This is a genomic window from Sulfuriferula sp. (assembly GCF_054605375.1).
This window is the reverse complement of record NZ_JBTSEG010000001.1, coordinates 160,622-218,292: the sequence shown is the minus strand read 5'-3', so window position 1 is coordinate 218,292 and position 57,671 is coordinate 160,622. Positions and strand designations below refer to the sequence as shown.

At 54.7% G+C, this 57,671-nt stretch carries 55 protein-coding genes (2 of these 55 running past the window's edge); 36 read left to right on the top strand and 19 right to left on the bottom strand.

From position 1 onward, the window contains the following. The 5 genes from ACYCZJ_RS01125 to ACYCZJ_RS01105 all read right to left on the bottom strand — a co-directional run. Positions 1-218: the beginning of a GspE/PulE family protein gene (locus tag ACYCZJ_RS01125; protein ID WP_461552379.1), read on the bottom strand. Its footprint begins 1,498 nt before the window's first position; 218 of the gene's 1,716 nt are visible here — the first part of the coding sequence; the start codon lies at positions 216-218; the stop codon falls past the left edge of the window. Between the two features lie 2 nt (positions 219-220). Then, on the bottom strand, positions 221-1,372 hold the full coding sequence (locus ACYCZJ_RS01120; RefSeq protein WP_461552378.1) for a tetratricopeptide repeat protein: 1,152 nt from the start codon (positions 1,370-1,372) through the stop codon (positions 221-223). Beyond that, positions 1,369-3,159: a secretin N-terminal domain-containing protein gene (locus ACYCZJ_RS01115; RefSeq protein ID WP_461552377.1), complete on the bottom strand. Its 1,791-nt coding sequence runs from the start codon at positions 3,157-3,159 to the stop codon at positions 1,369-1,371. The genes ACYCZJ_RS01120 and ACYCZJ_RS01115 overlap by 4 nt, the downstream gene beginning before the upstream one ends. Before the next feature lie 67 nt (positions 3,160-3,226). Then, positions 3,227-4,573 (bottom strand): AAA family ATPase, encoded by a 1,347-nt coding sequence (locus ACYCZJ_RS01110; RefSeq protein WP_461552376.1) that lies wholly within the window; start codon positions 4,571-4,573, stop codon positions 3,227-3,229. 125 nt (positions 4,574-4,698) lie between these two features. Beyond that, the gene (locus tag ACYCZJ_RS01105; RefSeq protein ID WP_461552375.1) at positions 4,699-6,138 is read right to left on the bottom strand and encodes a sigma-54-dependent transcriptional regulator; all 1,440 of its coding nucleotides are present in this window, start codon (positions 6,136-6,138) and stop codon (positions 4,699-4,701) included. Between the two features lie 160 nt (positions 6,139-6,298). On the opposite strand from ACYCZJ_RS01105, the gene ACYCZJ_RS01100 reads away from it, so the two are divergent. Genes ACYCZJ_RS01100 through ACYCZJ_RS01090 form a run of 3 tightly spaced genes read left to right on the top strand, consistent with a single transcriptional unit; the run spans position 6,299 to position 8,926 of the window. Continuing rightward, positions 6,299-6,727: a hypothetical protein gene (locus tag ACYCZJ_RS01100; protein ID WP_461552374.1), complete on the top strand. Its 429-nt coding sequence runs from the start codon at positions 6,299-6,301 to the stop codon at positions 6,725-6,727. A gap of 13 nt (positions 6,728-6,740) precedes the next feature. Then, positions 6,741-8,243: a hypothetical protein gene (locus ACYCZJ_RS01095; RefSeq protein ID WP_461552373.1), complete on the top strand. Its 1,503-nt coding sequence runs from the start codon at positions 6,741-6,743 to the stop codon at positions 8,241-8,243. Then, a complete protein-coding gene (locus ACYCZJ_RS01090; protein ID WP_461552372.1) occupies positions 8,240-8,926 on the top strand; it encodes an alpha/beta hydrolase in 687 nt (228 codons plus the stop codon). Before ACYCZJ_RS01095 ends, ACYCZJ_RS01090 begins: the two co-directional genes overlap by 4 nt. On the opposite strand, the gene ACYCZJ_RS01085 is transcribed toward ACYCZJ_RS01090, so the two are convergent. The 8 genes from ACYCZJ_RS01085 to ACYCZJ_RS01050 all read right to left on the bottom strand — a co-directional run bounded on the left by ACYCZJ_RS01085 (position 8,910) and on the right by ACYCZJ_RS01050 (position 19,258). Next, a complete protein-coding gene (locus ACYCZJ_RS01085; protein ID WP_461552371.1) occupies positions 8,910-10,601 on the bottom strand; it encodes a hypothetical protein in 1,692 nt (563 codons plus the stop codon). The two genes, ACYCZJ_RS01090 and ACYCZJ_RS01085, sit on opposite strands and share 17 nt — an antisense overlap. Before the next feature lie 190 nt (positions 10,602-10,791). Continuing rightward, complete coding sequence (gene alaS / locus ACYCZJ_RS01080) at positions 10,792-13,401, bottom strand: alanine--tRNA ligase (RefSeq protein ID WP_461552370.1); 2,610 nt, start codon at positions 13,399-13,401, stop codon at positions 10,792-10,794. A 133-nt stretch (positions 13,402-13,534) separates the two neighbouring features. After that, on the bottom strand, positions 13,535-15,259 hold the full coding sequence (soxB, locus tag ACYCZJ_RS01075; RefSeq protein WP_461552369.1) for a thiosulfohydrolase SoxB: 1,725 nt from the start codon (positions 15,257-15,259) through the stop codon (positions 13,535-13,537). A gap of 176 nt (positions 15,260-15,435) precedes the next feature. Beyond that, a complete protein-coding gene (gene soxA, locus ACYCZJ_RS01070; RefSeq protein ID WP_461552368.1) occupies positions 15,436-16,317 on the bottom strand; it encodes a sulfur oxidation c-type cytochrome SoxA in 882 nt (293 codons plus the stop codon). A gap of 75 nt (positions 16,318-16,392) precedes the next feature. Continuing rightward, complete coding sequence (gene soxZ, locus ACYCZJ_RS01065) at positions 16,393-16,707, bottom strand: thiosulfate oxidation carrier complex protein SoxZ (RefSeq protein WP_461552367.1); 315 nt, start codon at positions 16,705-16,707, stop codon at positions 16,393-16,395. A 59-nt stretch (positions 16,708-16,766) separates the two neighbouring features. Then, positions 16,767-17,234 carry a thiosulfate oxidation carrier protein SoxY gene (gene soxY, locus ACYCZJ_RS01060; protein WP_461552366.1) on the bottom strand — a complete coding sequence of 156 codons (468 nt, stop codon included), beginning with the start codon at positions 17,232-17,234 and terminating at the stop codon, positions 16,767-16,769. A 29-nt stretch (positions 17,235-17,263) separates the two neighbouring features. Next, positions 17,264-17,593 carry a sulfur oxidation c-type cytochrome SoxX gene (gene soxX, locus ACYCZJ_RS01055; protein WP_461552470.1) on the bottom strand — a complete coding sequence of 110 codons (330 nt, stop codon included), beginning with the start codon at positions 17,591-17,593 and terminating at the stop codon, positions 17,264-17,266. A gap of 234 nt (positions 17,594-17,827) precedes the next feature. After that, positions 17,828-19,258 (bottom strand): M48 family metalloprotease, encoded by a 1,431-nt coding sequence (locus tag ACYCZJ_RS01050; protein WP_461552365.1) that lies wholly within the window; start codon positions 19,256-19,258, stop codon positions 17,828-17,830. Positions 19,259-19,298: 40 nt separating this feature from the next. Here ACYCZJ_RS01050 and moaC point away from each other — a divergent pair, with 40 nt between their 5' ends. Further along, positions 19,299-19,775: a cyclic pyranopterin monophosphate synthase MoaC gene (gene moaC, locus ACYCZJ_RS01045; RefSeq protein ID WP_461552469.1), complete on the top strand. Its 477-nt coding sequence runs from the start codon at positions 19,299-19,301 to the stop codon at positions 19,773-19,775. On the opposite strand, the gene ACYCZJ_RS01040 is transcribed toward moaC, so the two are convergent. Next, positions 19,772-22,027: an EAL domain-containing protein gene (locus ACYCZJ_RS01040; protein WP_461552364.1), complete on the bottom strand. Its 2,256-nt coding sequence runs from the start codon at positions 22,025-22,027 to the stop codon at positions 19,772-19,774. The two genes, moaC and ACYCZJ_RS01040, sit on opposite strands and share 4 nt — an antisense overlap. Positions 22,028-22,039: 12 nt before the next feature. Then, positions 22,040-22,876 (bottom strand): substrate-binding domain-containing protein, encoded by an 837-nt coding sequence (locus ACYCZJ_RS01035; RefSeq protein WP_461552363.1) that lies wholly within the window; start codon positions 22,874-22,876, stop codon positions 22,040-22,042. A gap of 297 nt (positions 22,877-23,173) precedes the next feature. Here ACYCZJ_RS01035 and ACYCZJ_RS01030 point away from each other — a divergent pair, with 297 nt between their 5' ends. From ACYCZJ_RS01030 to ACYCZJ_RS01010, 5 genes are all read left to right on the top strand, one after another. After that, entirely contained in the window at positions 23,174-23,839 is a 666-nt protein-coding gene (locus ACYCZJ_RS01030) for an ArsR/SmtB family transcription factor (RefSeq protein WP_461552362.1), read from the top strand. Between the two features lie 122 nt (positions 23,840-23,961). Further along, complete coding sequence (locus ACYCZJ_RS01025; RefSeq protein WP_461552361.1) at positions 23,962-24,696, top strand: MBL fold metallo-hydrolase; 735 nt, start codon at positions 23,962-23,964, stop codon at positions 24,694-24,696. A gap of 13 nt (positions 24,697-24,709) precedes the next feature. Next, on the top strand, positions 24,710-26,026 hold the full coding sequence (locus ACYCZJ_RS01020) for an MFS transporter (protein WP_461552360.1): 1,317 nt from the start codon (positions 24,710-24,712) through the stop codon (positions 26,024-26,026). Between the two features lie 103 nt (positions 26,027-26,129). Continuing rightward, entirely contained in the window at positions 26,130-26,939 is an 810-nt protein-coding gene (locus ACYCZJ_RS01015) for a hypothetical protein (protein WP_461552359.1), read from the top strand. 11 nt (positions 26,940-26,950) lie between these two features. After that, the gene (locus ACYCZJ_RS01010; protein WP_461552358.1) at positions 26,951-27,454 is read left to right on the top strand and encodes a TlpA disulfide reductase family protein; all 504 of its coding nucleotides are present in this window, start codon (positions 26,951-26,953) and stop codon (positions 27,452-27,454) included. 2 nt (positions 27,455-27,456) lie between these two features. On the opposite strand, the gene ACYCZJ_RS01005 is transcribed toward ACYCZJ_RS01010, so the two are convergent. From ACYCZJ_RS01005 to ACYCZJ_RS00995, 3 genes are read right to left on the bottom strand one after another with little or no spacing between them, the layout of a single operon-like run. Beyond that, entirely contained in the window at positions 27,457-27,906 is a 450-nt protein-coding gene (locus ACYCZJ_RS01005; protein ID WP_461552357.1) for a chromate resistance protein ChrB domain-containing protein, read from the bottom strand. Positions 27,907-27,941: 35 nt separating this feature from the next. Then, entirely contained in the window at positions 27,942-29,291 is a 1,350-nt protein-coding gene (gene chrA / locus ACYCZJ_RS01000; RefSeq protein WP_461552356.1) for a chromate efflux transporter, read from the bottom strand. A gap of 11 nt (positions 29,292-29,302) precedes the next feature. Then, positions 29,303-30,253 carry a chromate resistance protein ChrB domain-containing protein gene (locus tag ACYCZJ_RS00995; RefSeq protein ID WP_461552355.1) on the bottom strand — a complete coding sequence of 317 codons (951 nt, stop codon included), beginning with the start codon at positions 30,251-30,253 and terminating at the stop codon, positions 29,303-29,305. An 84-nt stretch (positions 30,254-30,337) separates the two neighbouring features. Here ACYCZJ_RS00995 and ACYCZJ_RS00990 point away from each other — a divergent pair, with 84 nt between their 5' ends. The 6 genes from ACYCZJ_RS00990 to ACYCZJ_RS00965 are packed head-to-tail and all read left to right on the top strand — an operon-like array spanning position 30,338 to position 37,008. Beyond that, complete coding sequence (locus ACYCZJ_RS00990) at positions 30,338-31,297, top strand: AAA family ATPase (RefSeq protein ID WP_461552354.1); 960 nt, start codon at positions 30,338-30,340, stop codon at positions 31,295-31,297. Positions 31,298-31,315: 18 nt separating this feature from the next. Beyond that, positions 31,316-32,293 (top strand): DUF58 domain-containing protein, encoded by a 978-nt coding sequence (locus tag ACYCZJ_RS00985; RefSeq protein WP_461552353.1) that lies wholly within the window; start codon positions 31,316-31,318, stop codon positions 32,291-32,293. After that, on the top strand, positions 32,290-32,736 hold the full coding sequence (locus tag ACYCZJ_RS00980; RefSeq protein WP_461552352.1) for a hypothetical protein: 447 nt from the start codon (positions 32,290-32,292) through the stop codon (positions 32,734-32,736). The genes ACYCZJ_RS00985 and ACYCZJ_RS00980 overlap by 4 nt, the downstream gene beginning before the upstream one ends. Beyond that, a complete protein-coding gene (locus ACYCZJ_RS00975; protein WP_461552351.1) occupies positions 32,691-33,707 on the top strand; it encodes a VWA domain-containing protein in 1,017 nt (338 codons plus the stop codon). The genes ACYCZJ_RS00980 and ACYCZJ_RS00975 overlap by 46 nt, the downstream gene beginning before the upstream one ends. Continuing rightward, positions 33,626-35,509 (top strand): vWA domain-containing protein, encoded by a 1,884-nt coding sequence (locus ACYCZJ_RS00970; RefSeq protein ID WP_461552350.1) that lies wholly within the window; start codon positions 33,626-33,628, stop codon positions 35,507-35,509. Before ACYCZJ_RS00975 ends, ACYCZJ_RS00970 begins: the two co-directional genes overlap by 82 nt. Further along, entirely contained in the window at positions 35,506-37,008 is a 1,503-nt protein-coding gene (locus ACYCZJ_RS00965) for a BatD family protein (RefSeq protein ID WP_461552349.1), read from the top strand. Before ACYCZJ_RS00970 ends, ACYCZJ_RS00965 begins: the two co-directional genes overlap by 4 nt. Before the next feature lie 5 nt (positions 37,009-37,013). On the opposite strand, the gene ACYCZJ_RS00960 is transcribed toward ACYCZJ_RS00965, so the two are convergent. Further along, complete coding sequence (locus ACYCZJ_RS00960; RefSeq protein WP_461552348.1) at positions 37,014-37,319, bottom strand: hypothetical protein; 306 nt, start codon at positions 37,317-37,319, stop codon at positions 37,014-37,016. Between the two features lie 283 nt (positions 37,320-37,602). Here ACYCZJ_RS00960 and ACYCZJ_RS00955 point away from each other — a divergent pair, with 283 nt between their 5' ends. The 21 genes from ACYCZJ_RS00955 to ACYCZJ_RS00855 form a co-directional block, all read left to right on the top strand. Beyond that, entirely contained in the window at positions 37,603-40,482 is a 2,880-nt protein-coding gene (locus tag ACYCZJ_RS00955) for a molybdopterin oxidoreductase family protein (RefSeq protein WP_461552347.1), read from the top strand. 70 nt (positions 40,483-40,552) lie between these two features. After that, positions 40,553-41,248 (top strand): 4Fe-4S dicluster domain-containing protein, encoded by a 696-nt coding sequence (locus ACYCZJ_RS00950; RefSeq protein WP_461552346.1) that lies wholly within the window; start codon positions 40,553-40,555, stop codon positions 41,246-41,248. A 30-nt stretch (positions 41,249-41,278) separates the two neighbouring features. Beyond that, positions 41,279-42,214, top strand: a complete 936-nt coding sequence (locus ACYCZJ_RS00945; RefSeq protein ID WP_461552345.1) for a dimethyl sulfoxide reductase anchor subunit family protein — start codon at positions 41,279-41,281, stop codon at positions 42,212-42,214. 85 nt (positions 42,215-42,299) lie between these two features. Continuing rightward, positions 42,300-42,623, top strand: coding sequence for a rhodanese-like domain-containing protein (locus ACYCZJ_RS00940; protein ID WP_461552344.1), 324 nt, complete (start codon positions 42,300-42,302; stop codon positions 42,621-42,623). A gap of 90 nt (positions 42,624-42,713) precedes the next feature. Continuing rightward, complete coding sequence (locus ACYCZJ_RS00935; protein ID WP_461552343.1) at positions 42,714-42,941, top strand: sulfurtransferase TusA family protein; 228 nt, start codon at positions 42,714-42,716, stop codon at positions 42,939-42,941. 89 nt (positions 42,942-43,030) lie between these two features. Beyond that, on the top strand, positions 43,031-43,540 hold the full coding sequence (dsrE2, locus tag ACYCZJ_RS00930) for a sulfur carrier protein DsrE2 (protein WP_461552342.1): 510 nt from the start codon (positions 43,031-43,033) through the stop codon (positions 43,538-43,540). A 262-nt stretch (positions 43,541-43,802) separates the two neighbouring features. Continuing rightward, positions 43,803-44,486, top strand: coding sequence for a 4Fe-4S dicluster domain-containing protein (locus tag ACYCZJ_RS00925; protein ID WP_461552341.1), 684 nt, complete (start codon positions 43,803-43,805; stop codon positions 44,484-44,486). Positions 44,487-44,538: 52 nt separating this feature from the next. Next, positions 44,539-45,882, top strand: a complete 1,344-nt coding sequence (locus ACYCZJ_RS00920; protein ID WP_461552340.1) for a heterodisulfide reductase-related iron-sulfur binding cluster — start codon at positions 44,539-44,541, stop codon at positions 45,880-45,882. Next, positions 45,883-46,932 carry a CoB--CoM heterodisulfide reductase iron-sulfur subunit A family protein gene (locus tag ACYCZJ_RS00915; RefSeq protein ID WP_461552339.1) on the top strand — a complete coding sequence of 350 codons (1,050 nt, stop codon included), beginning with the start codon at positions 45,883-45,885 and terminating at the stop codon, positions 46,930-46,932. Next, entirely contained in the window at positions 46,907-47,782 is an 876-nt protein-coding gene (locus tag ACYCZJ_RS00910) for a hypothetical protein (RefSeq protein WP_461552338.1), read from the top strand. The genes ACYCZJ_RS00915 and ACYCZJ_RS00910 overlap by 26 nt, the downstream gene beginning before the upstream one ends. A gap of 68 nt (positions 47,783-47,850) precedes the next feature. Further along, positions 47,851-48,621, top strand: a complete 771-nt coding sequence (locus ACYCZJ_RS00905; protein WP_461552337.1) for a 4Fe-4S dicluster domain-containing protein — start codon at positions 47,851-47,853, stop codon at positions 48,619-48,621. After that, complete coding sequence (locus tag ACYCZJ_RS00900) at positions 48,614-49,525, top strand: CoB--CoM heterodisulfide reductase iron-sulfur subunit B family protein (RefSeq protein WP_461552336.1); 912 nt, start codon at positions 48,614-48,616, stop codon at positions 49,523-49,525. Before ACYCZJ_RS00905 ends, ACYCZJ_RS00900 begins: the two co-directional genes overlap by 8 nt. Positions 49,526-49,648: 123 nt before the next feature. Continuing rightward, complete coding sequence (locus ACYCZJ_RS00895; RefSeq protein WP_461552335.1) at positions 49,649-50,095, top strand: biotin/lipoyl attachment domain-containing protein; 447 nt, start codon at positions 49,649-49,651, stop codon at positions 50,093-50,095. Beyond that, entirely contained in the window at positions 50,095-50,490 is a 396-nt protein-coding gene (locus ACYCZJ_RS00890) for a DsrE family protein (protein ID WP_461552334.1), read from the top strand. The genes ACYCZJ_RS00895 and ACYCZJ_RS00890 overlap by 1 nt, the downstream gene beginning before the upstream one ends. Positions 50,491-50,601: 111 nt before the next feature. Beyond that, positions 50,602-51,039 (top strand): glycine cleavage system protein H, encoded by a 438-nt coding sequence (locus ACYCZJ_RS00885; protein WP_461552333.1) that lies wholly within the window; start codon positions 50,602-50,604, stop codon positions 51,037-51,039. Positions 51,040-51,139: 100 nt separating this feature from the next. Then, the gene (locus tag ACYCZJ_RS00880) at positions 51,140-52,318 is read left to right on the top strand and encodes a radical SAM protein (RefSeq protein WP_461552332.1); all 1,179 of its coding nucleotides are present in this window, start codon (positions 51,140-51,142) and stop codon (positions 52,316-52,318) included. A gap of 13 nt (positions 52,319-52,331) precedes the next feature. Continuing rightward, positions 52,332-53,405, top strand: coding sequence for a lipoate--protein ligase family protein (locus ACYCZJ_RS00875; RefSeq protein WP_461552331.1), 1,074 nt, complete (start codon positions 52,332-52,334; stop codon positions 53,403-53,405). Then, positions 53,402-54,469 carry a geranylgeranyl reductase family protein gene (locus ACYCZJ_RS00870; protein WP_461552330.1) on the top strand — a complete coding sequence of 356 codons (1,068 nt, stop codon included), beginning with the start codon at positions 53,402-53,404 and terminating at the stop codon, positions 54,467-54,469. The genes ACYCZJ_RS00875 and ACYCZJ_RS00870 overlap by 4 nt, the downstream gene beginning before the upstream one ends. A gap of 33 nt (positions 54,470-54,502) precedes the next feature. After that, entirely contained in the window at positions 54,503-55,639 is a 1,137-nt protein-coding gene (locus tag ACYCZJ_RS00865; protein WP_461552329.1) for a radical SAM protein, read from the top strand. A gap of 191 nt (positions 55,640-55,830) precedes the next feature. Further along, positions 55,831-57,096: an OmpP1/FadL family transporter gene (locus ACYCZJ_RS00860; protein WP_461552328.1), complete on the top strand. Its 1,266-nt coding sequence runs from the start codon at positions 55,831-55,833 to the stop codon at positions 57,094-57,096. A 109-nt stretch (positions 57,097-57,205) separates the two neighbouring features. After that, on the top strand, positions 57,206-57,671 hold the 5' portion of the coding sequence (locus ACYCZJ_RS00855; protein ID WP_461552327.1) for a hypothetical protein. Its footprint extends 413 nt past the window's final position; only the first 466 of its 879 coding nucleotides appear in the window; the start codon lies at positions 57,206-57,208; the stop codon falls past the right edge of the window.

Below are 57,671 nucleotides of genomic sequence, written 5' to 3'. Positions count from 1 at the left end.
ACCACATTGGCGAGGTCGAGGCTGGTCTGGCCGATGGTGTGGGCGAGCTGATCCCGTATCACTGCCTCGGTGATAAAGCCAAGCTTGACCAATAGGCGTCCGAGCGGGAGATTGGTGTGTTGCTGTTCCTTGAGTGCGATACGCAGCTGATCCAGGGTGATCAGCCCTTGCTGCACCAGCATTTCACCCAGACGCAGAGTTTTGCGAGCTTCCGCCAAACTTATTCCTGCCGCACTTTGAGTTGGTTGATGCGCGCATCAAGGCGCGCAGGGTCGAATTGGACATTGCCAGGCTGCATCAGGTTACGCGCCTTTTGATAATAATTGAGCGCGGGTTTGCTCTGATTGATGTGTTCCAGACTCACTGCCAGGTTGTAGGCGTAATCGGCATTGGCAGGGTTCTTTTGATAGGCGTCGAAATAGGCTTGCTCGGCTTCGGGCCAGCGCGTCTGTCCGGCATAAAGATTACCCAGCGAAAAATACAATTGCGCAGAGGGCTGGGCGGCAAGCAGGGATTGCAGACGTTGCTCCGCAGCAGTCGGATCGGCATCGCCCATCATGTTGATCAAGGCGCTGTTTGCCGTCACATTGCGCGGGTCAAGCTCCAGTACGCGCTGATAATGGTGGGCTGCCGCAGGGGTATTGTTGTTGCGCAAGGCAATGGCGGCCAGACCGAGTTGCACATCCACATTACGCGCGCCGTCAGGTATCTGCTGATACAGGCTGAGTGCTTCGCGCGTGTTACCGGCCTGATATGCCTGATAGGCGGCTTGCAGTTGAGGGTTGATGTGTGTGGTCTGGGCTACCAACGGCTGCATCTTATACGGAGTTCGGGTTGGGGGAGTGGAGGTTTTATTTTCTGCGGGTACGGTGTCGCGTATTACCTCGCCGCTTCCCCATCTGGGTATCAGCTTGGCTTTGCCGGTCTGGGGCGGCACTGCTACGGGTGCCGCCGGTAGGCCGGGTTTGATTTCAGGCATGGCAGGACTGGGTGCCTGACCCGGTGCTGGCGCGATAGCCGGTGGCATGGCAATAGATGCCGCAGGGTGTATCACCGGCATTACTGGCTGGGGAGGTGTACGGATTTGCCAATAGACGAATGCCCCGTAAATCAGCATGAACAAGGCCGCCATCACGGCCAGGACCGGCACGATGGAGCGCTGACCCGACAGCCAGGGTGTGTACCAGCTCGCTCGTGCTGCCCTGATATGGGCGGGTGCGGCCCCGTCTCTATTGGAATAGGGGGTACCGTCTGATGCGGGACCCATGATGGGTTCGAGCGACAGTGAATCAGCCAGGGTGGCGGATGGATTGCGTCCCCCGCCAGCCGATTTGTCGCCAGCTTGTTTCAAGGCTTTGAGCAGCAGGCTCACCGGGGATCTCCAGCGGCGTCGATACCGTTATGCCATTGTTCAGGAATGGAATTGGCCGTAGGCAGGTAGCGTTTATAGAATTTGAGTTCGTCGCTATCCAGCGAAGGATTGGTAATGACCGTGGGGCGCAGAAAAATCACCAGTTCGGTTTGCCGGACATTGCGTTCCTGCTGGCCGAACAAGGCGCCGATGCCTTCCGGACGCGACAATACCGGAATGCCGTCGCGGGCGCGATCGCTGTCATCCTGCATCAGACCGCCGAGGATCACGGTCTGGCCGCTGCCGACCTGCAACACCGATTCCATTTCGCGCACCTGGATCACCGGAATTTTGTTTGGTATGGCAGCAGGCAAACCGGGATTGGGATCGCTCACATCGCCGATTTTACGCGAGATGGTAGGCCGCACATCCAGCGTGACCATGCCGTTCTCCGAAATCTGCGGGGTCAGGCTCATCACCAATCCCACCGGTACGGTTTTGGCGGTGGTGGTGAAAGTGGTGGGCTGCAGCGGTGTGCCGGTTGAAGACAAGGTGCCTTGCTGGGCCTGTACGCTGAAATAGACCAGGTTATCCACCACTTTAAGTAGCGCAGTCTGATTGTTCAGCGCCATCAGTTTGGGGCTGGATAGTACCCGCACATTGCCGAAAGATTCCAGCAGGTTGATGGCACCGGTTATGTTTGGGCCTTTATAACCAATATTGATGAATGGCTGGAGCGTGCCGGCCAGATTGTTGGCACTGGCCGGGGTTGTTACAAAAAGCCCGTTGCCGGCATTGGCTATTTGAGACCAGTCGATTCCCGCATGATACTGATCATTGAGATTGACCTCGACAATGGTGGCTTCAATCAATACCTGGCGCTGCGCAGACTGGCTTACCCTATCGAGATATTGCCTGACTGCCTGCTGCTGGCGCTCGTTGCCCAGGATACTGACCGTACCGGCGACCGGGTTGACGATCACATCGTTTTTGCTGTCCTGCAGCAGCGCTGAAGGATTGTTGTGAAATACTTCCTTGTAAAGCGTGGGGGCTGCTGCCCCGGCCCGCGCTACGGCCTGGGCTTGTTCCAGCCGGTCAGCGCGGGCATTGCGTTCGGCATCGAGGTAAGCGGCTTTGTCTTCAGCGCGCTGGGTGGAGGCGCGGGTGGACGTCAGAATGGCTCGCAAATTTTCCGTCAGCACATCCCAAAAATTGTTATTCGATTTGCTGTCTACCGTCGTGGATGAACTGTTGCCGTTCTGACTATTACCGCTCGTGTCCGATCCGACTGCACCGCCCCCGGTGCTGGCAATCTGTGCCGCCACGCCGATGCTGGAGGTGGTGTTGCGCGACAGATTGACGTAATTGACCTTGTAGGTTTTCAGATACGGCGTATCCGGCATGATGGACAGGGTGTTGCCTTCCATCCGGTAGCGGATGTTGGTCTGCCGGGCAATGCGTTCGAGGATGGCGGGCAACGGTTCGTTCACGGCGTTCAGCGTGACGTTGCCGGTGATGCCGGTGCCGATATCGATATTCTTTTTGGTATCGCGCGCCAGTGAAAACAGCAGGTCTTTGACCGGCACGTTGTCTACCACGATCGTGTAGGTTGGTTCGTGTATCTCGGCCTTGGGTGATGGCAGGTAGGGAACAGTCTTGACCAGCGGCGGGATGTCGGCTTGCTTGATCGCAGGTTGCGCTGATCGCTGGATATGCCCTTGTGAAGGCTGAATCACGGCCTGAGGCACACAACCGGCCAGCATGGGAGCGACCAAGATGGGTAACCACTTCCATACTGCAATACTCATTATCTTTACTGAACCTTCCTGCACTGTGATCCCTCTCATCCGGTTCTTTTCAGAAATGGTATCACGACTATTTGCCAACTTGTTGAATTTGCCGGGTTTCATTGCGTATTCCGCCAACCGTTCTAAGGTAGGGTTGACGCCTGCGTACCGCTTCCGGCAGCTTGGCCAGGGCTTGGTTGGCAGCCTGCCGAGAAGGATAGTTGCCATAAATAACGGTCCAACTGGGGTGGCCTTGAGCCTGGCTGCGGAAAATTCTCAGTTGATCCGGTGCCAATCCGGATCCTTCGCCGCTAAGATAGGCCGGAAATTCATTCGGATTGCGCAGCAAGGAAAGCTGCAGGGTATAGGCCTCTGCCGGTTGCTGCATGAGCCAGTCGCGGGTGGTGGTGAGGCGCTGTTCGAAAGTGCCGGCGGGAATGTGTGACGTGTTGGCCGCCACCTTGGGTGAGTTGGCAACGGCAGGCGCGGTTTGAGCAGCCATGGTGTGAGTTGGCTGTGCTGGTATGGCAGCCGGTTTCGACAACCGGTAAAAACCAGCCAGAACGGCAAGCATCACCACTACGGCGATACTGGACAATAGCCAGCGCGGTGATGAATGCATGCCATCGTTAAAGGCGCTGTCACGCAAGGCGACACGAATGTGGCGAGGCAAAACGCGATGCGTATTGTCAGTGTAGGCGGCAAGCAGGCTTTTGTCGGCCAGAATATTGACGCGCCGGGTCAGCCCTTGCGATGCCTGCGCAATTATTCGTACGACACGCCGGTCAAATAAATCCGGGCCGCGATATCCCGCCGTGGTAAGGCGAAAGGCCAGATAAGCGCGTATATCATCGGCAGTAAACGGTGCCAGTGTAATCGCCGTGGTAATACGCTCGCGCAATTGGCGGATGCGCGGATCGGCGAGTTTGATATCGAGTTCCGGCTGCCCGAACATGACGATCTGCAGCAGTTTTTCGCGTTCGGTTTCCAGGTTGGACAGCAGGCGAATCTCTTCCAGGGTATCCAGCGTCATGCCCTGCGCTTCTTCGACAAACATGACGACCTGTCTATTTGCATCGTGTCGCGCCAGCAGGTAATCGTTCAGGGTACGCAGGTGTTCGGCACGGCTGGCATCGGCCGGATGTGCCAGTTCCAGTTCAGCCAGGATGGACGGCAGCACGTCCTCCGGTTTGACATTGGGGTTGGCCAGGTAAACGGTTTCAATGTCATCGGGTAAATGCTGTTCCAGCATCCAGCACAACATGGTCTTTCCGCTACCCACCTCGCCGGTGACCTTGATGATGCCTTCGCCCTGACGAATGGCGTATACCAGACCCTGGAGAATCGCGCCGCGTTCTCCACCGGAAAAGAAAAACCCCGTGTCCGGCGTAATGCGGAACGGGGCTTCTTTCAGGCCGAAAAATTCGTGGTACATGAAGAGGCGTTATCCTTGAACAGTTTTAGCCTGGCGTGCAAGGCGCCGGAACAGGTTTTCATTTCCATTGCCGCCTATGCCTTGATCGCCTGCGACGGCAGGAAACGCCGGTTTTAATACATTCCTCATACTTCGTTGGTATATGTTTGCATCCTGCTATACAAGGTGGTGCGATTGATGCCAAGGATTTTTGCCGCTTGCGAGAGATTGCCGTGAGTGAGATTGAGTGCGGCTTCGACATAGCTCTTTTCCCACTGTTTCATGGTCTGGTCGAGGCTGAAGTTGGCCAGGGTCTGCAGATGTTTGCGCGCGGTATCGTAGAGCGCCTTGCCGTCGTTCGGCAACGGAATTTCGGATGGAAAGGCGGTATCGGTATCCAGCTCGGTTTCCAGTTGCTCCGCGGTTACATTTTGTCCGGCACACTTGGTGGTGAGACGAATGACGATGTTGCGCAGTTCGCGTACGTTGCCGGGGAAATGGTACTCCTCCCACATCTGGCGGGCGTGACTATCCAGCAGGAATGGTTTGACGCGCGCTTCACCTGCGTAAAATTCACGAAAGTGTTCGAGCAGGCGTACTTTGTCCTCGCCCAACTCACGTAATGGTGGCACGGCAATGCCGAATACAGACAGGCGGTGATACAGGTCGGCACGGAAGCGCCCTGCCTTGATTTCCTGGCGCAGGTCGCGGTTGGTGGCCGTGACGACACGCGCATTGGAAAAACGCGACTGGGTTTCACCAACGCGCTGGAATTCGCCATTTTCAAGTACGCGTAGCAGCTTGGCCTGGAGTTCCAGCGGCAGCTCGCCAATTTCGTCCAGGAATAGCGTGCCGTCGCTGGCATCCTCGAAATAACCGGCACGGTTGCTGGTGGCGCCCGTGAAGGCGCCCTTGCAGTAACCGAACAGGGTGGGTTCAACCAGGGTCGGTGAAATGGCAGCGCAATTGAGCGCCAGATAAGGTTTTCCGGCGCGACTGGAAAGCTTGTGCAGACTGGCCGCCACCAATTCCTTGCCGCTGCCGGATTCGCCTTCAATCAACACCGGAAATGGCGCGTTGGCGTATTGGGTGATCTGCTGACGCAGACGGTCGAGATTGAAACTGGTACCGACGATCAGATTTTCTGCGGCTGGTGCTGCGGTTTCCGCAGTGCGCTCTACATCCTGGATCAGCAGGGCATTGAACAGTAACGACTTGATCTGTTCCGGTTCGCAAGGCTTGCCGACAAAATCGATTGCGCCCAGGGCGCGTGCATGACGCGCATTGGTTTCGTCGTTTTGTCCGGACAGTACCAGGATTTTGATGCCGGGCGAGTACCCAAGCAGGTCACTGATCAGCTGGAAGCCCTCGTCCGGCTTGTGCGGCAAGGGTGGCAGACCGAGATCAACCAGCGCGAGTTGCGGCGGTGCATCGAGTTGGGTCAACAGACTTTTGACCTGTTGGCGCGAATCCGCCACGAATACCTCGAAATCCTTGGACAATACAAAATTGAGCGTATCGGTGATGAGCGGGTCGTCATCCACGATCAACAGTGTGGGTTTGGCACCCTTGTTTTGTATGCTCACGGCGTTCCTCTTTGCATTATTGGCGTTCTGTGTCGATTGTGCCAGATTGCAGACCGTGCGGGTAGCGCCGCGTTCATGAATTACCCGGCGATGTGATAGTATTTGCAGCAGTTTGCGCGTAATTTCGCGCGCATGGCCCCATAAATTTTGGCAAAGTGTTATGAAAGATTTTATCGCATTACTGGTGGAACAAAGCCGACAGCAACACATTGTAATTAACCCGGCGCTGGATGACGCGCTCACCCATCTCGACCATGCTCTGGAAGGTCTGTGTGCGGCGGTGCAGGTGGAATACCATGGCCCTTATGTCGGTGTGGAAACGCCGTTGGCACATCAAATGGTGGTGCGAGAGCATGAATGGAAGATTCATCAACCTGCCTGGAGTATGAAAATATGCGTGGCGGCACCGGAAGCCAATTGCCGGGCCGAATGGCCGATTCAGGGCGTGGGCCGGTTGCGCAAGGCGCTGGTGGTGAAAGCCCTGCCGGCTTTTTTTGCCGGCTTTGCCGAAGCCGTCAAGCTGGCGGGTAAAGAGAACTCCAGCGCAGGCATGCGCGTTGTGGGGCTGGCGCAGCGCTTTAACAGTTAATCTGGCCGTGGATATGCGCCGCATCCCGTTTCTTGGCAGTCTACTTCCCGCAGCGGGAGCAGGGCGCACACTGGCCAAGGCGGACCCGGAAAATTATACTGTGCATGAAGTCTGTGCATCGATCGAGAAACTGATCGAGACGATGGTATACGCGCGCAAAAAACATGTGGGATGGCAACGTCAGAACATTCTGAGCTTGCACCATCAGGATGATTTCTCGGCACCGCTCATCAACCGTTTGACCCAACACTATCTGGCACTACCTCCCTATGCTTCCAGTGTGAGTAGCAGCTTGCTTGCGACCATACATGGTTACTGGGAGGAGATGAGTGAAATCCATCTGCAATGCGTTTCCTACCTGCTTGGTCATCCCGAATCCAGATTGAATGCGCTGCTGCCATTGCTCACCCAGCGAGCCTTATATCATCATGCCATGCAGATGAAATGGTTGTGGTTACGTTATCAGGTTATCCCGCCCTATTTCTGGGCACGTTTACACAGGCTGTATGCAGTCGCCGAAAAATACGAGTTTGCTCGCGTGCCTATGCCATTGCCTGGTATGCACCGTGCAACTACCAGCTGTGAAACTTTGTATCTGCGCCCGCAAATGTTGCATAGTTTGCGTCCCGATACGCTGCAGCCGCGCGAAATCGAGCAGGTGGACGAATGGATAGCCCGCTGGAGCAAAAGCGTATTGCTGGAACGTACGCTGATATCCGAAAAACACCGTTACGGGGTCAATCTGAAAACCGGCAATCCACCCCGGCCACTGGCCATGTTGAACGAACCGGGCAGCCATCGTTATTGGGGTACCGGACTCATGCTGGCTGCCATGCATGCCGAGCATGAGTCAATGGGCCAGGATGAGCAGGATGACTGGCGTCAGGTATTGTGGCGCAAAGTGGTGAATGACTGGTCAGGTATTCCGCCCATGCGTCAGCATCCGCGCCAGACCATCGGGAAGCAGAGCGAGCTGTTTCTCGGGTTCGGCGAGATACATGGCCGGATCGATCGCAAGATGTCGCGGCGGCCGCATGATTTGCCACACCTACAGCGTTGCCGGGTACGCGACGAGGGGGTTGAGGGTGTGGGCATTGCCCTGAATACCTCGGATGGTGTCGCAGTAGCAATCAATAGCTTGATCGGGATTGATTTTGATCAGCATTTTCTGGTGGGGGTAGTGTGCCGCATCCGGCGGCATGAATCCGGCTGGACCGAAATCGGTATTCGTCGGCTGGCGGGAAACGCAACGCCAGTCAAACTGGAGAGTGTCAGTGGCGATCTTCTGTCCGGAGCGCAGACGGTTAACGCGCTGTATTTATCCATGACCGGCCCTTTCGGGCGTCGTCGTTGCGTATTGGTGCCCGCCAGTTTCTGCCGCTCTGGCGGACAGTGGCGGCTGCTGAGCCGGGGCCGGCGTCATCTGATCCGCCTGCGCGCACCGCTCAAGGGTAATCAGGACTATGCGCTGGCGGATTTTGATGGAGTGGTGGAACCGGAGACCTTATCCAAATGACCTTGTCAGCCCCACTGGAATTCATTGCAGGTCGACAGCCTGTGCAGGCCAGCGTGATTTGGCTGCATGGGCTGGGTGCGGACGGGCACGATTTTTTGCCGGTGGTACAGATGCTGGATCTTCCAGGCGTGCGTTTTATCCTGCCGCATGCTCCGCAGCGGCCGGTTAGCGTGAACGGCGGCTATGTGATGCCGGCCTGGTATGACATTCGCGGCAGTGGCCTGAATGCAGACGAAGATGCGTCGGGTCTGGATCAATCAGGCCGGATAGTTGATGCCCTGATTGCGCAGGAGGCGTCGCGCGGAATTGCGTTGTCAAAGATAATCGTCGCCGGGTTTTCACAGGGCGGGGCACTGGCGTTGCATACTGGTTTGGTGCGGGATCAGGCATTGGGCGGGGTCATGGTGTTGTCAGCGTATCTCCCGCTCATGGCTGAGTTTAAGGAGCGATGTGCAACAGGTATTCACGCGATTCCTGTATTCATGGCACATGGCATGCAGGATAAGGTAGTGCCGTTACGGCTTGCGGAACGTAGCCGGGATGAGCTGGATGCCTGTGGTTTCGACGTGGAATGGCAGGTATATCCAATGGCGCACAGTGTATGCGACGATGAAATCAAGGCTATTCACGCGTGGTTGACGCGGGTGCTGAAATTGCATGCCTGGTTTACGTTTCATCCGTAGCAATAACGACTGCCACGCGCATCCATCCATCGCCATTCTCGATCACATCCTGCAGACGGATTGTTTTTTTCTGTGCACCGGCATTTAACTCGAAGCTGCGTCCTGATGCGTATTGTGCTGCTTCCAGCAGCAATTCACCCTGGCTGTTGCCGGATTGCGAGATAAAAATGATCGGCACTGGCAGCGTCGTATCCGTGGTCTCCACGCCATCTACCGTATAACCTGGTAAAGTGCTGGATGACAGGGGGCGCAGCAACATCATTTGCGGTTTGAGACTCAGCACTTCGATACCAATCTGCAGCAAACCGTCGTCGGTGTGCAATAAACGGCGCATCACACCGATTTTCCATCCGTTATCGCGTTCGACCTTGAGCGCCACCATGCTGCCGAGCCGTCCCCAATCGTTGGACTTTGCGGGAACGCTTGCTCCCAGGCTTTGTTCGCTCATGTTCTCCATCACCCAGCGTTCATGTGGCGGCGTTTTTTCAGTTGATGCGGGTGTGGCGTGACGATTGCGTGTGCGAGTGGATTCGGTCACGAAGCCATATAGTTTCATGTCGATCATCTCGTCATACTTGAGCCCGGCATCCATCTCATGGAGCACATCCGCCCCGTTGTGCCCCTGCTTCACTACGGCGCAGATTTCATTGAAACCGTGCACGACGTCGATAATTTTCTTGGCCGTGGTGCGCTGACTTTTTCGCTGCTCCCGATTTTCCAGAGGCCCCCATTGGCGTTCGGCGTAATCGAGTATTTCAAAGCAATCCGGCAGCCGGCAATCCTCACCCAATCCCAATAGCGCGGGGGAGTTTCCCTCCTGCAGTGCGGTGCGGCTCTGCTGAATTTGCTCATGCAGTCTGCTAATCCCAATGAAACGACAGGATTCCGTAAATTCAGTGTTGCGTATGCGGCGTGCACCTACGTCATCGGACAGCGCCACATATAGTGTATGGGTATCGGGATTGAATTTCGATTCCTGCTCGATCAGGTGCGACCATTCGCTGAGCCATCGATCTGCCATTTCGATCTGTTTCGGATACAGCACACTGGTATCCAGCTGACCCAACAGCAGGATGCGGTGATATTGATCTGCGCAGCATGCGGATTTATCGCTGGATGCATAGGGGGTAAGCTCGGATTTACTGAAACCCTCAAATTCGGCTACACGATACAGGTTGTGTAATCGCAACCAGAGTTTGTCCGCAGGTTTCTCGTAACGCAAGTAATGCCATTTGAAGACACCCCCCAAATTACACAGGGTGCGAGAAGTGAGTTGCGGGATGGATTCACGCAAATGACTGGCTGCCGGGTTCGCAACATAACTCATTATGAAGCTGTGATAGGCACGCGCAACTTCCCAATAAAATTTGTAAACGGCATTCCAAAGGCGACTTTCCATGATGCGTGACATACGCGGATTGCGTAAATATTGCTGGCTCAACGCAGCCTGCAATGCGCGAGCGTATTCATCCAGCAGCATGACTACAGCTAAACGTTCCTTGTTATATTGAGCTCCCTGGGCATTGAATTCGGCCAGCTTGTACAATACTTGTTCGTGCGCATTCAGGACATTTCCCGCCGGCAAGTCATTGATCCAGCGCGTGATCGTCTTCTCGTTGTCTAACGGATCGGATTCGGCGCTGTTTTTACGCAGCATGGACAGAATATTGAACATGAGTATGTGACTCCAGCTAAGGTCCTGCAAAGATTCTATTGGCTATTCATGCAAAATATGTGCCATTTAGTCGTGTCGTGCCAGAAGTGGTGCCAGCTAACAGACGCCCTGTGAATCTGGACATGGGCCAGTCCGGCGATTGACCAATATGTCGAAAATTTAACTGGTATGCCTGGAAGTGCGCACTCATTTAGCACAAGCGTTGTGCCACCCAACCGGCAACAGACTGTAAGGCCGCGGGTAATTGTGCCGGTTCAGTGCCGCCGGCCTGGGCCATATCGGGGCGCCCGCCGCCTTTGCCACCGACCTGGCCGGCCACATAGTTGGCCAGCTCCCCTGCTTTTACTTTGCTGGTCAGGTCGGTGGTGACGCCGGCAATCAGCGTCACGCGGCCGTCCGAGCAGCTACCCAGCACGATTGCGCAGGACTTGAGTTTATCCTTGAGTTTGTCTACCGTTTCGCGCAATGTTTTGACATCTGCACCATCCAGTATTGCAGCCAGTATTTTTGCCTCACCTACCGTGGTGACCTGACTGATGAGTTCGTCACTCTGTACGGTAGCCAGTCTGGATTTGAGTCGCTCCAGTTCCTTTTCCATGTGTTTGACATTATCGACAATCTGCGCAATTTTCTGCTGCAACTCTTGCGGTGGTGCCTTGAGTAAAGCGGCCGCCTCCAGAATCTGTTGATGCTGCGCCTGTGTCATGGCCAATGCGGCGGGCCCGGTGACCGCTTCGATGCGACGGATACCGGCGGCCACGCCGGATTCGGATACGATCTTGAACAAGCCGATATCGCCGCTGCGGCTCACGTGCGTGCCGCCACACAGTTCGGTTGAAAACGCTCCCATGCCGATGACCCGCACCTGATCGCCGTATTTTTCGCCGAATAACGCCATGGCACCGTGAGCGATGGCTGCATCATAGTTCATCAATTGCGTTTCAACGACGAGATTGCGGCGGATTTCTCGGTTCACCAGGTCCTCGATTTGCGACAGCTGAGCGGGATTGAGGGCCTCACTGTGGGCGAAGTCAAAACGTGTCCGGGCTGCGTCCACGAGCGAGCCCTTTTGCGTGACATGATCGCCCAGAGCTATGCGCAATGCAGCGTGCAGGAGGTGGGTGGCAGAGTGATTACAGGCAGCGCGGTTGCGGGTTTCGGCATCCACTTGTGCAGTGACGATATCGCCGGGTTTGAGACTGCCGGACTGGAGCAAGCCGGTGTGTCCGAATACATCGGGCTGGATTTTTTGGGTATCATCGACCATGAATGCGCTGGAACCACTGCGCAGCTCGCCGGTGTCACCTACCTGGCCGCCGGATTCTGCATAGAACGGCGTGCGGTCGAGCACGATGACCGCCGTTTCGCCGGCATTGATACACTCCACCGGACTCCCCTCCCGATATAAGGCGAGAATGCGGCTCTCCAGATTCAGGGTGTCATAGCCATGGAATTCTGTTGTTTGGCCGTCGAAGTGCATGCCGGTTTGCATGGAGAATTTGCTGGCCGCCCGCGCACGCTTGCGTTGAGCCTCCATGGCGGCATCAAACCCGTCCGTGTCGACGGTAAAACCGCGTTCACGCCCCAAATCGGCGGTCAAATCCAGAGGGAAACCGTAGGTATCGTAGAGTTTGAACGCGGTGGTACCGTCGAGTATCTTGCTGCCCGATTGCAATGCCTGTTCCAGAATGCCCATGCCGTGTTCCAGGGTTTCTGCAAAGCGATCTTCTTCCTGTTTGAGCACCGCAGTCACCCCGGTCTGTGCGGCGGCCAGTTCCGGATAGGCTGCGCCCATCGCTGCCGCCAGATCAGCGACCAGCAAGTGAAAGAAGGCTTGTTTCTGTCCCAGGCGGTAGCCGTGGCGAATGGCGCGGCGGATGATGCGGCGCAGCACATAGCCGCGTCCCTCGTTGCCGGGGATGATGCCGTCGGTGATCAGGAAAGCGCAGGCGCGAATGTGATCGGCAATCACTTTGAGTGAATTGTCGGCTAAATCCGTGCTGCCGGTAACGCGTGCCGCCGCGTGAATCAAAGCCTGGAACAAGTCGATTTCATAGTTGCTGTGGACGTGTTGCATGACTGCCGAGATGCGTTCCAGCCCCATCCCGGTATCCACAGAGGGTTTGGGCAGGGAATGCAGCGTACCTGCATCGTCGCGGTTGAACTGCATGAATACCAGGTTCCAGATTTCGATATAACGATCACCGTCTTCTTCCGCGGAACCCGGCGGACCGCCAGCGACTTCAGGGCCGTGGTCGTAAAAAATCTCCGTGCAGGGACCGCATGGGCCAGTGTCGCCCATCTGCCAGAAGTTGTCCGAGCCGCCAGCGGGCTTGTCGCCAATGCGAATGACGCGCTCATCCGGCACGCCGATTTCAGTTGTCCAGATGGTGTGTGCTTCGTCGTCGGTATGGTAGACCGTCACCCATAATTTGTCCTTGGCGATACCCAGTTCCTGGGTAAGAAATTCCCAGGCGAACTGGATGGCATTGCGCTTGAAATAATCCCCAAAGCTGAAGTTTCCCAGCATTTCGAAGAAGGTATGATGGCGTGCGGTGTAGCCGACGTTATCCAGATCATTGTGTTTGCCACCCGCACGTACGCAGCGTTGCGAGCTGGCGGCACGTACATAGGGCCGGGTTTCGCGTCCAAGGAATACGTCCTTGAATTGCACCATGCCCGCGTTGGTAAATAGCAGAGTGGGGTCGTTGCCCGGCACCAGAGGACTGGAAGCGACGGGCGTGTGTCCGTGACGGGCAAAAAAATCGAGGAAGCGTTGACGGATTTCGCTACTTTTCATGGGTGGTTTTTCGTGGAGATACACAGGTTCAATTGAATCGGCACATTTTAGCCCGGATACAGCATAAATTCACGTGTAACCGGTTGAAAACAAAAAAGGCCGCATATGGCGGCCTTTTTTGGGTCAGGAAAACTCAGATCAGGTCAGGAGCGATGCCCGGATTTTTGCCGATCCCGACAATTTTCGGCTCGTTCAGCTTGCGTGGCTTGACCACCTTGATGTCACGCAGGTATTCAGCCACCACATCCCAGATCGGCGTGCCGGATACGCCTTCCCCAACCGGCGCCCAGCCTGCCACCTTATATTTTTTGTTGGCCATGACAGGTTTGCCTTTCAGCGTCATATCACTAATGCGATTGCCGATTTTGTTATTGGGTGCCACCGTATACTGGATACCGCCTACACGAACCATGTCGCCGCCTTGCTGATAGTAGGGGTCAGTATTGAACAAGTTGTCGCACACGTCTTCCATAATGCTCTTGATGGTTGCACCGGTCATTTCGTTGAGTGTGGTAGACGGGTAGGTGATGGCGGTCTGGTCCATCAGGTGATCCATGGTGATGATATCGCCGGACAGCAATGTCGTACCCCAGCGGAAGCCGGGCGAAAATGCGGCATCCGAGCCCTTGACAGTCATCAAAGCATCGAGAATAAGCTGGTCAAAGGTGCCGTTGAAGTTGCCGCGGCGATAGAGAAGCTCCTCAGTGACGGCAAGCTTCTCATTGAGCTTGGATGCATAAGGTGCACGTACGGCCTCAATGTGTTTGGACATCTTCGCATCAGGCTCAAGCAGGTTCGAAAATACGGGCAACAAGCGGTATTTCCATGCGGCGATTTTGCCGTTCTTCACATCAAAGTCCATGACACCAAGGAATTTTCCGTTGGAGCCTGCGTTGGTAACCAGCGTGGTGCCCTTGGCATTTTTAACCTGAGATGGGTAGGGAATGCCATCATGGGTATGGCCGCCGAAAATCGCATCTATGCCGGTTACGCGCGCTGCCATTTTCAGGTCAACGTCCATGCCGTTGTGGGATAATACAACGACCACCTGGGCGCCCTTGGCACGGGTTTCATTGACGACTTTCTGCATGTTTTCTTCGTTGATGCCAAAGGTCCAATCCGACACCATATAACGCGGGTTGGCGATCGGCGTGTAGGGGAAAGCCTGGCCGATGATCGCTACCTGTACACCGTTCATGGTTTTGATTACATAAGGTTTGAACACCGGATCGCCAAAGTCGTTGGTTTTGATATTCTGCGCGACGAAATCAATGTGGCCTTTGAAGTCATTGTCCACCACATGCTTGACGCGATCGGCGCCATAGGTGAATTCCCAGTGTCCGGTCATTACGTTGACACCAAGCAGCTTGGCCGCATCCACCATGTCCTGACCCTTGGTCCACAGTGAGGTAGCGGAACCTTGCCAGGTATCACCGCCATCCAGCAGTAATGAGCCGGGACGTGAAGCGCGAACTTTATCCACCAGGGTTTTCAGGTGAGCATATCCGCCTACCTTGCCGTAAGTACGGGCGGCAGCGGCGAAATCGAGATAAGTGAAGGCATAAGCTTCACGCGTGCCAGGTCTGATACCGTAATGCTTGAGAAAAGATTCACCCACCAGATGTGGTGGCTGACCGACTGCACCGCCAACCCCGATGTTGACATCCGGTTCACGAAAATAAATCGGCAGTAATTGCGCATGGCTATCGGTCATGTGCATCAGCGATACGTTACCGAATTTGGGCAGATCGTAAAAGCCCGGAGGCGCAGTTCCGGCTAGCGCCTGTTTATTGTCAATCGCCATGCCGGACGCGGCGGCGACGGCAAGTATCTGTAAAAATTCACGGCGATTCATCATCTCGTAAGCTCCTCAATGCGGGGTTGTAGTTAGTTTATGAATGCGCCTATTTTAGAGTGCTGGCAGGTGAAGTAAATGGTAATAATCATCCAAACGGGCACTGATAAGTGTGTTTACATAAAAAAAGCGAAGCAGGCGTTACCCTGGCTTCGCTTGATCAGAGGCGTGTAACTCTGTTATTTGCGGAATACCGAAGCTTCCAGCGGTAAACCATTACTGACATAGGAATGGAAGTACTCCAGATCATTGTATTCCACGCTACCCGGTGCAAATGGAACGCTACGGATCATTTTGTTGCAACCCACATAACGCTCCTGCAGCGTAAACAGTTTCTCGCCTCCGCGGAACACTGGCCAATGGGTAGCTTGACCTACGACAGGAGAAAGCACTTCTGAGCGCAGGTGGTTGCCGGCATTGGCTACATGGCAAGAAGCACAGGAAAAATTAAGCTGGCCGCGGCGTTTGAAGAACATATCCTTGCCGACATTGTATGCAGCAGTAGCGGCAGCGTCCTGCACTTTGATGTTCATCAGCATCCCGTCCGACAGTGTGCGGGCATAGGCAGTCAATACACCCATTGTTTTCTTGTCGTTATACTTAAACGCTTCTTCCCCATTGGCTGTACGGCAGGCATTGATAGCCATCTCGAAGGTGACGACCCGATTGGTCTTGTCATCGAAATACGGGTAGTTTCCGGCTACGTCTTTTCCTCCATTCGGAAAGCAACTCGCATAAGTTTTGCCGTTTTTAAATGGTGTTTCCCACATTTTCTTGCCGTGATCAACCACAGAGCTGAAAGGTGGGAAATCCATGATGCTTTTGTATTGGGCCATGGCGTCCGGGTCGAATGCCAGTGCGCCATAAACATAGTTTTCGTGTTTGATGTCCGGGTATTTGGTGCCGAAATAGTGAAGCAGGTGCTGTCTATCCTGCTCTGGCGAGGCGCTTGCATTGAGCGCGCCGAGCAGTAGTCCTGCCCCGGCCAGCGCTAACAGAATTATTTTGCCGCGCGCCTTCGGCGGCTTCGCTTGTGATTCGCGAAACGTTGTCGTTTTCATGTCGTCCTCCGTTTGATATTTGTCGGGTGAGACGCCAGGGTATTTGCCATGGCGCCTGGTTCAGACTGACGTTACTTAGGAAACCACACCATCAATCTTGTTGGATTCACCCTTGTTATCTTTCCAGCTGATTTCCACCTTGTCGCCAGCTTTTGCGCCTTTGACCTTGAACCCCAGATACGGGTTCTTTGACACGCCGCCGCCCCACTGGGCGTCCAGCACAGGCTTGCCATTTAGCGTGGCATGCACTTCATCAATGAAGTGTGCAGGGATAAGCTGGCCGGTTTTTGCATCTTTGCGTTGCCCGGACTCCATCGGGTGGTTCATCAGTACTTTAATATCCGCTACATCGCCACTGACGGTTGCGCGCATTTTCATTGGTTCTGCCATTTTGAATTCCTTTAAGCTAAGTTATTGAGACACAGATGCGTGAACAGGACATGCGTCAGTTAACCGCCACAGCCGCCGATAGTTACTTTCACTTCCTTGGCGGCGGTATAGTTTTTACCACCCGCAGTCACGACAGCGCGAATCATGGAGGTTTTCGCCATCTTGATGCGGGTAGAGACAAAACCTTCAGCGCCGTTGGAAAGCTTGAAATCAGTAATCAGAACGGTAGGGTTTTTCTCGGACAGAATGACAATGTTGGTTGTGCCGGGAAGGCTGCTGGTCACTTCAACGGGAACCACAGCACCGTTTTCAGCGATATCCGGGGCCTTGATGGTGATCGCTTTGCTGTCTGCAGGAGTGGACAAACCCAGATCCTTGATGGCTTCCGGAATGGTCTTTGCAGCAAACGCGTTGCTGTTCCAGGCGGCCAGCGCATTACCTGACTTGAGCAAACCTGCGGTAACCGCCAGGGCAACGACACCAGTTGCACCAGCGCTTTTCAGGATGTTCCTACGCAATTCATTCATTCATTTCTCCTTGGGGATTTTGGGCCTGGCTACAGGCCGTATACGAAATCGGTAACTTTATCAATTTCCTGCTCGGTCAATACTTTGTGTTTGCCGAACGGAATCATGATGGTTTGTGGGTTGGCAACCGTGGCGTCCCATATCTGGGCGCGCAACTTGGCTTTATCCGGAAAGCGTGCGCTCATGGCGATCAGCGGCGGTCCGATAGTGCCGGCTGAAAGTGCATCAGGCACTGTGGGCATGGCGTGACATGCCAGGCAATTGCCTTTGCTTTTGTCAAAGGCAATCGACTTGCCGGTTTCTTCATGGGGCGCGTCCGCCGCCACAGCATAGTTGGCCATGGCGAACATGCCGACCATGCTTGCGGTCAAAATTAGTGATGCTCCTGCACGCATGTCATCCTCCTAATCTAATTGTGGGTGCAACTGAATGATTTTCAGGTCCGCCAGAAGGCATTCCATTCTTTTCTATCCAAACTAAGGATGCGCCAAGCATAGTGCAAAATATTTTGCTTGTCCAAGCCCTGAACTAGGTTTTTGGGTAAAAACAGGGCATTCGGTATATTTATACCAAAATAAAGTCCGATGAATGTTTCAAGGTTTTTGGGATTCGTCCGGCTTGTTGAGCGTGATGAGTTCCTTCAGCCGGGCTTCAGCAATGGACATTTGATAAAAATCCCCATCTTTGCTTTTTAATGCCAATTTCAATTGTTCGATAGCCGCATCGAGATTGCCTTGTCGTACATTGGCCTCGGCTTGAGCATGATGCCGCAAAAAATTCTTTCCCTGCATGGCGTAGGCACGGGATTGCAGCTCGTACAGGCGGTAATCGTCCGGATACAGGGTGAGATGGCTGGTAACCAGTGCCAGGGTCGCATCGGTTTTGCCCGCCTGCAGCAAGGCATTGGCATCGGCATACAAGAGAGGCCGGTAACCAGGAAAGCGTGCGCGCCCGGCCTGGTAGCGGGCGAGGGCGGCATTGATGTCTCCAGCTTCCAGCTTGAGCTGCGCGCCCAGCATGGCAATAAGCGGGCTGTTGACGCCCGATTGGTTGAGTTTGTTCAGTTCCTGTTCAGCACGATCAAACTGGCGTGTGCGCAATAATGCTACGGCAAGCCCGAAGCGTTCAGCAGCAAGGCTGCTGTAACGGGTATCGCGGATGGCTTCGGAAAAGCGCCTGACGGCTGCTTCCGGGTGACCTTCGCCAGCCAGCAGCCGGGCACGTATGAGCTGAAATTCCAGGCTGTCTGCAACCTGTTTGATGGGCATATTGGCTGCGCGATTTTGCATATCGGCAATGCGTTCCGAGGTCAGCGGGTGGGTCAGCAGATAAGCTGGGGCGTTATTTTCGTATAAACGGCTGTTTTTTTGCAGATGTTCGAAAAAAGTGGCCATGGCGCGCGGGTCGAAACCTGCGTTGCGCATGATTTGCATGCCGATACGGTCAGCTTCGCGCTCATTATCGCGGGAAAAATTGAGCTGTTTCTGGATGGTGGTAGCCTGCACCGTGGCAATCGCAGCAGTAGCCACCTGCGGGTTGGAACGTGCAGCGAGTATCGCCACAGCCAATGCGGCAAGCGACGGGATGATGCCCTGGTTCTGATTTTCAATCATGCGTGCCAGATGGTGCTGGGTGACGTGGGCAATTTCATGACCGAGCACGCCCGCCAGTTCGGACTCGTTTTGCGCGGCTTCGATCAAGCCGGTATGCACGCCGATAAATCCACCGGGAAGTGCGAACGCGTTCAGCGTGCGGTCGCGTAGTACGAAAAATTGAAATGGAATGCGATTTCCGGGACTGGCGGCGACTAAACGATAGCCCAGATTGTTGAGGTAATCGGTCAGTTCCGGATCGTCGTAATAGGATGGTTCAGCGCGGATGTCGCGCATGATTTCACTCCCTACCCGGGCTTCATCATGCGGAGAAAATGCGCCTTGTGAAACATCGCTGAGATCCGGCAGTTCGCTTGCCATCAACAGTTGGCTGGACAAGCATAAGATCAGGAATAGGAAGGCTGATTTCATGAATGCTATGATAACTGCTTCTGTTTTCCAGTTCCTGATTATGAATCAATTTACCCATTTCGATGATAGCGGTCATGCTCACATGGTCGATGTGGCCGGGAAATCCGACACCCGGCGTATTGCAGTGGCGGCCGGTCGCATCGTGATGCAACCGGCCACGCTGAAAATGATCCTCGACGGCAACGCCAAGAAAGGCGATGTACTGGGGGTTGCGCGCATCGCCGCCATCACCGCATCCAAACGTACTGCAGACTTGATCCCGTTGTGCCATCCACTGGCGCTAACGCGGGTTGCGGTAGAATTTCTGGCAGAAGAGGCGGGCTCGGCAATTGAATGTCGCGTTACTGCTGAAACTGTCGGCAAAACCGGTGTGGAGATGGAGGCGCTGACAGCGCTTAGCGTCGGGTTGCTGACAATTTATGACATGTGCAAGGCGGTGGACCGGGGTATGCGGATGGAGAATATTCGCTTGCTGGAAAAGCAGGGCGGGAAATCCGGCCACTGGCGTGCCGACTAATGTGACGCTACGGTAATGGGGGTGAATTCCTGCGAATGTATATCCGCAGGCGCTGTGATAATAATATCGTCCAGTGGCCTGGGTTTGGCAATGGCGTAACCTTGTGCATTGTCCACACCCATCATGGTGAGTCTTTCCAGTATGGTTTCGCTTTCCACAAATTCGGCAATTGTTTTGATACCCATGATGTGGCCGATGTTATTGATTGTCTCAACCATGGCATGATCGATCTTGTCGTCGATCATGTTTCTGACAAAACCGCCGTCAATTTTCAGGTAATCCACGGGTAGCTGTTTGAGATAGCCAAATGAACTGACGCCACTGCCGAAATCATCCAGCGAAAATCTGAAGCCTACGCTCTTGAGCTCGCGGATGAACGCTATGGCTTTGTTGAGATGGGTGATCGCAGCTGTTTCGGTGATCTCGAAACAAATCAGCCGTGCAGGTACCCGGTAGCGGCCCGCCATTTCACAGATGAAACCGACCAGGTCTTCATTCGCCCAGGAAGTGCCGGAAAGATTGATGGAACAGGTATGGAGCAACTGTTTCGTTTCACCGCGATAGAGCTTGCCGAGTTTGATAAACGTATTTTCGATGACCCAGCGGTCGATGGCGGGCATCAGGCCGTAACGTTCCGCGGCAGGAATAAATGCAGCGGGCGACACGATATTGCCGTCTTCATCCAGCATGCGCAGCAGGATTTCATAATGAGCGCCCTGTGTACCCGGGATGATCGGCTGGATGGTCTGGTAATAAAGGCGCAGGCGGTTTTCATCAATGGCTTTGGTGATGCGCGATACCCATTGCATTTCTCCGCGCCGCAACGCCACTTCATGGTCATTGGGCTGGTAAACATAAATGCGGTTGCGGCCCCGGTCTTTGGCGGCATAACAGGCGGAATCCGCTGCGCGCATGATTTCCACCAGGCCGCCACACTCGGCGTGCACGCTGACCACGCCAATACTGACGCCTACAGAGAAGCTTTGCTCCTGCCAACGGAAGCGAAAATCCCGGACTGTCTGCAGCAGTTTGCCGACGATAAGTTCGGACATGTCTTTGCCGCATCCTTCCAGGAGCAGCCCGAACTCATCTCCGCCAAGACGTGCAAGAATGTCCGAACCGCGTACCTGGGCGCGCAGTTCGATCGCTAGCTGTCGCAATAATTCATCGCCAGCAGAGTGGCCACAAGTATCGTTGACGATCTTGAACTGGTCCAGATCCATGTAGCACAAGGTGTGATAGCTATTTTCCTGTTTGATATTGTCAAGTACCTGCTGCAGGCGGGTCTCGAATGCATGGCGGTTCAAAAGTCCGGTCAAGGCATCATGGCTGGCCTGATGGCTGAGCTTGATCGCCATGGCACGCGCATGGCTGACATCGTGAAACACCAGCACTGCGCCGATGATTTTTCCATGTCTATCACTGATGGGTGCGGCGCTATCTTCGATCGGGATGATTTTCCCGTTGCGATTGATTAAGCCCGCATGACCGGTGGCCGAGACAACGCGATTTTCCTTGATGGCAATTTCGGCCGGGTTGTCCAGCAGTGCGCCGGTGTGTTCGTTAATGATATTGAATATCTCGGCGGAGGGTCGGCCGTGCGCAGTCGCGTTGGTCCAGCCGGTAAGCCGCTCCGCGACAGGATTGAGGTATTCGATATGTCCATGGGCATTGGTGGTAATGACCGCATCGCCGATGCTGAAGAGTGTGACTTCTGCGCGTTCCTTTTCGTTGGCCAGCGTATCGATCGTCCGCTTCAAGGCACGCAGAGGATAGGTGCGAAAAATCATGAAGGCCACCGCTCCAAGTAACAAGCCCAGCAACCCGGCAATGGTAGTTTTGAACAGCAATGGGGATAAGGGCCGGATGATTTCAATATGTCCGACCATGGTTCCGGAATCCAGCAGGCTGGCAGTGCGTGTCACATACGGAGTATCGAATTGGTGCGAACTTTGTGCAATGAGCACCCCCTTGTTATTGATAATGCGGCGCCACTCGGGTGAATCTTTGGCGTTTTGCTTGGTGAGCAAGCCCTGGAGGCGGTGCTCCTCAAATTGCCATAATTCGGGGTTGGCGTTGATCGTCCGGGAAATGTCGCTCGCGCTGAATTCGGCCTCCGCTTGTATGGATGCCGTCTGGTGCTGATAGCTCAGGCTAAAATAGAGCAAAGGTATGGTAAGCGCGATTAATCCGGCCAATATACCCGCCAGCCAGGTTGCATTCAGGATCAGTCTTGAGTCGGATTGGGACATGGTGTCGGGGGCTTACTTGCCGGGCATTGCCCTTTGGCCGTTTTCCTCAAGAATTTTGCGACCTGCGGGAGAGTGCACGAAAGCGATAAACGCTTGAGTAGGCGGGTTGGGTTTCGCGCTGCTTGCCATGTACATGGATTTGAAATAAGGGTATTTCCCTTCCGCCATTGCATCAAGGCTGGGTGTCAGCCCATTCAAAATCAGCGGTTTGAGCGCACGCCGTTCGGACACAATTTGGGCCAGTGTCAGCGTGCCAATGGCGCCCGGGATGTTTTCGATATTGTCGGCGCTGTCCTGATCGGTGATTGCCATGATCATGTCTTCCCGTGCCAGGGCGCTTTTCACGGCCAGGCTCATTTCCGGAGACATGTTCTTGATGATATCCGTATCCGATTCCACTTCCGGACGCAGCACCAGCCGCAATTTTTTTCCATCCGGCCAGACCCGGGTTTCACCCTTGTAGATATTGACCAGCTCTTTGGTAGTGATAGCCGAAGCGTTGTTATGACTGGATACGGCAAAAACGAATGGAGTGCGCGCATACTCGGTTGTCGATACGCCTTCAGTGCGTTCTGCCGGTTTCAGCGCGCGGCCACTGATGGCCAGGTCAATGATGCCTGCGCGCATGGCCTTAATGCCCCCACCGCTACCCAGGCTGGGCACAATGTCAACAACCACGCCGGGATGGGATTTGATGAATGCCTTGGCAAGGATTTGCATCGTGGCGATCGCAGAGCCTGTTCCGCCGATCCGAATTTTGCTATCCGCTGACGTAACCTGCCCCGCTTCGACCAGCTGCGCGAAAATGAGCCCGGCCAGAAATATTGCGATGGTTCTAAAATGAAACATATGCGGTTCTCTGGCGTGAGTTGATCTGCCTGTTTTCCTATTGAAGTACAAAACTTAATTTGAATTACAGGTATGACATACTTATCGGTATATTCAAGAAAAACTTGAATTGCTCAACCGTGAGTGATGTATAGAGTGCATGGTATTGCCTGTTCCCGATGCTGAATCGAGGCAATCCGGATTCGGTCTGCCAATGCATATGTCCGGACTGGTTTTTTGTGGTGACCCCGGATGTGATACTGGGCAGTACCGGTAAATTAATCGTCGCTCGTTTTATTTAAGTGTTTATATTTTTATATGTCAGTGTCTATTTCTCCTAAAAAGAAACTCTACGAGCATTTTGCCAAGGTCGCCAAAGCCATGGCCAGTCCCAGCCGCCTTGAGTTGCTGGAAGCGCTGGCGCAAGGAGAGCGCAGCGTGGAAGGACTGGCGACTGCGACCGGTATTTCGGTGGCCAATACTTCCCATCATTTGCAAATTCTGCGTGACAGTGGTGTGGTGCGATCCCGCAAAGAGGGGTTGCAGGTGATCTATAGCCTCAATGATGCCGAGATACCTAATATCCTGAGCGGGTTGCGTCGTTTGGCCGAGCGCCATCTGGCCGATGTTGAGCGCATTGTCAGAGAAAATTTTGACCGTCTGGATGATCTGAAGCCCGTCAAGCGTGAGGAACTGTTGCAACTAGTCAGCCGTGGTGACGTTGTCGTAGTGGATGTCAGACCGGCAGGTGAATACCAGGCTGGGCATATCGCAGGGGCAATCAGTATCCCGTTGGATAGCTTGCCGAGACACTTGGCCAAGTTGCCGAAAAACCAGGAGGTAGTTGCCTATTGCCGCGGGCCTTATTGCATGTTTGCGTATGAGGCGGTTTCCCGGTTGCGCAGTCAGGGATACAAGGCGCGTCGACTGGAAGACGGCTACCCGGAGTGGAAAGCGGATCTATTGCCCACGGAAAAGAGCTGAAAATTTCTTGATCTGATTCAGGATCGCTCGAAAAAATGTTTGACGCCGTGAACATTTTTGTTCAATATTCAAATATTCGTTTGAATACTATTTTTGATTTAGGGTTGATTGCGGAGGAATGTATGTTTTTCAAACAGCTTGCCAGCAAGGAATCGTCTCTTTCCTATTTCTTCGGCTGCGGTACCTTGGGTAAAGCCATTGCAGTCGATGTGGTCGCAGGTGACGAGGCATGGTTCATCGAGGAGGCCAGCAAGGCTCAGGTTACGATCAGCCACATCATCGACACCCATATTCACGCCGACCATTATTCCGGCGGCAGAAAGCTGGCCGAAATGACAGGTGCACATTATTGCCTGCATGAAAGCGATGCTGCGGTGGTGCAATTCCCATTCCACCCGTTGCATGATGGTGATGTCATTGAAGCCGGCAATGTGGTGGCCAGCGTGTTGCATACACCCGGTCACACCATGGACAGCGTCTGTCTGGCAGTAACCGACAAGCGCCGCGGCGATCAGCCCTGGTTCGTGATTACCGGCGATACCCTGTTCGTAGGTAGTGTCGGGCGCCCCGATCTGGCCGGGCGCGAGCAGGAAATGGCGGGCATGTTATTCGACAGCCTGCATACCAAACTGCTGAGCTTGCCGAACGAAACTGAAATATTTCCCGGCCACCAGGCAGGCAGTGCGTGCGGTGCCGGAATTTCAGGCAAACCTTCCTCCACGATCGGTTTCGAAAAACGTTTCAATCCTGGCCTGCACATATCCGACAGGGATGAATTTGTGCGCCACCTCACCGGCGAAATCCCGCCGCGACCGGCTGATATGGACAAGATGGTCGCGGCGAATATCTCTGCTTGATGGGCATAAACGAATGAGTGACTCAACTACGCACCAGGCAGCATTCCAGGACTACCGCCACGGTATCAACGACAACCGCGTGCAGTTTTTGCACCAACTATTGCAGGTGCTGCTGGTCGGCTTGACGCTGGGCATGATGCGTACCGTGGTGCCAGCACTGGCCGAGTCCGAATTCGGTGTGCCGAAGGGGTCATTCATGCTGCTCATGGCATTTGTGGTGGCGTTCGGTTTTGTCAAAGGGCCGCTTAATTTTGTGGCGGGGCGATTATCTGAAAGTGTGGGGCGCAAGCGCGTATTGTTGTGGGGCTGGCTATCGGCGTTGCCCATTCCGTTCATGATTATGTATGCGCCTAGCTGGGGATGGATTGTAGCCGCGACAGTCTTGCTGGGGGTCAATCAGGGGCTCACCTGGTCGATGACGCAAACTTCCAAGCTGGACCTGACCCGCCCCGACCAGCGTGGCCTCACCATCGGTTTGAATGAGTTTTCCGGCTATGTCGGCGTAGCCATTGCCGGCATCATCACCGGTTACATGGCCAGCGCCCTGGGTGCGCGTGAGGGGCTGCTGGTGTTCGGTTTGGTGGTCATAGTATTGGCAATCGTGCTGACCTGGTTCTGGGTCAAGGATACGCTGCCGTGGGCCAAGGCAGAGGGCGCACGCTATGCGGCAGGACAATCCATCGGGCCGAGACCGCGCTTTCCCGGCAACATTTCGGACCACCCGACTACATGGGAAGTCTTCACGCTGATGTCCTGGCGTGACCGGCGCATGGCGGCGATCAGTCAGGCCGGCATGGTGGAAAAATTTGTGGATGCGCTGATCTGGGTATTCTATCCGCTGTTTCTTTATCAACACGGCTTGAGTCTGTCCAGCATCGGTTGGGTCGTCGGCGTGTACGGGTTCGTCTGGGGCGGCTCCCAGCTCATTACCGGCAAGCTGTCCGACCATGTGGGCAGGCAGAAACCTATTGTATTGGGCATGTGGATCTGTGGCGCTGGTGTGGGCATGATGCTGCTCGGCGAGAGCGTCGCATGGTGGTCATTTTCGGCTGGGGTGACCGGCTTTGGCATGGCCCTGTTGTATCCCAATCTGAGTGCGGCAGTCAGTGACATCGCCCATCCCAATTGGCGGGGTTCGGCTATCGGTATTTACCGTTTCTGGCGTGATCTGGGTTATGGCATTGGTGCGCTGGCACTCGGGTTGGTGGCAAATCTGAGCGGGGCGATCAACTCGGGTTTCTGGTTCGTCACTATCGCCATGCTGGCTTCGGGTTTGATTGTCTGGATATGGGGTGAGGAAACCCATCCGCGTCTGAATCCGGCGGAGTAATGGCGGCATTGTTCAAGTGTCGTCTGAGCAGTGTGTACCATTGTGGCGGAACACAAGAGCGGTTATTTTGCCTGAACGTCCAAATGCCATGCAGGTCTTCTTTATGCGTTTTTCGAGATTCAGTGAATTATCCCGGCCTTTACATGGCTGGCTGGTTTATTTGTGGATACTGGTAGCACTGAGTAGCGGTCACGTACAGGCCGCTGCACATGAACAGAATAAACAATGGAAGTCGCCCTCCGGTGCGGTGCTGAGTTATGGCGTTTACCCTGCACAAGGCCGTAACCGTTTGCTATGGATGGGCGCTGAATACGGTGAACAACGCTACGAGCAGGCCGCAGCCAGATATTTTGCAGCGCACGGCGTTGAAGTGTGGCTGGTAGACAATTTATCTGCCTACGATTTGCCGGATCTGCGCAGCAGTCGCGACAAGGTGCCGGCTTCCGACATGCAGGCACTGCTGCAATTTGCGTTGCAGGATGGCAAGCAACTCGCGCTCGCTGGTGCGGGAACGAATGTGATCCCATTGCTCAATGGCGTACAACTGTTACAGCAGGCGGAGCATGCAAAAAATGCCAAAACCAGGTCATTCGGCGCGGTGCTGATCTATCCGGATCTGATCAAGGAAGTGGATACGGGCGCTGCGCTGCATTTTTTGCCTGCAACCAGCCATGTCCGGCTCAATATCGCATTGCTGCAACCGCAGCAATCCCCGCGTTTCTGGTGGTTGGATAAACTGAAAGGCACGTTGCAGCACGGGGGAAGCAAAGTCAGCATCACGGTTTTACCCGGGGTGCGCGATGGTTTCTATGAGCGGCCGAATCAAAGCCAGCACGAAATGAATGAAGCCAAAAAACTTGGAAAAATCATGTTCAATGCCTGGCGCAAACTAGCGACAGATACCTCTACTTAACGGAACCCATCATGCGCGTGCTACTTGCTTTCACCCTGAGTCTGTTCATCGTATTTGCCCACGCAGCCGATACCGGCTTGCACGCTGTTGCACCGTATCCGGCCAAAGCGCTTGCGCTGTCGGATATGAGCGGCAAAAAATTTGACCTTGCAAGTTACCGCGGACGAGTTGTCCTGGTAAATTTCTGGGCGACCTATTGCCCGCCCTGTCTCAAGGAAATGCCCTCGATGGAGCGCTTGCAGAAGCGCATGGCCGGTAAGCCCTTCGCGATTTTGTCGGTAAATGTGGGTGAACAAAACAGAGACGTGCAGGCTTTTCTCAAGCGGGTGCCTGTTACTTTTCCCATCTTGATGGATCGTGAAGCCAGCCGGTTGAAAGCGTGGAAAGCCTTTGCTCTGCCCTCCAGCTTTGTGGTGGATGCACAGGGTCGCGTGCGTTACGTCATGTTCGGTGGTACGGAATGGGATGAACCCGATGCCCTGGGAAAACTCATGGCGCTGCTGCCCGCACACTAGTTTCAAGCGGGCGGCCAGTTGTGGGTTTCCGCCCGTCCTTCACGACACCAGGCATAGAGTGCATCGTAGATCACCATGCCGTGCCTGAGCATTTCATGGTCGTCCGAAAAGCAGCGTGACAAGCCCAGTGAAATCGCCAGCAAACCCGCTGCTTCGGGGGCGAGATCCGGACGCGCGGTGTCCGCGCCGCGCACGATCAGCGCGAGTTGTTGTAATCCGGGCTCGTCGAGATGGTGTTTTATCAGAAAGGCATCGAAGCTGCATAGTTCGCCGTCATGACCATACTCCACGCCGGAAATATCATAGGGAACCGCCCCGGTTTGTGCGGCCACCTCCAGTACTTCGCTTGCCGGCACGTACAGAAATTGCGGCGCTTCATCGATAAAGCGCGCAATCAGCCATGGACAGGCGATGCGATCGATTTTTGGATGTTCTCTGGTGACCCATTTCATGGTTACATTCCAGTCCCGGTTAGTGTTGAACAGGTTCAAGCAAGCATTGAGTAACCCAGCCCGAGCAGGGCACAGGCGCCGATAACTTTCACCACGCCGGCCTGGTAGCGCCATAGGGCGATGAAAGCGGCGGTACCCAGCAACGCTGAAAACCACTCGAACTGGCCCGAGAACGGTGCGGTCTTGATCGCCGCAGGCCACAGCGTATGCCAGGCAAAGAACACGGCGAGATTCAGAACCACCCCCACGACGGCAGCGGTGATGGCGGTAAGCGGTGCGGTGAACTTGAGGTCGCCGTGGGTGCGTTCCACCAGCGGTCCGCCGGCCAGAATGAACAGAAAGCTGGGCAGGAAGGTGAAGAAAGTCGCCACGCCGGCACCGGCGGCCCCGGCCCAGAACAGCGTATCGGGACCGAACAGCGCCTTGCTCCAGCCGCCGATGAAGCCGACGAAAGCCACCACCATGATGAGCGGTCCGGGCGTGGTTTCTCCCAGCGCCAGCCCGTCTATCATCTGGTGCGTGGTGAGCCACTGGTAATGTTCGACGCCACCCTGATAGACGTAGGGCAGTACTGCATAGGCGCCGCCGAAGGTCACCAGCGCGGCCTTGGTGAAGAACTCACCCATGGTGAACAGGGTTGACTGGCCGGACAGCAGCGCCATCACGCTGCCCCACAGCACCAAACCAATGATCACCAATGCTGACAGCCGGGCCCAGGAAAAGCGTGCATGGCTGGGGGTGGGCGTGTGGTCGTCGATCAGCGCAGCACCGTAGTCTCTGCCGGAGGTACCATGGCCGCCTGCAGCCTTGAATTTGTCCGGCATGAATTTGCCGCCAGCCATGCCCAGTATTGCCGCACCCAGCACGATGTAGGGGAAGGGAATATCGAGCGCGAAAATGGCGACAAAAGCGGCTGCCGCAATCGCCCACAGCACGCCATGCCGGAGCGCGCGCGTGCCGATGCGGTAGGCTGCGAACACGACAATGGCGGTGACTGCGGGTTTGATGCCATACAGAATCCCTGCCACAACGGGCAGGCTGCCGAATGATACATATACCCAGGTGAGCGCAATCAGGATCAGTAACGAGGGCAGCACGAACAGCACGCCCGCCGCGACCCCGCCTTTCACCCCGTGCATCAGCCAGCCGATGTAAGTGGCGAGCTGCTGCGCTTCCGGTCCGGGCAGCAGCATGCAGTAATTCAGCGCATGCAGAAAGCGCCGCTCGGAAATCCAGCGGCGCCGTTCCACCAGTTCCAGGTGCATCATGGCAATCTGCCCGGCCGGGCCGCCGAAGCTGATGAAACCGAGCTTGAGCCAGTATTTGAGCGATTCGCCAAAGCCGACTGGCGCGGGTGCGGTGTCGAGGATGGTTTCAGGAGGCATGGCTTGCCCTGTTATGAAGGGGTGAATGCTGCATACAGGTCATCGAATAGCCTGGAGGTTTCAGTGTGTAGCGTACTGTCGTCAGGGCAGCGCGTTTGCATGGCTTTGAGCAGGGTTTCCAGCCCGGCGGCTTCCGCCACCGGAATGCCGCCTACATCCATGTAATGCACCAGTACGCCAATGCGGCTCAGTGCCGGGTCATGCTCCAGATTGAAACTGGCAAGCAGCACTTCGAATGTGACCCGATTGCCGATATGAGTGAAAGTGGCGCCGTCAAAATCGAAGCCGAGCGCGTCATCCGGACAATCCTGCGGCCGCTTCAGCCACATGAATACCGGCTGGCGATCGATAAAACGCTGGATCAGCCAGGCGCTGGCCATGCGATCCACCCACAGGTGCCGGCGCGTGGCCCAGGTGCGATTCTGGTATTCGGTGCTCGGCAGGCGCCGGATGCTGCCTGCTGCTGCATGGGGTTCGTCCGGGTTGGTGTGCGCCTGATAAGCTGCTTCCGCCTGCGCCAGCTCTGCGGCGATTTGCTCGCGCGCAGCGGCCGGGAAATAATCAATGGCGGCGATGGCCTCGAAATCGCGCCGCAGGCGGCCAAGTGTGCGTTTGGCCGCCATGGCATCGAGCGTGGCTAAGCTGTGAATGAAAGCGTCAAGCGCATTTTTCAGTTCAGTGTATTCTGCGGTGCGATCAAACAGCGCGCGGAACGCGGCAGCTTGCTGTGGGTCGGTGGCGCGGACCTCCACTACCTGCGCAGTGCCGCCCGCAGCAAGTGTCTCGGCGGCTTGGGCCTGGAGTGCCGGTCTTGCGGACAGATGATTCGGCAGCAGATACACGCCATCGCGCAGCACGGCGCAGCCCAAGGCTTTCAGCGCACGCCAGATGCGCATGCGGGCGGTAGCATTACGGGTAGGAAGGCTGATGATCAGTGCCAGCCAGGAATCGTCGTGGTTCATATTAACTATTCTACATAAATGTAGATTATATTACACTAACGTAATAATCTCGCGTGACGGTGTACTCTCCAAAATCAGGAACGAATGATGCTAAATCAACCCAAAATCATCGCGCTACGCCAGTCTCTGGAAAATACCATCGTCGGTCAGTCGGCCTTGCTCGACCGGCTGGTCATCGGACTGCTGACCGGCGGGCATCTGCTGCTGGAAGGTTTGCCAGGTCTGGCCAAAACCACGGCGGTGAAAGCGTTGGCGGGAGCAGTCCACGCCCGTTTTCAGCGCATCCAGTTCACTCCCGATCTGCTTCCCGGCGATCTGACCGGCACCGATATCTACAATCCCCAGGAAGGCAGCTTCTGCTTTGTCGAGGGGCCGCTGTTCCATGAAATCATTCTGGCGGACGAAATCAACCGGGCACCGGCCAAAGTGCAGTCGGCCTTGCTCGAAGCCATGCAGGAACACCAGATCACGGTGGGTGGGGTAACCCGGCCGTTGCCGCCGCTGTTCATGGTCCTGGCCACGCAAAACCCGCTGGAGCAGGCGGGCACCTACCCTCTGCCGGAGGCGCAGCTCGACCGCTTTCTGTTGCATGTCGAGCTGACCTATCCGAGTGCGGAGGATGAGTTGCGCATACTGCAACGCGACCGTATGGGCAACGCTGCCGACACGGAATACCTGCCTAAAGTGGATGTGCAGACCGTGCTGGCGGCGCGCGAGGAAGTGAGAAAGATTCATCTGGACGCTGCACTGGAACGCTATATCGTGACCCTGGTCGGCGCGACGCGCGATATTGCGCACTGGCTGCCGGATCAGGCCGGCATGATTGAGGTCGGCGCCAGCCCGCGCGCTTCCCTTGCAATCGCCCACGCGGCCTGCGGCCATGCGTATTTGCAGGGCAGGGAATATGTCATCCCGGACGATATTCATGCGGTCGCCGCAGATTGCCTGCGCCATCGCATCATCCCGAGCTTTAACGCACGCATGGAAAACGTGTCGCGCAATAACCTGCTCCAGGCTTTGCTGAATGCGGTACCGGTCCCTTAACCCGCTGTGAAAGCATCATTGGCTAAGCTGGCCTCACTCGGGCAGCGCCTGGTTGCCCTGAGCGTCGGCCGGCCCGCTGCGGCGGACACGCATGCGCCGTTGCTGGATGCAGAAGAACTCGCCCAACTGATGCATCGTATCCAGGCACAACAGGCAGCGCCCTATTTCAGGGAGTCGCAGCATCGCCACGCCGGGGATTTTCGCTCGGTGTATCTGGGCAGCGGTCTGGATTTCGAGGAGGCGCGGCCCTATCAGGCTGGGGACGACGTGCGCGGCATGGATTGGCGCACCACGGCGCGCACCGCCCGGCCACACATCAAGATTTACCGGGAAGAGCACCAGCCTGCCTTGCATGTGGTGATCGACCGCGGCCCGAGCATGCGTTTCGGCACCCGCACCAGACTGAAAGTGGCGCAAGCCGCGCGCATTGCCGCCACGCTTGGATTTGGCGCTGCGCGGGCCAATACCTGTATCGGCGGCACGCTCTGGCAACCCGACGCGATGACGCTGCCCTGTCGCAATGGCACAGCGGGCGCAATGCAACTGGCGCAGGCGGCGATTGCACCCTGCCCTCCACTGACGGATCCGGTTGCTGCGGCAATGCCGCTCCTGCATGCCTTGCTCGACCGGCTGGATGCGCAATTGCCGCGCGGTTCCAACGTGGTGTTGATCAGCGATTTCCATGCACTGTGCGAGGCGGACATGCCTGCGCTGCTGTGTCTGGCCAGCCGCCACCAGGTGCAGGCAGTTCAGGTGCTGGATGTGACTGAGCAGGCGTTGCCCAATGTCGGCCTGATCGCATTCCAGGATGTGGCTTCCACGGCGCGCTGCTGGGTAGACACCGGCAGGCGCGAGGTGCGTGCGGCGTATCAGGCGCAGGCCAGCAGCAGCCAGGCCGCACAGCAGGCGCTGTTTCGACGCATCGGCGTGCGCCTGCATTGTCTGCTGGCCGACGCCGACCCGTATGCGCTGTTGCAAGAAATGCGTCTGCCATGAATGACCCAACCAGCGGTTTGATCGACATCATCGAGCCGGTCAGGCCGGTGCTCGTTGTTGCCAGCTACAGCGCGTGGTGGCTGGTTTTGGCGCTGGCGGCGCTGGTGCTGCTGGGATTATGGATGCGCTGGCGCGGACGTGGTGTCCGTGCCTGCCGCAAACGTCTGCAGCAACTCCGGCAGGCCTGCGCCACAGGCCGTGTAAGTCAGCACGCGGCGGCCTATCGCCTGGCATCCGAGCTGCGGCTGGGATTGCAACTGCAGCAGCTAAATGCGGACTTGCCGCCGCCTGCGTTGCCGGTAGCCGAACACCCCGGCTGGGCAGAAGCCATAGCCCGTCTGGATACGTTGCGTTATCAGGCCGGAGCCGGTCTGGAAGAGAGTGAATGGACGCGCTTATGCAACCAGGTCGACATCTGGCTGAAGCGGGCGGGCCGATGCTGAATCTGGCGCAACCAATCTGGCTGGTTTTGTCATTGCCCCTGCTCGTACTTGCCGTGCTGCGTTGGCGGCGTGAACGTGTCAGCCAGGAACCGGCCAGTGTGGCGTTGATTCATCCCCAGTTGGAGTTGCTGGCGCGCAGCCAGGTTGCGCAGCCCGGCGGACGGTTTGTGCGCTGGCTGGATTTGCTAGCACAGCTCTGTCTGGTGTTGGCCTTGGCGCAGCCGCAATGGATCGGCGCCTGGCTGCCGGAAACTCCGCAAGGACGCGAAATCGTGCTGCTGGTGGATACTTCCCGAACCATGAGCATCACCGATTTTGAACTGGGCGGCCAGCCGGTGGAACGTCTGGCTGTACTCAAAGACATCGTTACGCGCTTTGTGGCAGGACGCCGGGGCGATCGTTTCGGACTGATTGCATTTGGCAGCGTGGCCGGTACGCTGGTGCCACCGACGTTTGACCGGGATCTGGTGAGCGCCATGCTGGCGCGTCTGCGAGTCGGTATTGCCGGTGACGATACGGCCATCGGTGACGCCATCGGACTGGCGCTCAAGCAATTGCGGGCGCAGCCGCGCCTGCGTCCGGCGCTGATCCTGTTTACTGATGGCGACAGTACCGCAGGCGATATCACCCCCGGCGAGGCAGTCGCGCTGGCGCGCCACATGGGGGTGCCGATTTACACCGTGCAGATTGGCGGCGACCTGTTTGCCGCCGGGCGTCCCAAGGCACCCGCCAAAACCGTTAGCGAACCGGGACTTGCGCAAATCGCCGCTGCAACCGGCGGACGTTATTATCAGGCGGGCAATCATGGTGCGCTGCAAAGTGTCATCCACGACATCGGCCAGCGTGAAAAAACTGTCGTGCGCCCTGCCACCCGCCGGGTGGTGCAGGAATGGTATTTGCTGCCGCTGTTGCTGGCGGTGGGGCTGTTGAGCCTGGCGCGACTGAGTGCGATACGGCGGGTGACGGTATGACCGGTCTGGGCGAACTGACGCAACTGGACTGGCGCAACCCATGGCGGCTGATGCTGGCCTTGCAACCGCTGTTGATGGCAATGCTGCTGCACTGGCGTCGCGGACGTGTGCTGCATTATGCCGATGCGCACCTGCTGCCATGGGCAGTGCGCGGTACATTCGGCGTGTCGTCCAATGGACGCCGCGTTGTCAATATGCTGGCGTGGCTGTTGCTGGCCTGCGCCGCCGCCGGGCCGCGCCTGCCGCTGCTGACCACGCCGGAACACAGGATCGCAGCGTTGCACCATGAGCTGAATGTGATGGTGGTGCTGGATGTATCGCCTTCCATGCTGGCGCAGGATGTGTCGCCGCAACGTCTGCAGCGTGCCCGATTGAAGTTGCTCGATTTATTGCCGCGTCTGCATGGCGAACGGCTCGGGCTGATCGTGTTTTCCGGCAGCGCCGGCCTGTTGCTGCCACTCACCCGCGACATGGATGCTGTGCGCGCCGATTTGCCGCTGGCACAGCCCGGCCTGTTGGATATGCCGGGCAGCAATATCGCCGCTGCGCTCAAGCTGGCGCAGCAAACACTGCTGGCGCAAAGCCCGGGCAAGCGCGGCGCAGTGCTGCTACTTACCGATGGTGATGCCGGCGCGCTCTCCGGTACGGCGGGCGCCGCAGCACTGGAGGCCGCGCGCAGTTTGCAACGGGTTGACCTGCCGCTGTATGTACTGGGAGTGGGAACACCCGCTGGAGCGACTGTTCCCCTGCCCGATGGCGGTGTGGTCGAGCAGGACGGCAGCGCGGTGACCAGCCGCCTGGATGAGAACGGTTTCGCCACGCTGGCGCGCCTCGGCGGCGGCGCCTACCAAACCGTGCAGGATGGCGATGCTGACTGGGAGGCCTTGTACGATCGCGGCATTTTGGGTTTGCCCGGCAATCCGCACCCGGTAGATCCGGCGCAAACCTGGCGTGAGTTGTACGCATGGTGTCTGCTGCCGGCATGGTTGCTGCTGCTATATCTGCATTTTCCGCTGCGGTGGTGCGCCATCCGGCCTGAGGTCGCGGGGTGGCTGCTGGTGGGCATGGTGGCGTGGGGCGGGGTGGTGCCGAATGTGCGCGCCGCCGACGCCGACACCGCGCAGGCGGCCTATGCTGCTTACCGTAGCGGCAATTATGTCGAGGCGCAGGCGTTGTATGGGCGTATGCAGGGTTACCCGGCTCGCATGGGCGCCGGTGCCGCGGCGTATCGACGGCGCGATTATGTCGCGGCAATCGGTCAATTCACCAGCGCGATGCTGGCAGCGCAAAACGCGCCGATGCGCGCCGATGCGCTATATAACCTGGGCAACAGTTATTTCGCGGCAGGTAATTTTCGTGCAGCGGCAGACGCGTATCAGGGGGTGCTGAGTTCGCGCCCGCGCGACGCCAATGCCCGCGCCAATCTGGCGCTCACGGCGGGGCGGCTGGCGGGGGCCGGCAAGCGCGCCGCATCCGGTGCCGGCATACCCGGGCGGCGTGGTAGCCAGGTTGGCGGCGAGTTGAATCAGCCGATCGATAATCAGCCGGTCACAATTGTGGATTCGGATAAAAAAACTTCACCGGAAATGGATTCATCCGACCAGCGGTCGGCAGCATATCAAGCCGCTTTGAATAGCCGTATTGCGGCGTCGTCTGCTATGTCAGCGTCAGGGCAGGTTACGCGCGTGGTATTGAAAAAGCTTGAACTAACCTCAGACAAAAACCTTTCCATCCAGAAACAGTTGCTGCAGCTGGACGCACACTACGATGACCAGCATTATGGAGCTTTGCTGCCGTGGTGAAATGGTTGAAATGGTCTTGTTTCATGTTGCTGGCATTGCCGGCATGGGCCAGTGCCGCATTGGTGGCGTATATGGATAGGAATGAAATTACGCTGGGCGAACCGGTGACCGCCACTGTGAGTAGCGATCTGGCCAAGCCATCACTGGATGACCTGAAGCTGAATGCGCTGCAGGCGGATTTTGATATCTATCGTCGTAGCAGCGACACCCGGACTCAAGCCATCGGCGGCAGGCTTATCACCAGTCAAACCATGACACTGGTGCTGTATCCGTTGCATGATGGTCGCGTGCTATTCCCCGCTTTGCATTGGGGCGGCGCCAGCAGTCTTCCGCTGGCATTGCGGGTGCGCGCTTCCGGCGCAGATGTTCCGCATGTGCAATTCAAACTGACGCTACAGCCCGGACGACTGTTTGTGCGTCAAAGTGCCAGGCTGGTATTGGATATCTACGATGATGGGAGTTTGCAATGGTCGCCGCTCTGGTTGCCGCCTCCGGCCGGGGTGCATGTGCGCGAATTGGCGCCGTCTCAGCGCGAAGAGGTGGTCAAGGGCGTGCCCCTCACCGTGCATCGCCGTAGCTGGGCCATCATGCCGTTACGCGCCGGCACAAGTGAAGTGAAGCTACCCATGCTGGAAGCCCTGAAATTTGGTGAGCGACTGCGTTATGTGCTGCCATCACTGCAATTCGATACCCTTCCGGCACCGGCATATCTGCCGGTGTATGTGCCCCTTGGCAAGCTCGAGGTGAGTTCACATCCGCCCGTTGGCACGTTGGTACTCAACCGCCCGGTGAACTGGACACTTGTTGTGCAGGGTGCGGGGCTGAGTGCAGAGGGACTGGCCAAATTGTTGCCATCGTTCGCAGATACTGATGCGATACACTTTTACCCGGCACAAATCGATCCGCTAGGCGAGGCCGGCACATTGGTACAGACTTGGCGAGTGCTCCTGCCATTCAAACCGTTACGTGCCGGCAACATGCAGCTGCCTGCATTGACTTTGCCGTATTATGATCCGGCGCATAATCGCCTTGAATCTGTCGTTATCCGGTCCGCAGTGTTGATGGTAGTAAATCCGCTCTGGCATGAATTTGCCCGGTCTGTGCTGATTGCCGGGATATTGATCGCATTGGCATGGCTCACCTACATAGGGTGGCAAGGATACCGGCGCTGGCTGGCGCGACATGGATCCTTGCGCAAGCTTGAGGCAGCAATTAATTGCGCAGAATTGAGTCAGGCCTTGCTGAATTTTGATTGGGGTATGGGTCGTTTGCGCGTTGTCACATTAACGCAGTGGCTGCAGGCAATGACACTGCGTAATGGTGAAAATGCAGCGCTACGGCAATTGGTGCTGCAATTGCAAGTTTGCTGCTATGGTGTAGTAAGCGAAACCGAAGTGAATTACCTTCGCTTGCATGAATCTGCGCGAAAGCTGATGAGGGTGCCAGGGCGCAATAAAAAACGGAGCGCTTGGCTCCGTTTTCACATGCATTCAAACTGACTTGTTTACTTGCCCATGTGCGGGGAAGAAGAATAACGCTCCATCACCGAGCGATCTTTCCAGACTTTTTCATCCAGTACGGCGGATGGAATGAAAAACTGATTTTCCTTATCCACGGCTTTTTCCTTGACGATCTTGAGGACGTCGGCATAGGCAATTTTGTGCAGCAGGCCACCGCTGTCGGTCATGCGCGCAATCATGTTGGCGTCAAACATTTTGTAAACGTAGATGTTGGCGGGACGCATTTTCCCGTCTGGAGTACGCCAGGTAATGGTGTAACGGGTGTTTTCCTTGAAGTTGCTCTTGTCCACTGCGAAACTCCTGTAATTGCTGAGCGCATGCTCGATTGGAACCCAAGTGCCAATGCAACCCGGCACAGAAATATTAAGGTATAGAAATCTCTAATACTCTAACATGGAATGCCGGGGCTCACAATTGTGCGGGTGGGGCCGCATAAGCCAAAATAAAATTGCTACCAAAAATATTTATGGGGCTATAAAATGAGCGGTTTGCCTAGTTGGTAGAATATAAGCGACAATATTAGAAGAAAATAATACGCTACTATTTACTCAATTCATAATAATCAATTAGTTAATGAACGCTATCGTCAAAATCGAAAATCACGACAAACAGGAAATCAAGTTTACGACCTGTTATATGTGCGCCTGCCGTTGCGGTATCAAAGTTACTTTGGAAGAGGACAAGGTCCGTTTCATTCAGGGTAACCGCAACCATCCAACCAACCAGGGTGTACTGTGCGCCAAGGGCTCCGCCGGGATCATGAAGCAATATTCCGCCGCCAAGTTGCGCAAGCCGTTACTGCGCAAGCCGGGGTCCGAGCGCGGCGATGGGGAGTTTGTCGAAATCGAGTGGGATGAAGCACTGGAAATGCTCACTGAGCGCTTGGGCAACATTCGGGCGACAGATCCTTCCAAGCTGGCTTTTTTCACAGGCCGTGACCAGATGCAGGCCTTGACCGGTCTTTGGGCGCAGCAATTCGGTACACCCAACTGGGCGGCGCATGGCGGTTTTTGTTCGGTCAATATGGCGGCTGCCGGGCTATATTCCATCGGCTTCTCGTTCTGGGAATTCGGCGCACCGGACTGGGATTACGCCAAGTATTTCATCATGTGGGGGGTGGCCGAAGACCATTCCTCCAATCCGATCAAGATCGGCCTGGAAAAGCTCAAGCGCCATGGCGGCAAGTTCGTCTCAGTGAATCCGGTACGCACCGGCTACTCCGCCATCGCCGACGAATGGATTCCCATCAAGCCCGGCATGGATGGACTGCTGGCCTTGTCGGTGGTGCATGTGCTGCTGTCGCGCGAGTTGTTCGACTGGGAATTCCTGATTCGTTATACCAATTGCGCCTGGCTGGTCGTCGATACGCCTGGGCAGCAGGGCAACGGACTGTTTTTGCGCGACGAGGCGGGCAACCCGCTGGTGTGGGATCTGGAAAAGAAAACCTTCGTCAACGGTTTGGACAAGGACATCGCACCGGCGCTGTTCGGCGATTTTGTAGCACCTGATGGCCGCCCGGTACGCACCGTGATGAGCCTCACCGCCGAGCGTTACCTGGACGACCGCTACGCGCCGGCCAACGTTGCCGAAGAATGCGGTGTGCCCGCCGAAACCATTGAACGCATGGCGCTGGAAATGGCGCATGTCGCGTTCAAGGAGACTGTCGAACTGGATATCGAGTGGACCGATAGCTGGGGACGCAAACACGACAAGGTGATTGGCCGCCCGGTGGCGATGTACGCCATGCGCGGTATTGCGGCGCACTCCAATGGCTTTCACGCTTGCCGCGCGGTGCATTTGATCCAGATGCTGCTGGGTGCGCTGGACGGCCCGGGCAATTTCCGTGCGCGCGCGCCTTACCCCAAGCCGGTGCCGCCGCATCAGCTGCCGGAAAACAATCTTGACGTGATCAATGCGCCCAATACGCCGCTGTCGCGTACGCCGCTCGGTTTCCCGATGCGCCCCGAAGATCTGGTGATTGATGCAGATGGCAATCCGTTGCGCATCGACAAGGCGTACTCCTGGGAGATTCCGATTGCTTCGCACGGCCTCATGCACATGGTGATCACCAATGCCACCAACCATGACCCGTATGCGATCGATACCTTGATGCTGTTCATGTCCAACATGGCGTGGAATTCCACCATGAACACCAAAAATGTTCAGGACATGCTGCGCGAGAAAGACCCGGAAGAGCCCGGCCAGCACAAGATTCCGTTTCTGGTGGTGGTGGATGCGTTCCATTCCGAAATGGTCAACTTTGCCGATCTGGTATTGCCGGATACCACGTATCTGGAGCGTCACGACACCATTTCGTTGCTGGATCGACCGATTTCCGAGCCGGATGCGGCCGCCGATGCGATTCGCTACCCGCTGATCAAGCTTGACCGTGACGTGCGCCCGTGGCAGGAAGTGCTGGTGGAAATGGCTTCGCGTCTGAAATTCCCGGCATTTACCAACGCGGACGGGACGCGCAAGTTCAAGGATTACCCTGATTTCATCGTCAACTACGAGCGTTCTCCGGGCGTGGGTTTCCTGGCCGGATGGCGTGGCAAGAACGGCGAAAAATCGCTCAAAGGCGAGCCGAATCCGAAGCAGTGGGAAAAATACATCGAGAACGAGTCGTTCTTCGCGCATCACTGGCCGGATAGCCAGAAATATAACCGTTTCGCCAATAAAGAATATCTGGATGTCGCGGCGGAGGTGGGTTTCATCGGCAAGTCGGAACCCATCATCATGCAGGTTTACTCCGAACCGCTGCAAAAATTCCGTTTGGCAGGGCAGGGCTTGTACGATGGCCCGCAGCCTAACAATCAAACTGACCGCGAACGCTTGGCCAAGTATTTTGACCCGTTACCGCTATGGTATAAGCCGCTCGAGCAGGCCCGTGTGGACGAGAATGAATACCCGTTCTTTGCGCTGACTCAGCGTCCCATGCTGATGTACCATTCCTGGGATTCGCAGAACGTGTGGTTGCGCCAAATTCTGGCACAAAACTACATGTACATGAATCGTGGCCAGGCTGCACGTATGGGCTTGCAGGACGATGACTGGATCTGGGTCGAGTCGCATAACGGCAAAATCCGCTGCCAGATGCGTACCATGGAAGGAACACAGGAAAACACTGTCTGGACCTGGAACGCCATCGGCAAGCAGGGCGGTGCATGGGGCCTGAAGCCGAATGCCTCGGAAGCCACTAAAGGCTTTCTGCTGAACCACCTGATTTCCGAATTGTTGCCGGCCAAACAGGGTGAGCGTCGCATTACCAACTCCGATCCGGTCACCGGCCAGGCGGCTTGGTTCGATTTGCGCGTCAAAATCTCCAAAGCCGCTCCCGGTGAAGAAGGCAGCTGGCCGGAATTCCCGGCGCTCAAACCTTTGCCGTGGGACGATGGCAAGCGTCCGGATACGTTGCGCTATAGTACCCGTAGCGACGACAAGCCCAGCGAATAATAATCATTAGCCGACCCCTGATTCGCCGGGTGGCATTGCCGCCCGGCTTGATTAATTTGAAAGTATCAATATGAGACTTGGACTCGTTATCGATCTCGACGTATGCGTGGGCTGCCATGCTTGCGCCATCGCCTGTAAGGAATGGAACGCTTCTGGCACCACGGCGCCTCTGACGGACTACCAGCCCTATGGTGCGGAGCCTTCAGGCGTCTGGTTTAATCGGATTCGTAGCTACGAAGTGGGTGAATACCCTAACAACAAAACCATCAATTTCCCCATGTCGTGCATGCATTGTGAAGACGCAGACTGCGTCACCGTATGCCCTACTGGAGCCTCTTACAAGCGAGCCGAAGATGGTATCGTGCTGGTGGATCAAAACAAGTGCATGGGCTGCAATTATTGCTCATGGGCCTGTCCCTATGGTGCGCGTGAGCTGGATCGCGAATCCGGAACCATGAAAAAATGTACCCTGTGCGTGGATCGTATCTATGACTTGCAAATCCCCATTGAAGAGCGCCAGCCTGCCTGCGTGCTTACTTGTCCGGCGCATGCGCGCATGTTTGGTGATCTGGATGACCCGGGCTCGGCCGTGAGTAGTGTTGTACGTGAACGTGGCGGCTATCAATTAATGCCTGAACTGGGCTATAACCCGACCAATCATTATTTACCGGTACGTAAAGCCAAGCCGATCCCAACCGAGAACCTGGGTAAACCCGGTTTCAAGGATAAAATCAAAGGTATCGCTAATCGTATTGTAAAGCGTTAATTTCGCGCACTTGTCATAAGGGAATTTCGAATGCATCCCGCATTTTCTGTTATTTTTTTTACAGTCAGCTCCGGAGCCGGCTTTGGTTTGTTTGCTTTGCTGTATCTGATGGACCTGTTTGGCCTGGACGGCGGATTGCCCATTGAGCAAAAGCTGGTGGCCGGCATTCTGGCGCTGGTTCTGGTGGCGGCGGGTCTGACTTCGTCCATGTTCCACCTTGCCAACCCGAAAAATGCCTGGCGGGCCTTCAGCCGCTTCCGCACCTCGTGGCTGTCACGTGAAGGCGTATTCGCAATGGCATTTTATCCCTTTGCGATACTTTACCTGGGGCTAACCTGGTTGGTGTTGCCCGAACTGGAGGTGTTGCGTCTCGTTGCCGGTGCCGTTGCCGCATTGTTGGCATGGATCACCATTTTTAGTACGGGCATGATCTATGGGTGTTTGAAGACCATCCGACAATGGAATTCTCCGTTGGTGCCTGCCAATTATCTTGCCTTGGGGCATTTTACCGGAGCGTTGCTCTTGCTGGCGGTGGCAAGTAATAGTCAGGTTGTGCTGGCAGGTTATATTTCACTGGTGCTGGCATTGCTTGTGGTGGCTGCTGCATTGAAGGCGATTTATTATTTCTGGATTGCGAGTCCCGGAACAGGGTCCACCATTAAAACAGCTACCGGCTTTACCCGCGGGACGGTCAGATTGCTGGATACGGGGCATACTCATGGCACGTTCCTCACTCAGGAGTTCGGTTTTCAGGTGGCACGCAAATTTTCTTTGGCGCTGAAGATTTGCGTTTTTATAGCTGGATTCGTGATGCCTGCGCTGATTTTGACGCTAGATGGCAGTGTGGTTATCGCGATCTATGCGGCCGTCCTGACGGCATTTCTGGGTATGGTGGCAGAGCGTTGGTTGTTCTTTGCAGAGGCGAGGCATGTCATCAATTTATATCATGGCGCCCAACATTGTTGAAACAAAACCTTAATAGAGTATTTGCAGAACAGTAGTATTTTGCTATATTAGCATTCTTTAAATCGTTGCAGCGGAGCAGGTGAATATGTACGGCTTCAAGGAAGTGGACGCAGCAGGTCTGGAAACGTTGAAAACCGCGGGTACGTATGTACTAATCGATGTGCGTACGGACGCCGAAGTGTCACGCGGTATGATCGATAACGCCATGCACCTCCCGCTGCACTTACTGCCAATCAAAGTGCAGGGCATTCCGCAGGACAAGCCGGTGGTGTTTTATTGCCAGTCTGGTGGCCGTTCGGCGCAAGCGTGTGCTTTTTTGGCGGCCAAGGGTTTTGAAAATGTATATAATTTACAGGGCGGCATTATGGGCTGGATGCGTTCTGGAAAACCGCTGGCGGCCATGGCATGAGGATATTCATGTAGTTGCAATTTCTGCCTTCCTGGTTTATGTTTCACCGTTTGTTTTCCATTTTTTAGTAAATACTGAGGAGATTTCAAGATGAATTTTGATAAAGAACTCGACGCTCGCGGCCTGAATTGCCCGCTGCCTATTCTGCGTTGTAAAAAATCGCTGGCTGATATGCCTAGCGGACAGGTTTTAAAAATTGTTGCGACTGATCCGGGCGCAATCAAGGATTTTCAGGCTTTTTCAAAGCAGACTGGCAATGAGTTGCTGTCTTCCGCCGAAGGTGGTGGCGAGTACACATTCTTCATGAAAAAGAAGTAATCAATTAAAAAAAATAATTTGTGGGTTGGGTGGTAAGGGTTCAAAACAAGAACGTAAAGTCTCAACTTTAAACATTTTAGGAGGCAGATATGGATCAGAAAAAACTCGCTATCATTGCAACCAAAGGCACGCTGGACTGGGCCTATCCACCGTTTATTCTGGCATCGACAGCTGCGGCGCTGGATTATGAAACCCAGATCTTTTTTACGTTTTATGGTTTGCAGCTGCTTCGTAAAGATCTGTCTGTCCTCAAGGTCAGTCCGCTAGGTAACCCGGGTATGCCGATGAAGATGCCTTTTGGGCCCAAGTGGTTCCGCGGCTTGAATTGGAATATCCCCAATGCGGTACAGTCGCTGGTACCGGGCTATGAATCAGTGGCCACCAGCCTGATGAAGCAGACCATTAAAAACAATGGTGTGGCGACCATCCCGGATTTACGTGAAATGTGCCAGGAAGCGGACGTCAAATTCCTTGCCTGCCAGATGACGGTGGAGCTGTTCGGCTTTGAGCACGGCGATTTCATCGATGGCTTGGAATACGGTGGCGCCGCCACGTTTTTCGAATTCGCCGGTGAGTCGGATATTTGTTTGTATATTTAATTGAGCGTTGTCACGTACGGAATTTTGCGTCACAACCAGGTAGCTAAGGCCGGAGACACAATCCCCGGCTGTTCACCGAAACGGTTTGGTTGACCATGCCAAACTGTCAGTTCAACGGAACGCCAGTGCGTGCCGTCTGTCGAAGCTTTGTTAGGTTTGATCCGGCTTGATTTGGTCAGGCTTGAAATTTTACACACTTGGTGTATGGTAATACCATATTATTTTTGTCAACTATTTGGCATGGTTAACCGAAGGGGTGCATATGGCAACTTACGCTGAAATGCGCGAAATTTATGACGATATTCGTAGCGATTTCCGCTACGATCATGAGTTGAACGGCTGCCTGAATTGCGGTATTTGCACCGCTACGTGTCCGTCTGCTCAATTTTATGATTACAGCCCACGCGAGATCGTTCAGCTGCTCTGGACCGAAAACGTCGAGCAGATTTATGACGCAATGCAGGAAAAGATCTGGGCGTGCGCCCAGTGCATGACTTGTGCAGCCCGCTGCCCGTTCAAGAATTCCCCGGGTGGTCTGGTCATGATCATGCGTGAGGTGTCCATCAAGCACGGGATGCAATCTGCCAAAGACGTGCTGCGCCCATTTGGACGGGTGATGCTCAAGTTGATTACAACGGGTAATCAGCTTTCGCCGGATATGATTCAGCCGGATCATTTCCCGGATTGGGGTCCGAACATCCAGAAAGTCGAAGGTGATCTCAAGACGCTGCGCAAGGCAATCCCGGTGCGCACATTGCAGACCACGGATACGGCTTGGGAAGTCTCGCTGAAAACCTCGGTTGAGATGTATACCATTTGGGAAATGACCGGGGTACTGTCCTCGCTGGAAGCGATGGATGAAAACCTGTTTGACGTGATCGAAGATTTTATCGACGAAAAGCGCGAAGAGTACGAAGAATGGCTGGAAGAGCAGGATGGCGACTAAATGTCGCGCTTCCCAACTTTAGACTAAGTACATTTATTTCAGGAGCTTGACCATGAACAACATTGTGGATAGCAACGAAACCGAAGGCATCGCTGGACACGGTTCTTTCTTCCAGCAAACCAATCTTTCTGGCGCTGAAGCAGCCAAAGCCACCGAGTGGGTACGCAAGCACGTAGACAAGCGTACCGTTGATCTCGGTGAGCGCATGGATGACATTCGCGACCATATGTGGGAGCTTGAAAAAGATGGCCAGATCATTGTGCATCGTATTACCGACGCACATAAGCCCATTGAGGTACAGACGCTGTTCGGTTGGACCAAAAAAGTACCGACCATGCAATTGTGGCACCACAAATCCTGTGGTCAGTGCGGCAATATTCCTGGCTATCCAACTTCATTGCTGTGGTTTATGAACAAATTTGGTTTCGAGCCGGGTAAAGATTATCTGGATGAAACCGATCAGACTTCCTGTACCGCCTGGAACTATCACGGTTCCGGTATTGGCAACGTCGAGTCGCTGGCGGCCGTATTCATGCGTAATTTCCACCAGGCTTACATTTCCGGCAAGCAGCATGGCTACGAAGCGGGTCATTTCTTTCCGCTAGTGCATTGCGGCACCTCTTTTGGTAACTACAAAGAAATCCGCAAGTATCTGGTTGAATCCGCCGAATTGCGTGAGCGTGTCACCAAGATTCTTGGCAAGCTGGGGCGCCTGGTCGATGGCAAGCTGGTTATTCCTGAAGAAATTATTCACTATTCCGAGTGGGTGCACGTGATGCGTAACCGCATCGCTTCCGAATTGCAGACGATTGATGTGTCCAATATTCGTGTAACCATGCACGCAGCCTGCCATTACTACAAGATGGTGCACGAAGATGCGATTTACGATCCGAGCGTGCTGGGTGGTAATCGCACCGCGGTGGGTAGCTCCGTGGCAATGGCTCTGGGTGCACAGCTGATTGATTATTCCACTTGGTATGATTGCTGTGGTTTCGGTTTCCGCCACATCATTTCCGAGCGCGAGTTCACCCGTTCTTTCACCATGGACCGCAAGATTCGCGTGGCACGTGAAGAAGCCAATGCGGATGTGATGCTGGGTATCGACACCGGTTGCATTACGACCATGGACAAGAACCAGTGGATCGGTAAAGCGCACGACAATGATTTTGCTGTGCCTATCATGGCAGATGTGCAATTTGCGGCGCTGGCCTGTGGTGCAGATCCGTTCAAGATTGTACAGTTGCAATGGCATGCTTCTCCCTGTGAAGAGCTGGTGGAGAAAATGGGCATGTCTTGGACCGAGGCCAAGAAGACATTCGAGGCATATCTCAAAGAAGTTGAGGCTGGTAATATCGAATATTTGTACAACCCCGAATTGGCACTAGGAGCGAGTTAAATGTCTGATACTGTTTTGGTTGTGGGCGCAGGCCCCACGGGTCTGTCCGCTGCCGCTGGCGTAGCCTCCATTGGTAAAAAAGTGGTGCTGGTTGAAAAAGAGGCTGTGCTTGGCGGGGCGCCAATCCTGTCGGGTTATGCCAAGCTGGTGCCGTCCGGTGAGTGGGCCAAGGATGCGATCGGTCGCATGGTCAAGCGCGTTGAAGACAATGCGAATGTCACCATCCATAAATCTACCAAGGTGGTTAAAGTGGAAGGCGAAGCGGGTAATTTCTCCGTGACGCTGTCCAATGGTCAGGCTGTCAATGTCGGTAGCATTATTCTTGGCACGGGCTTTACGCATTTCGACTCCATAAATAAGCCTGAGTGGGGTTTTGGTACTTACGAAGATGTGTTGACAACCACCCAGATGGAGCAAATGGTGTCCAGTGGCAAGATTGCCTGCCCATCCGATGGGCGTGTGCCTGAGCGCGTAGCGATCCTGCTGTGCGTGGGTTCGCGTGATCGCCAGATCGGTCGTGAGTGGTGCTCGAAGATCTGTTGCACCGTTTCTACCAATCTGGCCATGGAAATCAAGGAAATCTCTCCGCAAACCGACGTATTCATTTATTACATGGATATCCGTACTTTTGGTTTGTATGAAGACAAGTTCTACTGGAAATCCCAGGAAGAATACAAAACAAAATTCGTCAAGGCACGTATTGCAGAGGTTACAAAATCTGCCGACAACCGCCTGCTGGTCAAGGGTGAAGATACCTTGGTAAAGCGCCCTATTGTCATCCCGATGGATATCGTGGTTCATGCCATTGGTATGGATCCTAGCGAGGAAAATCCGGAGCTGGCAAAAGTGTTCGGTATTGGCTTGGAGAAGCACGGCTTCGTTGAAAAGGGCGAGCAGTATACCAGTAGCTTTAGCAGCACACGCCGCGGCATCTATGTGGGTGGTGCTGCATTGGGCCCGGAAGATATTGATACCAGTATCTCTCATGGCCTGGCAATGGCCATGCGCGCTGTTGGTGACATGAATGCTCTGGTTCAAAAAGCAGCCTGATAGCGCGGCGCCTATCGGTGAACCTGACACAATTGTGCCATGTTCACTGTCCGTCGCTCTGGATTCGGGGCAGTTTCAGCAGCACTTTGCGAAGCTGAATAGCCAGGCGGAAGATGCGGCGGGACTGGAAGCGCTGTTGGCCAGCCTGCAAATGAAAAGCCAGTTGTTTTCTAGCTTGCTTAATGTGCAAAGTTTGCCATCTTTGACGATGGATGGCATTGAGGCATTGCTGGAGATGGTGTTTTCCGCCCGGCGCCGGGTATTCCCGGCATTGCAAGCTTTAGGTGTTGAAGTGATCAGGAAGGCGATTCAGGATCTGCTGTATGGGGATGGAGCGCTGGTTGAAAGGTTGCAGACATTTTCCGAGATCGTGCAGATAGATGAAACAGCCGACAAGGAAACGCGTAAGCAGGCTGCTAAAAATCGACGCGCAGCATTCGATTTTGGAGCGGAAATGCTGCACTTTAATAATCCGGCCAAGTATCCGCTGATGACGCGCTGGGTGTGGGATCAGAATACGGTAAGTGGTGCATTGCGTGAATTTATCCGGGGTAATGATTCCTTGCCCGATGTGCCGCTAGGCAACAGCCCGGAAATGTTTGAAGGAGCGCGTGCCTGGCTGGCTGAGCAGATTGCCGAGCAGGGTTTATACAAGGATGTGCCGTTCTGGATTGATCTGGTGGAGGCGCAAGCCTACTCGGAGTATTTTCGCTCAATGGCAGAAGGCATGTTGAGTGCAGATTTTGGTCGAGGTATAACACCGCAAGAGCAGTTGAAGAAGTTTCTCGGAATAGATGCAGAGCGCAAAGCCGGGCAATCCAAGGTCAAGCGCGACACGGTGGTTCATTAAGTCCAATTGTGCGAAATTTAAATGGGGCAGCGGGTGCTCCAGTGTTATAGATTTTAGGAGAAGCTTCAATGGCAATTCACGAAAAAACACTGATCGACGCAGACCGTCTGATTACCAGTGACAAACTGGTCGTAGACGGAGTGGATGTGTCAGGTCACTGGAACACCATGATCCTGCCGCGCACCTTGAAGGATTATGATGATGATTTTGAAACCAAACTCAAAACATATTCCGGCGCAGAAAACGTTCACCGTTGCTGGCAGTGTGGCTCATGTACCAATTCCTGCACGATGTACGCTCAGAATACCGATTTCAATCCGCGTTACTGGATTTATCTGGTTCGTCTGGGCCTCACGGATGAAATCCTGAAAGATAAAGACATAATCTGGCAGTGTGTTTCGTGCAATAAATGTACCAATATCTGTCCCAAAGATGTGCGCCCCGAGGGTGTGATGAAGGCGCTGGCGCATTGGATCGAAGAAGAAGGCTACGGGCCAAAATCAAATTCCAGTATTTTTGACGAGGAATTTACTCGCCAGTGCCTGGAGCGTGGTCGCATTGAAGACTCTGAAGTGATGACAAATTTCTTCAAGAATAGCAAGCAGGACGTGATGCAAATGGCGTTGCATGGCTGGCTCGGTATTTTTGTGGCGCGCATGAACAAATGGACTGACTTGCGCCAAGGCAATGTCATCAAGTTTCTGACACGTACCCCGATCATGCATTCCTTGCATATGGGGCTGGCGATGATCATCAAACCAAAAACGAAGTCCTGGGGACGTACCGGTGACGTATTGAAACAATATGTGAAAGAACAAAAGGAATTGGCACATGGCTAAAGTTGCTTATTATCCGGGTTGTGCGCTTGAAGGTTCCGGCGGCCCTTACGATCGTTCCACCCGTGCACTGGTCAAGAGCTTGGGTCTGGAAATGGAAACGTTGCAGGATTGGAACTGTTGTGGCGCGATGGAGGTGAAAAACATTCATCCGATGCTGCAAACTTATATGTCCGCTCGTAATATGGCTATCGCCAGTGAGCAAATGGGCTACGATACGGTCATGGCTCCTTGCAACGGCTGCTATATGAATCTGAAAATGACCGAATATGAATTGGCCACTTCGGAAGAATCACTGGAAACCATTCAGAGTCTAGCCAAGAAATCCGATGACCCCGTATATAAGGGCGATGTGCGTACCGTTCACCTGCTTGAATGGCTGATGGAAGATCTGGGCACCGAAGGGATTAAACAGAAAATCTCCAAGAGTCTGAATGGTATCAAGATCGCCAACTACTATGGCTGCATGTATACGCGTCCACGCCAGATTTATCCTGAAAAAGATCAGGGCCCGGGTTCCGAGTCCAGCTATAAGCCACATTTTATGGATGACCTGTTGGGTGCAGCTGGTGCGATCAATGTGGATTTCCCGCTCAAGACTGCGTGTTGCGGAGGGGCTCATACTCTGTCCGACGCCGATACATCAACCCAACTTGTACTGAATATTATTCAGGCAGCGGAGGATGCAGGCGCAGAAGTGATTGCCACCGAATGTCCAACATGCCACTCCGGCCTGGAAATGCATCAGGTGCGTGCTGAAACTGAATTTGGTATCAAAACCAATGTGAAGATTTTGTACTTTACACAGTTGCTTGGTCTGGCCATGGGGCTGTCTGCACGTAAGCTTGGAGTGCATGAAAACGTCAGCGATTCGCTGGACTTTCTGCATGCCAAAGGCGTAGTCTAAGCGCACAAGCGTGGCGTGACTCGCAATTTGCGAGCCAACAATAAATTGGGCGCGTACACCGCGCCCAATTTATTGTAGCCAGTTATTTTAGCCAACTAAATATACGCGCCATAACACAACAATATGGAATGCAATGGCTGTGAGTTCCGATCGGAACTTTACTATGATGATCAATACCAAATTTGGGCACGTCGCGAAGAAGACGGTACTCTGACAGTGGGCATGACGGATATTTCACAAACGGTCGCAGGGAAAATTCTGCACGTGCGTGTACGCCGTCCGGGTACATTGCGTCCGATAGGTAAACCGGTCGCGACCATAGAGAGCGGCAAATGGGCAGGACCCGTGCCGAATGTATTCGACTGCGTGATAGAAGAAGCCAACCATAGCGTGCTGGAAGACCCGAATCTGTTGAATATCGAACCTTATGAGGCATGGATCGCGCGAGTTAGGCCTTCAGGCGCAGTTGAAGATGCGTTGTCCGTGATGCTGACCGGTGACGCCGCACAAGCTGGCTATTGCGAACGTGCACGGCGCGAAGATATCCATTGTGAACGAGGTGCGCGCTGATGGCGGACAGTCATTATCTGGACAACGAAGAAAAATCGGTTGTGATTGTGATGACCAGTGGCCCATCTACGCCGCATCGTTGCGCCACGCCGTTTTATATCGGCGCCATATTGGCCTCCATGGATTCCGATGTTCACATTTTTTTTACCATGGAAGGTGTAATGCTGGCGAAAAAAGGTGTAGCTGAAAATCTGGCGGCGATGAAGGATGGCAAGACCATACTTGAATTTATTCGCGATGCGAAAGTGGCTGGAGTAAAATTACACCTATGCAAGCCGGCGATGCCCGGCTACGAGCTGGACGTCAGCGATATCATTGCTGAAATAGATGAGGTATCCAATGCGGGTGCCCTTGCGGATTTGATTTTGAGCAGCGACAAATCCATGTATTTCTGATTTGACGCGCTGGGCGCTAGAATTTCGCTTAAATATATTGCGAAACCGTTTGCAATCAATGTTGCAGACATTAAATGTTTGATTGAATTTTCATTCCGAGGAGAAATGAGCATGGCAACAGTACGCGGTTGTAACCTACCTGACGATCTTTTCTATAACGTTGACAACAACGTATGGGCGCGCCGTGAAGCAGACGGCACCCTGACCATTGGCATGACTGCTTACGCGTGTTCTCTGGCTGGCGAGATCGTATCCTATACGCCGAAAAAAGTGGGCAAATCCATTGAACAGAATAAATCGGTGTGCACTGTGGAATCCGGTAAATGGGTTGGCCCGGTGAAGGCACCCGTTACCGGTGAAATTTTGGCCATCAATCCTGACGTGACTGCCAAGCCAGGGACTATCAATGCAGACCCATACGGTAGTGGTTGGTTGGTAAAAATGAAACCCAGCAATTGGGATGGTGAATCCGGCGCTCTGGTTACTGGTGGTGCAGTTGCTACTACTTTTGAAACCAAAATGGGTGCGGACGGTTTCGGCGGCTGCTAACCAGGCTGTATTTGATACGATAGGGGCGATGTCCAATCGCCCTTATTGTTTTCTGTCAGGTTTTAACCGCAGTCATACCAAAGAGGTCGGGTAAACACCAATGAGTGATTGGCTGGAAGTCGTTGAACGCATTGAGCCGCTGGATGGTATCGAATTGGATGCCAACCTGGTCGGACAAATGCAGCAAAAATTTGCGCAGGTGAGTGGTGAAGGTGTTGGGCGCGTCAATTTTTATACGCCGACCTTTAAAGCATTTGCCAGTTCGGAAATTACCGGTTGCGGAAAAAGTGCCTGGCCGGCGGTATCCATAACCGGCGGCGATTGCAAATTGCAGTGTGATCATTGCAAAGCCAAAATTCTGGAGCCGATGATTGCAGCGCGTAGCCCGGAGGATTTGTGGCGCGTGGTTAACGAGCAGATCAATGGTGGCGCTCAAGGCATGCTGTTGACCGGCGGCTCGAACCATCGCAACGAAGTCGAATACGACGACTACTACGCAACCATTCGACGTATCAAGGATAGCTTTCCCGAATTCAAAATAGCCATGCACACCGCATTGGTGGATATGGATATTGCACGGCGCATGGAAGATTCCGGCATCGACGCTGCGATGATGGATGTGATTGGTTCGAAGGATACGATCACCCAGGTTTATCATTTGCGCCGTAGCGTGGATGATTTTGAGAGAACCCTGGAGTACCTGGTTTCGACCAAGCTCAAGGTGGTCCCGCACATCGTGATTGGCCTGCATTATGGACATCTTCTCGGTGAGTGGAATGCGCTGGAAATGATCCAGCGCCACCTGCCGCAGGCGGTTGTGCTGGTGGTGGTGATGCCATTCTATGCGCCGGAAAATCGCCCATTCGTTACCCCGGATAGCGGTGAAGTCGGGCGTTTTTTCATGGATGCTCGCGCCGCCCTGCCGGATACGCCTTTATTGCTCGGCTGCGCCCGTCCACCCGGCCGCACCAAGGTGGAGATCGATAGTTACGCCGTAATGGCCGGCCTCAATGGCTTGGCGCATCCATCAGATGGCATGGTAGAACTTGCCGTGCGTCTGGAACGCGATGTGCGCGTTACGCCGGCATGTTGCTCCATCGCGATTGGCGACGAAGTCATGGCGATTGAAACCGCAGATGCCGGTCTGCAAGTCGATATCCAGAAAGTCATCGAACACGAGCGCATGAAGCGCCCGGCTGTTGCCGCAACCGGTTCACTTGGCGGCATCAAGGTGGTGATGGCCGGTCCACCCGAAGCCGTGGGCGGCTGCTGCAGCTGAGCTGGATAATGACGTGACCACTTGGCGTTTACTTGACACCGGCCTGCGACCCGCAGCGCAAAACATTGCGTTGAACCGGGCGTTGCTGGAAGCACGCCAGGAAAATGCCAGTCCCAGCACATTACGTTTTTTGCGTTTTGAGCCGTGTGCGCTGTTGGGTTATCACCAGAGTGCCGAGCAGGAGCTCGACCTGGACTATTGCCGTGAACACGGTATCACCATCCAGCGCCGTATTACCGGCGGCGGGGCACTCTATTTCGACACCACTCAGATAGGTTGGGAACTGTACCTGCATAAGCATGAACTGGGCACAGCAGACATGACCACAATCGCACGCCGCATCTGTGAAGCGGCGGCACGCGGCATCTCGACGCTGGGTGTGGATGCGCAGTTCCGGCCGCGCAATGACATTGAGGTAGATGGCCGTAAAATATCCGGTACTGGCGGCGCATTTGACGGCAATGCGTTGATGTACCAGGGCACGCTGCTGATCGAGTTCGACGTGGAAAAAATGCTGCGTGTGCTCAGAATACCGGCTGAAAAACTTTCCGATAAAGCCATTGCTTCGGCGCGTGAACGCGTGGCCAATCTGGGCGACCTGCTGGGCCAGGTGCCGACAATGAGTCAGGTGCAGTCTGCGCTGGCAAGCGCATTTGCTGAAGAATTCAGTGTGGAATTTACCCCTGCCTTGCTTTCCTCGCATGAAGAGGTGCTTTATCACAGCGCACTGGCTGAAATTGATCATTCCGACTGGGTCAACTTGCTTGCGCGTCCCGCAAGCGATCGTCCTGTACTGGACGCCGTACGCAAATTTTCTGGTGGTCTGTTACGGGTCAGTGTGGCATACGACCGTAGCCAGAGCCGCATCAAGCAAGTGTGGTTTTCCGGCGATGTATTCATCAGCCCGAGGCGCACGCTTGCTGATCTGGAGGCGGTGCTACGCGATACGCGGGTTGAACAGCTGGCACTCAACGTGGGGCGGTTTTTTGCCGAGCGCACCGTTGACATGCTGACTTTGACGGCGGATGATTTTGTCAGTGTATTGCAGGAAGCCTTGGCTCAATCAGCAAGCGAGTCGACAGCATGATGCGCGATGTCGATGTGTTGATTATCGGCGTGGGTCCGGCTGGGGCAGCCGCCGCCACTGCTGCAGCACAGGGCGGACTAAGCGTATTGGGTGTGGATCGCCGCCATGAAATTGGGTTGCCCGTGCAGTGCGCAGAATTCATTCCACTGCCGATGGGTAAATATGCCAAGGCAGACGGTGTGCTGTTACAACACATCAACGGGATGAAAAGTTACTTGCCTTCGGGTGCCGTAGTTGCGACAGAGTTTCCCGGTCTGATGATAGACCGTGCCGCATTTGATCAGGTATTGGCTCATGAGGCCATGGCACAGGGCGCCGAATTGACGCTGGATAGTCGGCTGACCAAGCTTGATGTTGAGAAATCTACAGCGCGAATCAAAACGCCGTCTGGCGAAGTTGACATCACTTACAAGCTTTTGATAGCGGCCGATGGCCCACATTCGACCGTTGCGGAGGCGTTGGGACTGCCCGAGATGGAAGTGGTGACCACGCGTCAGTATACCGTCCCACTGAAGCGTGCTTATGTGGAGACCGATATCTGGCTCTCCCCCGATTATCCCGGGGGCTATGCCTGGTTATTCCCCAAGGGTAATCTGGCGAATCTTGGGCTGGGTTTGGATAAACGTTTCGCGGGCGACATGAAAGCACCGCTTGATGCGTTGCATCAGCAATTGATGGCACAAGACTTGGTCGGTGCCGAGATCAGCTACCGGACCGGCGGCGCGATTCCGGTGGGTGGTTTACGCGAGCACCTGGTGGTGGGCAAGGTGTTATTTACCGGCGATGCGGCGGGCCTTACCCATCCGATCACAGGCGCAGGTATTGCAGCGGCGGTGATCTCCGGCGAACGCGCCGGGCAGGCTGCTGTGGCGCTGCTAAAATACAATGACAGTGACGCATTGGAAGATTTTGAAGAAGACGTCCGTGACCAGTTTGAAGTCGCGGTAAATCGCGCGGCGCAACGTCGCCGCTGGCTGGACAAGTTCTGGAACACCGAGGAAGCACATACAGATCCCTTGCATCGCAAGAGCTGGATTGCCTTCCCGGATTATTTCGCTGCTTGAATAATTGCAAACCGTGCTTTTAAGGAGAGTCGCATGAGCGCCGTACTGGATCAACCCCAAGTCGTACAGTTCTACCGCCCCAACTATCATGTCAAAACCCCGGATATGCGTTCGCCCGAGTATGTGCAAATGAGCACTGCAGCCGCGATTACGCTGGGACTTGTGCCGGGTAACATGCACCGCACCGCCTGCACCAACTGCCTCAACCTGCTGGTGACCTATCCGGAAGGCTGTCGCGCCAACTGTACTTATTGTGGTCTGGCAAGGCACCGTGAAGAATCGCGCGATTACGCGGATCGCAACTTCATCCGCGTGGACTGGCCTACCGCCCGTTACGACGAAGTCATCGAGCGCGTCAAAGTGGGTAATGACAAAGGCCAGTTCCAGCGCATGTGCATTTCCATGATTACCCATCCCAATTCCGATGCCGATACTTTCGTGCTGCTGGATAAATGGATGAAAGCACTGCCGCATATCCCGGTTTCCATTTTGTCCAATCCAACTACCATGGAAAAAGACGACTTGGTGCGCTTGCACAAGATGGGTGCTGACATCTTTACCGTGGCGCTGGATGCGGTCACCCCGGCAATTTTCGAACGCACCCGCGGCAAGACCGTGGACAGCCCGCACCGCTTCAGTAAATACTGGCAGGCCATCGAGTGGGCAGCAGAAATATTCGGCCCGGAGAAATTTGGTGCCCATCTGATTTGCGGCATGGGCGAGACCGAGCAGGAGATTCTCGAAGCCTGCCAGAAGATCAAGGACATGGGTGGCCATAACCATATGTTCGCCTTCTACCCCGAGCAGGGCTCAATGATGGAAGACTGGCCCGCTTGTGACAAAGGCCAATGGCGTCGCGTGCAACTGGCGCGTTTCATTATTGACTACGCAGGCGGCCATGTCAGCAAGATGCTGTTCGATGCAGATGGTAAAGTGATTGATTTTGGTGTGGCAGAAGACGAACTGACGGATCTGGTCAATTCCGGCAAGCCATTCCAGACTTCCGGCTGCCCTGGCAAGGATGACGAAGAAGTATCCGCTTGCAACCGTCCGTACGGTGATTCCAGCCCCTCAGACATCCTCTCGTTCCCGTTTGCGCTGGCGCGCAAGGACGTAGAAATCGTCAAGCGCCAGATGGCGGGTGAAGAGATTGGAGCCGGGTTGATTTAAGTTCAGCTCAGCTCAAATTTAAGCCGGGTGTGTTATCACCCGGTTTTTTGTTGCAAAAAAACTACACCGCTCTAAGCTTGTTTCGTATCGGGCTTGTACAGGTCAATGTGACAAGTGTACTATCCCTCAAAATAATAATAAATTTAAGTTAGCGTTGTTCATATTATTAATAATCCTTGGAGACTACTTACATGAAACTCAAAAAATTAATTGGCCTGATGACCGTTGCCGGCTTCGTTTTGCCTGGCGTCGCCATGGCAACCAACGGTTATTTCTCCAGCGGTTACGGCATGAAAGCAAACGGTATGGGCGGCGCAGCGACAGCGATGGCTGATGATGCATTCGGTGGTGCCAATAACCCGGCCAGCATGGTGTTCGCAGGTGATCAGCTTAATCTTGGAATAAGCCTGTTTTCTCCCAGGCGTTCGGCGAGCCGGACGAATACCGGTCCAAATTTTTCTCAAAGTAGCGATAGCAATTACTTCCCTGTACCGGAGTTCGGCTATAACAAAATGCTGAATCCCAATATGTCATTGGGCGTGACCGTATATGGTAACGGTGGCATGAATACGGATTATGCAGGTGGAACAGTCCCGGCAGCTAACTGTGGATCGAGCGGACCAGCTCTCAATGCGCTATGCGGGCAAGGTCGACTTGGCGTTGACCTGATGCAACTGATTGTGGCACCTACGGTTTCGTTCAAGATTGCTCCTAATCACTCCATTGGTATTTCGCCATTGATCGGTTACCAGAGCTTCAAGGCAGATGGCCTGCAGGCTTTTGCAACGTCGACACGCTCCAGCAGCCCCAATAACGTTACCAATAGAGGATATGACCAATCCTACGGGTACGGGCTGCGTGTAGGTTATATGGGTAAAATCACGCCAACGATCACCATTGGTGCTGCGTATGCTACGAAAATGAATATGCAGAAATTCGACAGATATAAGGGATTGTTCGCCGAACAAGGTGCGTTTGATATGCCGGAAAATTACAATCTGGGTATTGCTTACCAGGCTACGCCTGAATTGACTCTGGCACTTGACTATCAGCGTATCAATTACAGCGGCGTGAAATCTATTTCTAATTCGGGTTCCAACCAAGCACAATTAGGTACCAGCGGTGGGCCTGGTTTTGGTTGGCAAGACATCGATGTATGGAAGTTGGGTATGGCCTATCAGTACAACAAGCACTGGACGCTGCGTGCGGGTTACAACCATGGCGACAACCCGATTCAAGCGAAAGACGTGACTTTCAACATCATCGCTCCAGGGGTAGTTAAAGATCACGCTACCTTGGGTGTGACTTACCTCACCTCCGCAGGCAATGAACTGACCGTATCTTACATGCATGCATTTGAGAACTCTGTATCTGGTCAGTCACCTTCGTTTGGTGGCACTGAAACCATCAAAATGTATCAAAATTCGATTGGTGTCGCTTACGCCTGGAAGATGTAATCAAGCCGATCTGAGTTAGTCGGTTTCAAAAAGCAGTACAATCAGGCTGAGGGGTTCGTCCCCTCAGCCTTTTTGCATTTTTAACCTGTCAAACAGCTGTGTGATAGTAATGAAACGTGTATTCGTATTGTTATTGTGTTTGTTATGGTCGCCATGTGTGCTGGCGGTGGCGCCTTATATTTCCGCGGATAGCGTAACGGGCGGCGAGGTATCGCAAGTGCTGGCCGCAGTTGAAAAAAAGACCGAGGCTGCAGGGTTTGCCACGTTGGGCAAATACCGGATACAGAATTTGCCGCAATATGCAGTGCTGGTGGTCAGTGACAAAGGCATACTGGATGCGATCCGCCGTATCGGTGGTAGCAATATTGTCGGTGCTGGTATTAGAATTGGTGTGAAGGCCGATGGTACGGTTTCATACATGAATCCGGATTATTGGTACCGGGCTTTTTTCCGCGACAAATTTCCTCTCGAGCAACCAGTTGTCAAAGCCGTGCAGGCAAAATTGAAGCAGGCGCTGGGTGATGGGGCAGGATTTGGCGGCGATGAGCGAGCCGCGTATTTATCTGAATATCGAT

Bases quoted from the DNA above. Each gene is read 5' to 3' on its own strand.
- ACYCZJ_RS01115 (WP_461552377.1), bottom strand. From the start codon at position 3,159: ATGAGTATTGCAGTATGGAAGTGGTTACCCATCTTGGTCGCTCCCATG.
- ACYCZJ_RS01110 (WP_461552376.1), bottom strand. From the start codon at position 4,573: ATGTACCACGAATTTTTCGGCCTGAAAGAAGCCCCGTTCCGCATTACG.
- ACYCZJ_RS01100 (WP_461552374.1), top strand. From the start codon at position 6,299: ATGAAAGATTTTATCGCATTACTGGTGGAACAAAGCCGACAGCAACAC.
- ACYCZJ_RS01095 (WP_461552373.1), top strand. From the start codon at position 6,741: ATGCGCCGCATCCCGTTTCTTGGCAGTCTACTTCCCGCAGCGGGAGCA.
- ACYCZJ_RS01090 (WP_461552372.1), top strand. From the start codon at position 8,240: ATGACCTTGTCAGCCCCACTGGAATTCATTGCAGGTCGACAGCCTGTG.
- ACYCZJ_RS01085 (WP_461552371.1), bottom strand. From the start codon at position 10,601: ATGTTCAATATTCTGTCCATGCTGCGTAAAAACAGCGCCGAATCCGAT.
- alaS (WP_461552370.1), bottom strand. From the start codon at position 13,401: ATGAAAAGTAGCGAAATCCGTCAACGCTTCCTCGATTTTTTTGCCCGT.
- soxB (WP_461552369.1), bottom strand. From the start codon at position 15,259: ATGATGAATCGCCGTGAATTTTTACAGATACTTGCCGTCGCCGCCGCG.
- soxA (WP_461552368.1), bottom strand. From the start codon at position 16,317: ATGAAAACGACAACGTTTCGCGAATCACAAGCGAAGCCGCCGAAGGCG.
- soxZ (WP_461552367.1), bottom strand. From the start codon at position 16,707: ATGGCAGAACCAATGAAAATGCGCGCAACCGTCAGTGGCGATGTAGCG.
- soxY (WP_461552366.1), bottom strand. From the start codon at position 17,234: ATGAATGAATTGCGTAGGAACATCCTGAAAAGCGCTGGTGCAACTGGT.
- soxX (WP_461552470.1), bottom strand. From the start codon at position 17,593: ATGGTCGGCATGTTCGCCATGGCCAACTATGCTGTGGCGGCGGACGCG.
- ACYCZJ_RS01050 (WP_461552365.1), bottom strand. From the start codon at position 19,258: ATGAAATCAGCCTTCCTATTCCTGATCTTATGCTTGTCCAGCCAACTG.
- moaC (WP_461552469.1), top strand. From the start codon at position 19,299: ATGAATCAATTTACCCATTTCGATGATAGCGGTCATGCTCACATGGTC.
- ACYCZJ_RS01040 (WP_461552364.1), bottom strand. From the start codon at position 22,027: ATGTCCCAATCCGACTCAAGACTGATCCTGAATGCAACCTGGCTGGCG.
- ACYCZJ_RS01035 (WP_461552363.1), bottom strand. From the start codon at position 22,876: ATGTTTCATTTTAGAACCATCGCAATATTTCTGGCCGGGCTCATTTTC.
- ACYCZJ_RS01030 (WP_461552362.1), top strand. From the start codon at position 23,174: ATGTCAGTGTCTATTTCTCCTAAAAAGAAACTCTACGAGCATTTTGCC.
- ACYCZJ_RS01025 (WP_461552361.1), top strand. From the start codon at position 23,962: ATGTTTTTCAAACAGCTTGCCAGCAAGGAATCGTCTCTTTCCTATTTC.
- ACYCZJ_RS01020 (WP_461552360.1), top strand. From the start codon at position 24,710: ATGAGTGACTCAACTACGCACCAGGCAGCATTCCAGGACTACCGCCAC.
- ACYCZJ_RS01015 (WP_461552359.1), top strand. From the start codon at position 26,130: ATGCGTTTTTCGAGATTCAGTGAATTATCCCGGCCTTTACATGGCTGG.
- ACYCZJ_RS01010 (WP_461552358.1), top strand. From the start codon at position 26,951: ATGCGCGTGCTACTTGCTTTCACCCTGAGTCTGTTCATCGTATTTGCC.
- ACYCZJ_RS01005 (WP_461552357.1), bottom strand. From the start codon at position 27,906: ATGAAATGGGTCACCAGAGAACATCCAAAAATCGATCGCATCGCCTGT.
- chrA (WP_461552356.1), bottom strand. From the start codon at position 29,291: ATGCCTCCTGAAACCATCCTCGACACCGCACCCGCGCCAGTCGGCTTT.
- ACYCZJ_RS00995 (WP_461552355.1), bottom strand. From the start codon at position 30,253: ATGAACCACGACGATTCCTGGCTGGCACTGATCATCAGCCTTCCTACC.
- ACYCZJ_RS00990 (WP_461552354.1), top strand. From the start codon at position 30,338: ATGATGCTAAATCAACCCAAAATCATCGCGCTACGCCAGTCTCTGGAA.
- ACYCZJ_RS00980 (WP_461552352.1), top strand. From the start codon at position 32,290: ATGAATGACCCAACCAGCGGTTTGATCGACATCATCGAGCCGGTCAGG.
- ACYCZJ_RS00975 (WP_461552351.1), top strand. From the start codon at position 32,691: ATGCAACCAGGTCGACATCTGGCTGAAGCGGGCGGGCCGATGCTGAAT.
- ACYCZJ_RS00970 (WP_461552350.1), top strand. From the start codon at position 33,626: ATGGTATTTGCTGCCGCTGTTGCTGGCGGTGGGGCTGTTGAGCCTGGC.
- ACYCZJ_RS00955 (WP_461552347.1), top strand. From the start codon at position 37,603: ATGAACGCTATCGTCAAAATCGAAAATCACGACAAACAGGAAATCAAG.
- ACYCZJ_RS00950 (WP_461552346.1), top strand. From the start codon at position 40,553: ATGAGACTTGGACTCGTTATCGATCTCGACGTATGCGTGGGCTGCCAT.
- ACYCZJ_RS00945 (WP_461552345.1), top strand. From the start codon at position 41,279: ATGCATCCCGCATTTTCTGTTATTTTTTTTACAGTCAGCTCCGGAGCC.
- ACYCZJ_RS00940 (WP_461552344.1), top strand. From the start codon at position 42,300: ATGTACGGCTTCAAGGAAGTGGACGCAGCAGGTCTGGAAACGTTGAAA.
- ACYCZJ_RS00935 (WP_461552343.1), top strand. From the start codon at position 42,714: ATGAATTTTGATAAAGAACTCGACGCTCGCGGCCTGAATTGCCCGCTG.
- dsrE2 (WP_461552342.1), top strand. From the start codon at position 43,031: ATGGATCAGAAAAAACTCGCTATCATTGCAACCAAAGGCACGCTGGAC.
- ACYCZJ_RS00925 (WP_461552341.1), top strand. From the start codon at position 43,803: ATGGCAACTTACGCTGAAATGCGCGAAATTTATGACGATATTCGTAGC.
- ACYCZJ_RS00920 (WP_461552340.1), top strand. From the start codon at position 44,539: ATGAACAACATTGTGGATAGCAACGAAACCGAAGGCATCGCTGGACAC.
- ACYCZJ_RS00915 (WP_461552339.1), top strand. From the start codon at position 45,883: ATGTCTGATACTGTTTTGGTTGTGGGCGCAGGCCCCACGGGTCTGTCC.
- ACYCZJ_RS00910 (WP_461552338.1), top strand. From the start codon at position 46,907: ATGCTCTGGTTCAAAAAGCAGCCTGATAGCGCGGCGCCTATCGGTGAA.
- ACYCZJ_RS00905 (WP_461552337.1), top strand. From the start codon at position 47,851: ATGGCAATTCACGAAAAAACACTGATCGACGCAGACCGTCTGATTACC.
- ACYCZJ_RS00900 (WP_461552336.1), top strand. From the start codon at position 48,614: ATGGCTAAAGTTGCTTATTATCCGGGTTGTGCGCTTGAAGGTTCCGGC.
- ACYCZJ_RS00895 (WP_461552335.1), top strand. From the start codon at position 49,649: ATGGAATGCAATGGCTGTGAGTTCCGATCGGAACTTTACTATGATGAT.
- ACYCZJ_RS00890 (WP_461552334.1), top strand. From the start codon at position 50,095: ATGGCGGACAGTCATTATCTGGACAACGAAGAAAAATCGGTTGTGATT.
- ACYCZJ_RS00885 (WP_461552333.1), top strand. From the start codon at position 50,602: ATGGCAACAGTACGCGGTTGTAACCTACCTGACGATCTTTTCTATAAC.
- ACYCZJ_RS00880 (WP_461552332.1), top strand. From the start codon at position 51,140: ATGAGTGATTGGCTGGAAGTCGTTGAACGCATTGAGCCGCTGGATGGT.
- ACYCZJ_RS00870 (WP_461552330.1), top strand. From the start codon at position 53,402: ATGATGCGCGATGTCGATGTGTTGATTATCGGCGTGGGTCCGGCTGGG.
- ACYCZJ_RS00865 (WP_461552329.1), top strand. From the start codon at position 54,503: ATGAGCGCCGTACTGGATCAACCCCAAGTCGTACAGTTCTACCGCCCC.
- ACYCZJ_RS00860 (WP_461552328.1), top strand. From the start codon at position 55,831: ATGAAACTCAAAAAATTAATTGGCCTGATGACCGTTGCCGGCTTCGTT.